This is a genomic window from Nocardioides sp. (assembly GCF_050699375.1).
In the GTDB taxonomy this organism is placed as follows: Bacteria; Actinomycetota; Actinomycetes; order Propionibacteriales; family Nocardioidaceae; genus Nocardioides.
The window spans coordinates 1-45,706 of the sequence record NZ_JBOHDN010000231.1; the positions used below are offsets into that span (position 1 = coordinate 1).

45 protein-coding genes are annotated in these 45,706 nt (G+C 69.1%); 11 read left to right on the top strand and 34 right to left on the bottom strand.

Going from position 1 to position 45,706, the window contains the following annotated elements; all coding sequences use genetic code 11:
- From ACRDPS_RS16985 to ACRDPS_RS17005, 5 genes are all read right to left on the bottom strand, one after another.
- Window positions 1-399, bottom strand: a 399-nt coding sequence (locus tag ACRDPS_RS16985) for a sulfotransferase (RefSeq protein ID WP_431502838.1), incomplete at its 3' end; no start/stop codon positions are given.
- Complete coding sequence (locus ACRDPS_RS16990) at window positions 389-1,186, bottom strand: SDR family oxidoreductase (RefSeq protein WP_431502839.1); 798 nt, start codon at window positions 1,184-1,186, stop codon at window positions 389-391. The genes ACRDPS_RS16985 and ACRDPS_RS16990, both read right to left, overlap by 11 nt.
- A gap of 121 nt (window positions 1,187-1,307) precedes the next feature.
- Window positions 1,308-3,989, bottom strand: a complete 2,682-nt coding sequence (locus ACRDPS_RS16995; protein ID WP_431502840.1) for a protein kinase domain-containing protein — start codon at window positions 3,987-3,989, stop codon at window positions 1,308-1,310.
- A gap of 46 nt (window positions 3,990-4,035) precedes the next feature.
- On the bottom strand, window positions 4,036-5,202 hold the full coding sequence (locus ACRDPS_RS17000; protein WP_431502841.1) for a hypothetical protein: 1,167 nt from the start codon (window positions 5,200-5,202) through the stop codon (window positions 4,036-4,038).
- Entirely contained in the window at window positions 5,199-6,095 is an 897-nt protein-coding gene (locus ACRDPS_RS17005; RefSeq protein WP_431502842.1) for a TIGR03619 family F420-dependent LLM class oxidoreductase, read from the bottom strand. Before ACRDPS_RS17005 ends, ACRDPS_RS17000 begins: the two co-directional genes overlap by 4 nt.
- Window positions 6,096-6,141: 46 nt before the next feature.
- Between ACRDPS_RS17005 and ACRDPS_RS17010 the strand changes: the two genes are divergently transcribed.
- From ACRDPS_RS17010 to ACRDPS_RS17020, 3 genes are read left to right on the top strand one after another with little or no spacing between them, the layout of a single operon-like run.
- Window positions 6,142-6,627 (top strand): nitroreductase/quinone reductase family protein, encoded by a 486-nt coding sequence (locus tag ACRDPS_RS17010; RefSeq protein WP_431502843.1) that lies wholly within the window; start codon window positions 6,142-6,144, stop codon window positions 6,625-6,627.
- 21 nt (window positions 6,628-6,648) lie between these two features.
- On the top strand, window positions 6,649-7,074 hold the full coding sequence (locus tag ACRDPS_RS17015; RefSeq protein ID WP_431502844.1) for a nuclear transport factor 2 family protein: 426 nt from the start codon (window positions 6,649-6,651) through the stop codon (window positions 7,072-7,074).
- Between the two features lie 16 nt (window positions 7,075-7,090).
- Window positions 7,091-7,627: a GNAT family N-acetyltransferase gene (locus ACRDPS_RS17020; RefSeq protein ID WP_431502845.1), complete on the top strand. Its 537-nt coding sequence runs from the start codon at window positions 7,091-7,093 to the stop codon at window positions 7,625-7,627.
- 39 nt (window positions 7,628-7,666) lie between these two features.
- Here ACRDPS_RS17020 and ACRDPS_RS17025 read toward each other — a convergent pair whose 3' ends face one another.
- The 9 genes from ACRDPS_RS17025 to ACRDPS_RS17065 all read right to left on the bottom strand — a co-directional run bounded on the left by ACRDPS_RS17025 (window position 7,667) and on the right by ACRDPS_RS17065 (window position 15,406).
- Complete coding sequence (locus tag ACRDPS_RS17025; RefSeq protein ID WP_431502846.1) at window positions 7,667-8,305, bottom strand: HAD family hydrolase; 639 nt, start codon at window positions 8,303-8,305, stop codon at window positions 7,667-7,669.
- 59 nt (window positions 8,306-8,364) lie between these two features.
- Complete coding sequence (locus ACRDPS_RS17030) at window positions 8,365-9,678, bottom strand: HNH endonuclease signature motif containing protein (protein WP_431502847.1); 1,314 nt, start codon at window positions 9,676-9,678, stop codon at window positions 8,365-8,367.
- A 193-nt stretch (window positions 9,679-9,871) separates the two neighbouring features.
- Entirely contained in the window at window positions 9,872-10,612 is a 741-nt protein-coding gene (locus ACRDPS_RS17035; protein WP_431502848.1) for a class I SAM-dependent DNA methyltransferase, read from the bottom strand.
- An 89-nt stretch (window positions 10,613-10,701) separates the two neighbouring features.
- On the bottom strand, window positions 10,702-11,451 hold the full coding sequence (locus tag ACRDPS_RS17040) for a class I SAM-dependent methyltransferase (protein ID WP_431502849.1): 750 nt from the start codon (window positions 11,449-11,451) through the stop codon (window positions 10,702-10,704).
- Window positions 11,452-11,486: 35 nt separating this feature from the next.
- Window positions 11,487-12,047, bottom strand: coding sequence for a hypothetical protein (locus tag ACRDPS_RS17045; protein WP_431502850.1), 561 nt, complete (start codon window positions 12,045-12,047; stop codon window positions 11,487-11,489).
- Between the two features lie 23 nt (window positions 12,048-12,070).
- Entirely contained in the window at window positions 12,071-12,652 is a 582-nt protein-coding gene (locus ACRDPS_RS17050; protein WP_431502851.1) for a hypothetical protein, read from the bottom strand.
- Between the two features lie 148 nt (window positions 12,653-12,800).
- Entirely contained in the window at window positions 12,801-13,847 is a 1,047-nt protein-coding gene (locus tag ACRDPS_RS17055; protein ID WP_431502852.1) for a 2Fe-2S iron-sulfur cluster-binding protein, read from the bottom strand.
- Window positions 13,848-13,895: 48 nt separating this feature from the next.
- Window positions 13,896-14,201: a hypothetical protein gene (locus ACRDPS_RS17060; protein WP_431502853.1), complete on the bottom strand. Its 306-nt coding sequence runs from the start codon at window positions 14,199-14,201 to the stop codon at window positions 13,896-13,898.
- On the bottom strand, window positions 14,201-15,406 hold the full coding sequence (locus ACRDPS_RS17065; RefSeq protein ID WP_431502854.1) for a Rieske 2Fe-2S domain-containing protein: 1,206 nt from the start codon (window positions 15,404-15,406) through the stop codon (window positions 14,201-14,203). Before ACRDPS_RS17065 ends, ACRDPS_RS17060 begins: the two co-directional genes overlap by 1 nt.
- 101 nt (window positions 15,407-15,507) lie before the next feature.
- Between ACRDPS_RS17065 and ACRDPS_RS17070 the strand changes: the two genes are divergently transcribed.
- The 3 genes from ACRDPS_RS17070 to ACRDPS_RS17080 all read left to right on the top strand — a co-directional run bounded on the left by ACRDPS_RS17070 (window position 15,508) and on the right by ACRDPS_RS17080 (window position 18,764).
- On the top strand, window positions 15,508-16,704 hold the full coding sequence (locus tag ACRDPS_RS17070; protein ID WP_431502855.1) for an acyl-CoA dehydrogenase family protein: 1,197 nt from the start codon (window positions 15,508-15,510) through the stop codon (window positions 16,702-16,704).
- Window positions 16,705-16,723: 19 nt separating this feature from the next.
- The gene (locus ACRDPS_RS17075) at window positions 16,724-17,815 is read left to right on the top strand and encodes an acyl-CoA dehydrogenase family protein (RefSeq protein ID WP_431502856.1); all 1,092 of its coding nucleotides are present in this window, start codon (window positions 16,724-16,726) and stop codon (window positions 17,813-17,815) included.
- Window positions 17,816-18,371: 556 nt separating this feature from the next.
- Window positions 18,372-18,764 carry a hypothetical protein gene (locus tag ACRDPS_RS17080; protein WP_431502857.1) on the top strand — a complete coding sequence of 131 codons (393 nt, stop codon included), beginning with the start codon at window positions 18,372-18,374 and terminating at the stop codon, window positions 18,762-18,764.
- A 592-nt stretch (window positions 18,765-19,356) separates the two neighbouring features.
- Here ACRDPS_RS17080 and ACRDPS_RS17085 read toward each other — a convergent pair.
- On the bottom strand, window positions 19,357-20,085 hold the full coding sequence (locus ACRDPS_RS17085) for a FadR/GntR family transcriptional regulator (protein ID WP_431502858.1): 729 nt from the start codon (window positions 20,083-20,085) through the stop codon (window positions 19,357-19,359).
- 96 nt (window positions 20,086-20,181) lie between these two features.
- Between ACRDPS_RS17085 and ACRDPS_RS17090 the strand changes: the two genes are divergently transcribed.
- From ACRDPS_RS17090 to ACRDPS_RS17100, 3 genes are all read left to right on the top strand, one after another.
- A complete protein-coding gene (locus tag ACRDPS_RS17090; protein WP_431502859.1) occupies window positions 20,182-20,700 on the top strand; it encodes a gluconokinase in 519 nt (172 codons plus the stop codon).
- Window positions 20,697-22,082 (top strand): GntP family permease, encoded by a 1,386-nt coding sequence (locus ACRDPS_RS17095; RefSeq protein ID WP_431502860.1) that lies wholly within the window; start codon window positions 20,697-20,699, stop codon window positions 22,080-22,082. The genes ACRDPS_RS17090 and ACRDPS_RS17095 overlap by 4 nt, the downstream gene beginning before the upstream one ends.
- 224 nt (window positions 22,083-22,306) lie before the next feature.
- Complete coding sequence (locus ACRDPS_RS17100) at window positions 22,307-22,912, top strand: hypothetical protein (protein WP_431502861.1); 606 nt, start codon at window positions 22,307-22,309, stop codon at window positions 22,910-22,912.
- Between the two features lie 90 nt (window positions 22,913-23,002).
- Here the strand turns inward: ACRDPS_RS17100 and ACRDPS_RS17105 are convergent, their stop codons facing one another.
- Window positions 23,003-23,497, bottom strand: coding sequence for a VOC family protein (locus ACRDPS_RS17105; protein WP_431502862.1), 495 nt, complete (start codon window positions 23,495-23,497; stop codon window positions 23,003-23,005).
- Window positions 23,498-23,680: 183 nt separating this feature from the next.
- Between ACRDPS_RS17105 and ACRDPS_RS17110 the strand changes: the two genes are divergently transcribed.
- Window positions 23,681-24,175 carry a MarR family winged helix-turn-helix transcriptional regulator gene (locus tag ACRDPS_RS17110; RefSeq protein ID WP_431502863.1) on the top strand — a complete coding sequence of 165 codons (495 nt, stop codon included), beginning with the start codon at window positions 23,681-23,683 and terminating at the stop codon, window positions 24,173-24,175.
- 23 nt (window positions 24,176-24,198) lie between these two features.
- Here the strand turns inward: ACRDPS_RS17110 and der are convergent, their stop codons facing one another.
- The 16 genes from der to ACRDPS_RS17190 form a co-directional block, all read right to left on the bottom strand.
- A complete protein-coding gene (gene der / locus ACRDPS_RS17115; RefSeq protein WP_431502864.1) occupies window positions 24,199-25,581 on the bottom strand; it encodes a ribosome biogenesis GTPase Der in 1,383 nt (460 codons plus the stop codon).
- Window positions 25,574-26,314: a lysophospholipid acyltransferase family protein gene (locus tag ACRDPS_RS17120; protein ID WP_431502865.1), complete on the bottom strand. Its 741-nt coding sequence runs from the start codon at window positions 26,312-26,314 to the stop codon at window positions 25,574-25,576. Before ACRDPS_RS17120 ends, der begins: the two co-directional genes overlap by 8 nt.
- The gene (gene cmk, locus ACRDPS_RS17125) at window positions 26,311-27,006 is read right to left on the bottom strand and encodes a (d)CMP kinase (RefSeq protein ID WP_431502866.1); all 696 of its coding nucleotides are present in this window, start codon (window positions 27,004-27,006) and stop codon (window positions 26,311-26,313) included. Before cmk ends, ACRDPS_RS17120 begins: the two co-directional genes overlap by 4 nt.
- Before the next feature lie 10 nt (window positions 27,007-27,016).
- On the bottom strand, window positions 27,017-28,099 hold the full coding sequence (locus ACRDPS_RS17130; RefSeq protein WP_431502867.1) for a prephenate dehydrogenase: 1,083 nt from the start codon (window positions 28,097-28,099) through the stop codon (window positions 27,017-27,019).
- Between the two features lie 87 nt (window positions 28,100-28,186).
- Entirely contained in the window at window positions 28,187-28,570 is a 384-nt protein-coding gene (locus tag ACRDPS_RS17135) for a VOC family protein (protein ID WP_431502868.1), read from the bottom strand.
- A gap of 4 nt (window positions 28,571-28,574) precedes the next feature.
- Window positions 28,575-29,384, bottom strand: coding sequence for a helix-turn-helix domain-containing protein (locus ACRDPS_RS17140; protein ID WP_431502869.1), 810 nt, complete (start codon window positions 29,382-29,384; stop codon window positions 28,575-28,577).
- A 146-nt stretch (window positions 29,385-29,530) separates the two neighbouring features.
- Window positions 29,531-30,298: a pseudouridine synthase gene (locus ACRDPS_RS17145; protein WP_431502870.1), complete on the bottom strand. Its 768-nt coding sequence runs from the start codon at window positions 30,296-30,298 to the stop codon at window positions 29,531-29,533.
- Window positions 30,295-30,993, bottom strand: coding sequence for an SMC-Scp complex subunit ScpB (scpB, locus tag ACRDPS_RS17150; protein ID WP_431502871.1), 699 nt, complete (start codon window positions 30,991-30,993; stop codon window positions 30,295-30,297). Before scpB ends, ACRDPS_RS17145 begins: the two co-directional genes overlap by 4 nt.
- Window positions 30,986-31,915: a segregation and condensation protein A gene (locus ACRDPS_RS17155; RefSeq protein ID WP_431502872.1), complete on the bottom strand. Its 930-nt coding sequence runs from the start codon at window positions 31,913-31,915 to the stop codon at window positions 30,986-30,988. Before ACRDPS_RS17155 ends, scpB begins: the two co-directional genes overlap by 8 nt.
- Window positions 31,916-31,932: 17 nt before the next feature.
- Complete coding sequence (locus ACRDPS_RS17160) at window positions 31,933-32,301, bottom strand: hypothetical protein (protein ID WP_431502873.1); 369 nt, start codon at window positions 32,299-32,301, stop codon at window positions 31,933-31,935.
- Window positions 32,283-33,230: a ParA family protein gene (locus ACRDPS_RS17165; protein ID WP_431502874.1), complete on the bottom strand. Its 948-nt coding sequence runs from the start codon at window positions 33,228-33,230 to the stop codon at window positions 32,283-32,285. The genes ACRDPS_RS17160 and ACRDPS_RS17165 overlap by 19 nt, the downstream gene beginning before the upstream one ends.
- A 326-nt stretch (window positions 33,231-33,556) precedes the next feature.
- A complete protein-coding gene (locus ACRDPS_RS17170; protein WP_431502875.1) occupies window positions 33,557-33,703 on the bottom strand; it encodes a hypothetical protein in 147 nt (48 codons plus the stop codon).
- A 23-nt stretch (window positions 33,704-33,726) separates the two neighbouring features.
- The gene (locus tag ACRDPS_RS17175; RefSeq protein ID WP_431502876.1) at window positions 33,727-36,345 is read right to left on the bottom strand and encodes a DEAD/DEAH box helicase; all 2,619 of its coding nucleotides are present in this window, start codon (window positions 36,343-36,345) and stop codon (window positions 33,727-33,729) included.
- A complete protein-coding gene (xerD, locus tag ACRDPS_RS17180; protein ID WP_431502877.1) occupies window positions 36,342-37,247 on the bottom strand; it encodes a site-specific tyrosine recombinase XerD in 906 nt (301 codons plus the stop codon). The genes ACRDPS_RS17175 and xerD overlap by 4 nt, the downstream gene beginning before the upstream one ends.
- A gap of 295 nt (window positions 37,248-37,542) precedes the next feature.
- A complete protein-coding gene (ald, locus tag ACRDPS_RS17185; protein ID WP_431502878.1) occupies window positions 37,543-38,661 on the bottom strand; it encodes an alanine dehydrogenase in 1,119 nt (372 codons plus the stop codon).
- A 91-nt stretch (window positions 38,662-38,752) separates the two neighbouring features.
- Window positions 38,753-39,340 (bottom strand): NUDIX domain-containing protein, encoded by a 588-nt coding sequence (locus ACRDPS_RS17190; protein ID WP_431502879.1) that lies wholly within the window; start codon window positions 39,338-39,340, stop codon window positions 38,753-38,755.
- Between the two features lie 124 nt (window positions 39,341-39,464).
- Here ACRDPS_RS17190 and pepN point away from each other — a divergent pair, with 124 nt between their 5' ends.
- Window positions 39,465-41,915 (top strand): aminopeptidase N, encoded by a 2,451-nt coding sequence (gene pepN / locus ACRDPS_RS17195; protein ID WP_431502880.1) that lies wholly within the window; start codon window positions 39,465-39,467, stop codon window positions 41,913-41,915.
- Window positions 41,916-41,925: 10 nt separating this feature from the next.
- On the opposite strand, the gene ACRDPS_RS17200 is transcribed toward pepN, so the two are convergent.
- Both ACRDPS_RS17200 and steA read right to left on the bottom strand, forming a co-directional pair.
- A complete protein-coding gene (locus ACRDPS_RS17200; protein ID WP_431502881.1) occupies window positions 41,926-43,641 on the bottom strand; it encodes a CTP synthase in 1,716 nt (571 codons plus the stop codon).
- A gap of 14 nt (window positions 43,642-43,655) precedes the next feature.
- Window positions 43,656-45,557 carry a putative cytokinetic ring protein SteA gene (gene steA / locus ACRDPS_RS17205; protein WP_431502882.1) on the bottom strand — a complete coding sequence of 634 codons (1,902 nt, stop codon included), beginning with the start codon at window positions 45,555-45,557 and terminating at the stop codon, window positions 43,656-43,658.
- Window positions 45,558-45,706 lie beyond the last annotated feature (149 nt).

The following is a 45,706-nucleotide window of genomic DNA, read 5'->3' on the forward strand; positions in this document are numbered from 1 at the left end:
CTCGGTCAGCCAGGTCTCCAGGCCCTGGTGCGCCGGGTCCGCGGCGAGCAGGCGGTGCAGTGCCGTCGTGCCGGTACGGACGAGTCCGGTGACGAAGATCGGGCGCTCGATGCGTACGTCTCGATGCCGGGGGAACTCGGCGAGCCGGGCCTGGGTCATCAGCCGGCCGACGAGCGCCGACTTCACCTGAGCGCGGTGGAAGTAGTTGCCGACCGGGGTCAGCCCGGCCTCGGGCGAGGCCAGGTCCTCCACCAGGAGCCGCAGCCCTTCCTCGTGATCGGTTCTCCCGCTGTGTTCGAAATATTCGGCACTCAGCCCGGTGGTGCGGACAGCGGCGGCGCAGATGTCCTCGTACGTCCCGACATTGGCGCGTGCGCGCGGTTGCGTCTCAGCGGTCATGGAACTCTCCGCAGTCCACGTTGAGCATCGTCCCGGTGATCGCTGAGGCCAGATCGCTGCCCAGGAAGAGCGCCGCACGGGCGACCTCGTCGGGGGTCGCGAGCCGCTTCAGGTCGGTGGGGGCGGCCTTCTCGGCATACACCTCCTCATGGGTGCGCCCCGACTCCGAGGCCATCCAGTCGAAGTAGGCCTTGTTGACGTCCTCGTAGATGTAGGACGGGGCGACGGAGTTGACCCGGATGCCGCGCGGGCCGAGCTCGGTGGCCAACGAGGACGCCAGGTGGGCGAGCGCTCCCTTGGAGAGCTTGTAGCCCGCGAACTCAGGCTGGCTCTGGTAGACCACCGCCGAGTTGATCATCACGATCGAACCGCCCGGCTTCTCCGGGGTGGCCGCCAGGGCGTCGGCGAAGAGCGCCGAGAGCCGCAGCGGGGCGTGGACGTTGGACTCCTGGGCCAGGCGGAGCGCGTCGAGCGGGATCTGGGTCAGCGGGTCCATGGGCGGGATGCCGAAGGCGTTGTTGAGGAGCACGTCGACGCGACCGAACTCCTCGAGCGCGGCGTCGACAAGGTGCCGGCGGGCGTCCTCGTCGGTGATGTCGGTCGGCACCACCAGCGCGCGGCGGCCGTGCTCCTCGATGACGCCGGCCATCTTGCGCAGCCGCTTCTCGGTGCGGCTGGCGAGCACGAGGTCGGCGCCCATCAGCGCGGCCTCCTCGCCGAGCGAGCGCCCGAGTCCGGGGCCGACCCCCGAGAGCACGACGACCTTGCCATCCAGGAGTCCAGTCATGGCGCCTAGACTAGAACGTGTTCCACTTCTTGGAAAGGGCCCAGCTTGAAAGGGCTCAGCTTGGAAAGGGCCCGGCTTGAAAGGGCCCAGCCGGAAAAGCTGGCTCGGGTGCTGACCCGGATCAGGTCGGGAGGCTGAACCTGGCGACCTCGTCGACCCAGTCGGCGTACGCACCGACCTCCTGCGGCACCGGCTGCGCCCGGACCAGGTCGGCATGGGCACGGATCACCCGGGACCAGTCGGCACACGAGCTGCACGTCGCCCGGCCGCACTCCACGGTGTGCTCGCGCGCGACCTTCTCGAGCAGCTTCTGGAACGTCGCGCCGTCCTCGCCGGCCGCCAGCGCCTCGACCACGGCACCGAGGACCTGCGCGGCCTGCGCCGGCGCTCCGACCAGGATCGCCATCAGGACCCCGAGGGCGTGGCGGCTCGTCGGCTCGGCTCGCGCACTCGCCACCGGGGCCGAACGCGCGAGGCGGTAGACCGTGAGCAGCTTTCTGGCGCCCCTCGGCGTCGCGCAGAACCTCGCCAGCTCGCTGGTGAACAGCGCCTCGCCAGGACTCATCTCGACGCTCTCCACCGCTCCCTGGCGCGCGGACCGGTCGCCGGACCCGCCCGCGGCCAGCGCGGAGGGCCACGACGGCACCGCCTGACGCATCAGTGATCGCATGAACCGCACCGCGGGGTCACCGACGAACGCCCGCAGCGCGAACGGGACGTCGAAGACCCTGGAGAGGTACGCCGCCGGCTCGGTCACCCGACCCTCGATCGATCGCTGCAGCGCCCGCGCGTCGACGGCCGCGACGACCGCGACATCCTCCTGGTCGCCCAGGTCGTCGATCGCCTGCAGGACCCCGGCAGCCGTCGCCGGGTCGCACCTGTCCAGGTCGTCGACATAGACGATCGTCCGGGTGGTCTGCGAAGCGGCCGGCGAGCCCGGTGGCGGCCCGGGCGGTGCCGTACGCAGCGCGGCCTCGTAGGCCGCGACCTCACGGTCCATGGCCTCGAGCGCCATCGTCGTACTCATCGGCTGCGTCCGGCGCTTGCCGCGGTGTCCGTCCTCCTCGGGCATCCCCGACAGGGCCGCCCGCAGCTCGGTCCTGCGCCGCTGCGCGGCCTGGTGACTCGCCACGATCGGCGGCGGCTCGCTCCGTCCCGCGCTCCGGACGCGCTCGAGCACGCCGCTCGCGACGTCTCCTTCGGCGTGCTGGCGGGCGTTGATGCGTACGTGCCTCGTGCGATGAGGGGAAGCACCGTCATGCTCGGTGATCCACTCGATGCGCTCCTGGACCTTCCGCAGGAAGGTCGACCGCCCGCTCCCGGGGAGCCCCTGGACGGCCACCGAGATCGGGAGCTGGGTGTGTGCCGAGAGGAGCAGACGCGCAAGTCGGTCGGCGTCCCCGCGGTGGCCGAGGAGATCGTCGTCCTGGTCGGTCTGGTCGGTCTGGTCGGGCTCAGGCATCGGGTCGACCACGATCGGCACCTCGGCGGTGTCGCCCTCCGGCATCGGCCTCACCCCCGGCTGGACCGGCTCCGGAGCAGCCGCGCGGGGCTCGGTCTTGGGGTCGGTCTTGGGGGCAGCGGCCGGCGCGGCAGATGGCTCCTGGTCAGGCGTCGGTCCGGGCCCGAAGGGCATCGCGTACGTCGCGATCCCCGGGCCGCTCGGCACCACCACAGGCGCCGCATCCTGACTTCCCATCGTCTTGGCGACCCAGGAGCCCGCGTTCGGCTCGTTCATCGTGGCCGCCGGGGTCTCGCTCCGGGGCTGGGTCCGGGCCTGGGGCGGCCCGTCGGCCTTCTCGGCGGCCTCCGTCTCGACGGTCGCCGCGGGATCGGTGGCGTCGACGGTGTCGGCGTCACCGCCGAGGTCTGACCCGGCTTCCGTCCCAGCGTCGGCCCCGGCTTCCGTCCCAGCGTCGGACGCGTTGTCCTCAGAGCCCGAAACCGGCTCAGGCACGTCCGCGAGAGGCGTGACCGGCAGCCCGAGCTCCTCCTCGATCGCCTGGAGCGCCTTGGCGAAGACGGCGGCGCTCCAGTGCCGCCCGGCACGGCGCTTGTACATCGCCGTGCGCAGCGCCTTCTCGAGCGACGCCGGGACGTCGTCGCGGTCGATGGTCAGCGGGTCGAACTCCCTGATCCGCTCCAGTACGATCTCGGGGGCATCGGACCCGCTGGTCCCCTCGAACGGCGTACGTCCCGCCAACAGCGTGTAGCAGGTCGCGGCCAGGCTCCAGATGTCCGCCCAGGCGCTCGGCTCGGGTGGGTCCGTGAGCATCTCCGGAGCCATCCACGGCAGCGATGTCGACGCGGCGCCGCCGGGTCGCCCGGCCGAGGAGAGGCTGCCGAAGCCGACCAGCTGGGGCACGCCGCTGCTGGTCAGCATGATGTTCACCGGCTTCACATCGCCGTGCAGGATCCGATGCCGGGCGGCGACGTCGAGAGCGCTGGCCACCTTGATCGTGATGCTCAGCGCTTCCTCGACCGAGACCCGCTGGCTCCGCGTCTCCAGGTCGCCACCGGCGCGATAGTCCATCACCACGAAGCTGCGGTCGTCGCCGGTGACACCGACGGCGTGCAGGGGCAGCACGTACGGATGGCCGGCGAGCTCGGCGACCTCCTTGGTCTCCTTGGCGAGCGCGTCGTGGGTCGTCGCGCTGAGCCGCTCGTGCCAGACCTTGATGACGACGTTGACCTTCTCCTGCTCCCACTCGTAGAGGTAGACGTCGGAAGATCCGCCCGTGCCGATCAGCCGGCGATGCCGGAACCCCGGAATCTCCGGAGGCTCATGGTTGGGACTGGCCATGGAAGGGAATACTAAGGGTTGTACGCCATCGGGTCGCGACCCCTCCTCAGCTGAGCATCCGGCGCGCAACCGCCCGTTGACGTGCGGCGATCCGGTCGGCATACCCCCCAGGGCTCAGCGTCTCGGCGTGCGGAAGCAGGTCTCGTACGTCCGCCGTGCTCACCTTGTGGACAACCGGACCGTCCTCGGCGGTGAGGTCACGCTCGAGCCGTTGCCAGCGCAGCATCAGCGATCCGGTGCGGTGGCCGGTGGTCTCGAGCCAGTTCGCGATCGGCCTGCCGTCCAGAGGCGGCTTCTCGGAGATCACAAAGCGCATCACGCCGTCGGGGTCGGTGACCGACTGCGCCTTGGTGAGACTCGTCTGATGCGTCTCGTAGTCGGTGGAGGCATACCAGTCCGAGCCGACCTGGATCCCCTGATAGGAGCAGTCGTCGCACCTCGGCACCTCCACCACGAGCGCCTCGTCCTCGGCCAGCTCGTAGTGGCCGATCGAGGAGAACTGCGACTCCAGCCCACCGGGCGTACGCGCCGGGACGGTCAGGGTGTTGACCGGCTCCTTGTACTGGAAGAACTGGGGGAAGGCGAACCATGTCTGGATCGAGCCGGTCAGCGACCGGGCCGCGACCTCGTACTTCTTCCGCAGCAGGTCCTGGGTCAGCGGGCGGCGTGGCTTGCCGAGGGTGTCGGGTCGCTCGATCGTGATGGTGCCGCGGGTCTCGGTGTCCCAGTCGTTGAAGACCTCGCGCACGATAAGGGTCTTGGCGCCGGGCTCGGCCGTGTAGCTGAACTCGAAGGACCCGTCGGTGCTGTCGGGGTCGAGCTGCAGCTCGCGGTCGTCGAAGGCCATCAGGCTGGTCGCGACGGCATCCGCGGTGTAGGCGCCGCCCATCACCTGGAACGAGAGGTCGGCACTGGTCCCGCGACGGCCACGGACGACGTACTCGACGCCTTCGCGCAGGTAGGCGCTGAGATAGATGGCATCGGGGTTGTCGAGGCCCTGCTTGGAGAACTGGTGGGTCGGGTTCACGAAGAGCGGCTGCTCGAGGTCGTAGTCGAACGCGGTCTGCATCGCCATCCGGATCCGGCCGGACAGGTACTCATAGCCCTCGAGCCGGTCCTGCTCCCTGCGGATGAACGGCGCGTTCGCGATCAGCTCCTCCGCCTCCGCGATCGCCTTCTGGAGGGGCTCGGTCAGACCGTACGCCTCACTCACTTGCCCACCTTCGCGATGATGTTCTCCGCGTACCACTCCAGGTGCTTGATCTTCTTCTCGAGCGGCTCGGGGTCGGCGCCCTTCACGTACGGATCGCGGAACCCGACGATGCAGTCGGTGACACCCTTGTCCTCGAGGCGCTTGATCCCGTCGAGGTCGTACGCGTCATAGCTGATGACGTGGACCTCGAAGTCGTCCCTGGTGTCACCCTCCTCCTTGCGGATCTCGGTGAGGCGCGCCAGGAGGCGGTCGAGGTCCTCACCGTCGCCGCCGGCGTGCATCCAGCCGTCGCCCTTCACGACCGCGCGACGCAGCGCGGCGTCGGCATGCCCACCGACGAGCAGCGGGATCTTCTCGGTCGGCGCCGGGCACTGCTGCAGCGGCTCGAACTTGTAGAACTCGCCGTCGTAGCCGAAGAAGCTCTGCTCACCGTCGGCGGCCGGGGCGGTGAGACCGCGCAGGACGTCCATGCACTCGTCCATCCGCTTGCCGCGACGCTTCCAGTCGATCCCGAGGGCGGCGAAGTCCTCCGGCCACGGGGACAGCCCGACACCCAGACCGAGCCGGTTGCCGGAGAGGAAGGCGAGGCTGGATGCCTGCTTGGCGGCGAGGACCGGCGGCCGCACCGGCAGCTTGATCACGAACGGCGTCAGCCGCAGCGTCTCGGTCACCGCGAAGAGATGGGCGCACATGATGAACGCCTCGACGAACTCCTTGCCCTGCAGGAACTCCCGGTCGCCGGTGTCGGTGTAGGGATAGGTGGAGTCCGACTCCTCGGGATAGATCAGGCTGTCGGCGACGGTCATGCTCGTGTAGCCCGCTCGCTCGGCGGCCTGCGCCAGCGGCGCGTAGTAGTCGGCCTGAGTCATTGCCTCGGCATAGGTGAAGCGCATGCGCCCACACTAGAACGTGTTCTAAGTTTCTGCCAGAGTGTTCACCATGTCTCCGTCGATCGAACGTCCTGCGTACCTCGACTCACCGCGCACCGCTCGGATCATCAAGTACGCAGCCCGAGCCAACACGGCGCTCTTCAAGCTGACCGGCGGACGCATCGGCGGGACCTGGCGGGTGATGGCGGGCTGGCGCAAGCCCGCCCCCGTGCTGCTCCTCGAGCACGTCGGCCGGAAGTCGGGTCGCACGTTCACCACTCCCCTGCTGTTCATCGAGTCGGGCGCCGACCTGGTCGTCGTCGGGTCCCAGGGTGGCCTGCCGAAGGACCCGCAGTGGGTCGCCAACCTGCGCGCCCAGCCGGACGTCGCCGTCCGTCTCCCGCGCCAACGGCGGCGACCCGTCCGCGCCCGGGTCGCCGATCCCTCGGAGCGGGCGGCGCTGTGGCCGCGGCTGCTGGAGACGTACGCCGACTTCGAGACCTACCAGACCTGGACCGACCGGGAGATCCCGGTCATCGTCCTCGAGCCCCGCTGACCCTCACCCGAACGGACGCCAATGGACCTTCAAGAGCTCATCGACCGCGCCGAGATCACCGACGCGATCACCCGCTACACCCTGGCCGTCGACGACGGCGACTGGGACGCGCTCGACACCGTCTTCGCCCCCGACGCCACGATCGACTACTCCGAGTCCGGCGGCGCGGTCGGCGCTTTTCCCGAGGTCAAGAAATGGCTCGCCGAGATGCTGCCGGCCTTCTCCAGCAGACGTCTCCACACCGTCGGCCAGGTCGCGATCACCTTCAACGAGGAGGGCGCGGACGTCGTGGCGTACTTCGACAACCCGATGGTCATCGCCGACGGCCAGGGCGGCGAGCGCATCGTGGAGGTCGGCGGCCGCTACCGCCACTTCTTCGTGCGTACGCCGCGGGGCTGGCGCTCCCGCCACCTCCACGAAGAGGTCTTCTGGACCCGCGGCTTCTGAGTGACACCATGTCCGGGTGACCCACCTCGTACGTCGGCGCCGACCTGACGATCTGCCGTCGCTGACCGACGCCCTGCTCGAGCAGCAGCCGCTCACCCGCTACCCGGTGCGGAACCCGCTCCCGTTCCCGGTCAGCCAGTTCCTTCACTACGACGACGCGATCGCGGCCTGGACCGCGACCGTCGACGACGTACCCGTCGGGCACATCGCCACCACCCGGAGCCACACCGGCGTCAACGGTGGCGACGAGCTGCACAAGGCGTGCGCCGCGACGCACGGGTGCGACATCGCCGAGCTGACCTGGCTCAGCGCATTCTTCGTCGGGACGAAGGCACGCCGGCTCGGCCTCGGCCGCGACCTGCTGCGTACGGCCGTCGACAGCATCCACGACGCCGGCGGCCGCCCCTGCCTCGAGGTCATCCCGGCCTTCCCCGCCGCGCTGAAGCTCTACCAGTCGACCGGCTGGACCGAGGTGCTCCGCACCCGTCCGGACTGGCTGGCCACCGCACCCGACAGCGACAACCTCGAGGCCGTCGTCTTGGTTCAGCGCTGAGCGTGCTCAGGCGGTGCAGTCCGCGGCACCGCTACTGATTCAGGACCGCGTCGAGATGGCCCGGGCAGCCGCCGCAACCGAGTCCACGACCAGATCGGGTTGATAGCCGCTTGGATCGGACCCATCGCGGTCGATCCAAGCGGTTCGCAGCCCCACCGCGTTCCCGCCGGCGACGTCGAGCTCGAGGGTGTCGCCGACCATCCAGCCATCCAGGTCGCAGCCGAGCCTGTCGGCGAGAGCATCGAAGATCCCAGGGTGCGGCTTTCGCACGCCGACCGAGTCGGACACGACCCAACCGTCGACGAGGGCATCGAGGCCGGTGCGGCGGATCTTGCCTTCCTGGTTGTCGGCCATTCCGTTGGTCACGATGCCGAGAGTCCAACCGGCCGCCCTAAGGTCGACCAGGGCGTGCCGGTCCTCGTCGGCAACAGCAACGAGCGACGGCATCCGCGACCGGTAGTCATCCCACACTGATTCGGCCGTCGTCGGCAGCCCGAGTCGGCGGACGAGCCGGCTGAACACCTCGCCCTTCGGACGACGAGCGGTCAAGGCTTTGGCAACGACGTCGATCTCACCAGGCGGGAGCTCCCACCTCTCAACGAATCTGGTCGACCACACTCGGGCCGCCGAAGCCTGGTCAACCAGGGTTCCGTCGAGATCCAAGGCAATGAGGGGCACAGTACGACACCATATTGGGGTGCAGTCGGTCGGAGCGGCTGCATCTCAGCCCACCGACCTCAAGCAACGTCATCAGCCATGTGTTCGTAGGTTCCATCCGGATAGCGGATGTATTCGATGCCGAGCGGTGAGCGCCAGACGAATGTGCCCGGGGCGGGCTGGGTGTAGGTCCAGCCGCCGAAGGTCTTGAGGCGGTGGTGGCTGCGGCAGGTCTTGGCGAGGTTGGCGGACGCGGTCCGGCCGCCGTCGCCGTATGCCTCGAGGTGCTCGGTGTCGGCCAGCCAGGCCGACCGGGTGCAGCCTGGGTAGACGCAGGTGCCGCCGGCGATGAGCGCGGCCTGCTCGTGCTGAGTGGTCGACGGCGTGTAGCCGTCGCGGGTGATCTCGGCGTTGAGGTCGATCACCTTCACAGGGCGCACGACGGTGCCGGGGGCCAACGCCCACTCATCGACGCGCTCGAGCGGGACGATGGCACCGTAGTTGTCGACGCTGACCAGGCCGGTCCCGCGCAGGTCACCTTGGTCGACATGGCAGTAGAGATGAAGCACGCGAGCGGTGCCGGTCCCTTCGGTGTCGGCGGTGTAGTGGCGAGCGAGCTCCCCGAGTGCCTTTGCCCTTCGGCGCCCGAGGGACCAGCCGGTGAAGCGGCCGTCTCTGCCGAGGTCCCGGGCGATCGCCGCTACTGCGTTCTCGAGGTCGGCTGCGTCGGCCAGATCCACGGTCGCGTCGACGTGGGCGTGGCCGGTGACCGGACCGTCACCGAGGCGGGCGGGGTCCTCGTCGAACAGGGTTGGTGCGTCGAGGTCGACATCGACACGGAACTGCTCGGCCTTCTCCTCAGCCGCGATCGCGGCGGCCTCCGGGTCGAACATGGCCAGCGCCTTCTCGACCAGGCGTGAGATCGTGACGCGGCCACGCTTGTGCAGGATCGGTGCGACCTGGGCGTCGGCCCAGGCGACGGCCTCCGGCGAAAGCTTCTTGGTCAGATCGGCAACCTGCCGGGCCCGCCACCCCTCGACCGAGTAGTCGAGCACTCGCGCCCACACCCGCGGCAGCCGCTGCGCCAGCTCGACCACATCACCCGCCAACCGGCGTACGGACCCCAGTGACATCCCCAGCACCGGCCCGAGCTCCATCACCGCGAACTCCGAGACCTCCGCCGCTCCTTCACCCGCAAGGCTCAACGGCCGGTCACCGATCAGCCCGGCCTCATGGTCGTACGCCACATCATCAGGACGGCGCGGTGGTCGCTCCAGCAAATATGCGGCCACCAGAACGAGCCGGTCGTTGGCTGCCCTGACCTCGTCGACGCGGGTCTGAGCGAGGCTTGAGAGGATGTCGGAGGTGGGGGTTGTCCCGAGACTCGATTCCATGCCTCATTCTACCTCTGACCTGCCAAAACAAGAAGCCGAATGGTGCCAGAAAGGCGGTCGGATCCGCCAGCTTCCGACCGATCACAGGATGATGTTCACCAGCGCGAGAGGGGCACATGGCAAGCAGCGATCCACTCCCTTCGCCGGACACAGTCTCCGCTGCGAATTCTCGGTCCCACCACCTGAGCCGGGGTCACCCAGCGTCGGGGTCGAGGGCACGGGCAAGGAAGACATGCTCCTTGCCGGGCCGGTCGGGTGCGTCGCGTACGTCACTGACAGTGAAACCGTGTGTGCTGAGGTCGCGCTCGACCTCAGCACGGTCGCGAAAGCGGATGGTGGAGGTCGACTTCAGGATCTCGTCGCCGACGGTGGTCGACGCCTCGAATGTGACGAGTGGGAGGTCGACGACGGTGACCGTGCGGGCGACGACTGCGACGCGGCCGTCCGGAAGGTCGACCGACATCGAAGCGATGTTCCAGCCCTCCCAGGCGCGGGCCTCCGGTCGCCGGGCCTCGAAGACGAACCAGCCGCCAGGTCGGAGCGCGGCGTGAACCGCGGTCAGCGTGTCGGACCAATCGGCGTCGGACACGAAGACCTGAGCGACGTTGCCGGTCATGACGACCAGATCGGCGTCACACGCGACCTCGGCGAGTGACGCCGCGTCGCCGTTGATCCAGGTGGCCCGGTCGGCGTCCGGCTTGGCTCGGGCGACCTCCAGAGAGGCCACAGCTGGGTCGACGCCGATCACGTAGAGCCCGTCGCGGACCAGCCGTACGGCGAGGGAGCCGGTTCCGCAGCCAAGGTCGATGACCTGACGAGCCCTGACCTCACGGGCGATGGCGACATAAGCATCGAGGTCGGAACGATCGTCGTCGAAGACGTCGTAGAGCACGGCCTGACGAGGGTCCGCGAAGGCGGCATCTGGTTCTCGCATCGGCGTCCAAGCTAGCCACATCCCATTCCCACGCGCACATGGTTATCCGAGCCGTGAAGATACTCGGGCAGGCACCTCCGGCCCCGTGATCAGGCTCGGGCGATGATGTGAAGCTGAGATGCCATCCGGCGGTACGGATCGCGCCGACCCGCCTCGACCTCGACCGTCAAACATTCCTGGAGGCTGTCCGGATCCGGAGTGTCCGCGGCGTCGCGACCATCGGTGAAGACACGCACGCCATACCAGGCCTCGACCCTCAGGCTCGCTCTCTCGCACCAGCCGATCACGTCGCCGAGACGGTGCGCTTCGGCATCAGCACCGAGCTCGTTGACGTAGGTAGTGCCATCGAACGCGGCGATCGCCTTCGCCCACTGGCCACGGATGCCGGGCCGGAAGGCGAGGGCATCGCCGTTGCGTACGGTGAACGAGAGCAGGCCGCCCGGACGCACCTGCCTGACGAGGGCACGCACGGCGGCTTCGCCGTCCGGAAGGTACATGAGCAGCCCGTGCGCGCAGACCAGATCGAACCTCTCACCATCGAGGAGCCCATCCAGGTCGGACAGTTTGCCGGCAAGCGTACGGACCTCGACGCCCGCCGAGACCGCCGCCTCATCGAGTCGCGCCAGCAAGTCGGCCGACGGGTCAACCCCGGTGACCTGGAGTCCGCGGGTTGCGAGGCGGACGGCCTGGGTGCCCTGGCCGCACCCGATATCGAGAACGCTCGCGTCAGCGTCCAGGTGCTCGCTCAGCTGCGCGGCGATCACATGCTGCCGCACCACGTTTCGCAGGCTGCCGAGGCGGTCGGCCCAGATGCCTTCAACTGTCTTGAACGAGGTCATGACCGCGATTGTCACAGACCCGGATGTGGGTGCGCTCAGACCAGATCCGGGCGCGTGGGAATCAGCGGACCAGCTCGCCGAATCAACGGGTACCAATGACGCTCGCCGAGCTCGTCGGCCCAGTCGGCCTGGGCGACCCAGGCTCCGACATCACGTGGTGGGGTCGCTGCAATTGGGCGGTAGACGGCGAAATGGGCCGTGGGCACCGGCCAGTCGTAGTCGGCGGCCGGACAGGCGACGATATTGCGGACGTACCCAACGAGTTCGACCGGAACCGGCGTGCCGAGGACCAACTCCGACAGTCTTGTGGCCGCGGCGACGGGCAGCTCGCCAGGACGTACGTCTTCGGTCGGCAGGTCGACTCCGGGGCGGCCACCGGTGCGCGGCACCACGTGGATCCTGGCGTGGTGCTGGGTGGGGACCGAGGTGGTCTCGACAGGCTCGACCACCGGGGCGCCGGGATCGATGATGAGCAGGCGGACCAGGCAGGTGGGCATCGGGGCGTCGGCGGTCGAGGCGACGAGCACGTCTGCACGCGCGGCGGGCGGCAGCCATGGCGGGTCCGCGTACGGGTGCACAACGAGGTCGCCGTTCACGCCACGGAATCCGTCGCGCGCGATCAGCCCAGACCCGGGCGCGCGTGGAGGCCGCCGCCGGACTCGTAGAGCAGACCCTTGTCCTTGATCAGCTGCCCGGCGGCGGCGAGGATCGGGCTGTCGCCGACGGCGGTGTTGGCCAGGGAGACGATCGCCTCGAACATCTTGCCGGCGGCGTCGTCGACGGCCGGCCAGTTCCACTCGCCGGGGGCGGCGCCGATGGGCTCGACGGCGTGCCAACGGGCGGCGCGGGCCTCGGCCATGGTGTTGATGGTGCTCCAGCCGAGGCCGCCGAGGCCGACGACGCCGCCGAAGTTGAGGCCGATGAGACCCCAGCCGTTGCACTGGTACTCATAGGCCGACGGGCCGAACTCGGCCTCGTCCAGCTCGACCCGGGTGATCACCGGCTCGGGGCCGGTGTTGGGGGCGTAGAGCTTGAACGCGGGCCGGGCCGCCAGCAGAGAGGCGGAAGCCGTCGTGGTGATCTCGCTCAACGGCTGGCCGGGCGCCGAGTAGGCGTCGAAAACCCTGAAACCGAGGTCGAGGGCATAGCCGACCACGAAGCGTCGATCGTCCTGGGCGGCGTAGAAGTTGCGATTGAACACTTGGGGGAAACCTCGCTTGAACCCTGCTGGTCAGCCGACGACGTTAGCTCGGGTGACACGGTGGGATGTGGTTCGGGCAGCGCGACACTATCGCGCCGGACACGCGAATCCGGCAACCGGTTGCAGATCTGTTTCTCTGGCGAGTCCCTCAGGAGTAGGTGCCGCGGACGGTGTCGGTGGTCGGCAGCGACTGGCAACCGAGCCGGATCCCGTCGTCGAGATCCTCCTGCTCGAGCACGTCGTTGCGCAGCATCTTCACGTCCCCCTCGAGCAGCCGGAAAGCGCATGCCGAGCACTCGCCCTCGCGGCACGAGTACGGCGCCTTGACGCCCTTCGCCTCGAGGAACTCGAGCATCGGCGTGCCCGGATCCCAGTCGTCGTACGTCGTGGTGGCGCCGTCGAGCTCGATCTCGAGCTTGGCGGGCTGCTTGGGTCCGTCGTCGACGACCTCGACCTCGGCCTCCTTGACCGGAACGACCTCGCCGAACGGGTTGCCACCCAGGGAGGCGAACTTCTCCTGGTGCCGCCGCGCCCGCGGAAACTCCAGCTCCTTGAGCGCCGCGACCGTCGCTTTCATGAACGGAGCCGGTCCGCAGACGAAGGCGTCGTACGTCAGATGGTCGGCCGCGAACGCCTTGAGCTGCTCCCCGGTGGGGAGGCCCTGGACCGACTCCAGCCAGTGGACCACCTGGAGCCGGTCCGGGTGCGCGGCGGCGAGCCGGGCCCATTCCTCGGCGAAGATCACCGAGTGCTCGTCGCGGTTGGCGTAGAAGACCACGATCCTGCCCTTGCCCTCGCGCAGAGCCGTGCGGGCGATCGAGATGATCGGGGTGACGCCGGAGCCGCCGGCGAACAGCAAGAGGTCGGCGTCGATGTCGGCGGGGGTGAAGATCCCGCTCGGCGGGAGGACGCGGAGCGTGTCGCCGGCGCGGAGGTTGTCGCAGATCCAGTTGGACGCGTAGCCGTCCGCGGTGCGCTTGACGGTCACCGTCAGCGCATCGCCGGGTGCGCTGGACAGGGAGTAGCAGCGGGCCGCCAGGCCGTCGCGGTCGCTCGGCACGGCGACCGTCAGAAACTGGCCAGGCTTCGGCCGGAAGGCGTCCTTGGCGTCCTCGGGGACCTCGAAGACGATCGAATGCGCGTCAGCGGTCTCCTCGACCACGTCGCTGACGTACAGCAGGAAGGACTGAGTCACCTGGTCACCTCGGTCGCTCGCTCGTTCCTCGCTCGACTCGGTCGGCGACTAGTAGCCATCCTCGGCCCCGATCTGGATCCGGCCGTCGGCGACGGCTGCTTCGATAGAGGCTGCCAGGCGAGGGCAGCGGGCGTGGACGAGGCGGTCGCCGTCGGCGGCCGCCTTGCGGCGTACGAGATCTGGGCACTGCGCCTGGGCCTGAGCCGTCCACTGGACCGAGGTCTGGTGCTCGCTGTTCTTCTTCACTCCTACGCACGCGAGACAGTCGAGGCACTCCACCTCGACCAGGCGGGCCTGGGTGTAGAGCCGCTGGTCCTCGATCGTGTCCTGCGACGTCGGGACGAACGAGGCCATCAACTCACGCCTTCGGAGGTCTCGACAGGCTCGACCACCGATGCCTTCTCGGTCTCGACAGGCTCGGATGCCTTGTCGGCCTCGATCTTGCGGAGGTTCTCGGCGACCTCCTCGTGCCAGAACTCGTTGGCCTTGGTGGTGTCGACCTCGAACTCGAAGCGGGCGCGCATCTCGGGCTCGATGTCGGCGACGTCGACGTAGAACTGCTCGTACCAGCGGCGCAGCTGGTAGACCGGGCCGTCCTCCTCGCACAGCAGAGGGTTCTGCACCGGCGCCTTGTTCTCCCAGATCGCGACGTCCTGGAGGAACCCGTCACCGAACATGTCGGCGTACTTCTTGCCGATGAAGTCGGCGGTCTTGTCATCGAGCCCCTCGGGCTTCTTGACGACGATGCCGTACTGCAGCAGGAACGAGTCCGGGCCCGTCGGGATGTGGCTGTTGATCAGGATCACCTCGGTCACGAAGCCTTTGTAGTCGACCTCGAGCCAGTTGATCATGTACGCCGGGCCGTAGTAGGTCGCCTCGGACTTCAGGAACATGTCGGCGTCGCCGTAGCCGCCGTTGGCCACGTCGGGACGGCCCTTCGAGGCCATGTACTGCGTCGCGGTGTGGTCCTCGAAGACGTTGCGGAAGTCGGTCGGGAAGGCGAAGTGCACGTAGTAGAAGTGCGCCATGTCGACCACGTTGTCGATCAGCTCACGGCAGTGGCTGCCCTTGATCGGCACGGTGTTCCAGATCCAGTCGGTGTAGACCTCGCGGTCGCTGACGTCGGGCAGCTCCGGCGGCAGGATGTCGTGGTCCGGCTTCGAGCCCTCGGGGTCGTGCCAGATCAGCAGCGCGTCGTTGCGAACGACAGTCTCGTACGCCTTCGTGCGCGCGCGGAGCGGGACCCGGCGGGCGTACGGGATCTGCTTGCAGCGGCCGTCGGCGCCCCAGCGCCAGTCGTGGAACGGGCAACCGACCTCGTCACCCTTCACGGTGCCCTGGGTGAGGTCGCCGCCCATGTGGCGGCAGTAGCCGTCGAGGACGCCGAGCTCGCCCTTGGAGTTCTCCCAGACGACCAGCTTGCCGCCGAACGCCTCGACGGCATGGGGCTTGCCATCCTTGAAGTCACGAGCCAGACCCAGGCAGTGCCAACCGCGCGCGTAGCGCTCCGGCTGGGAGCCGTGGTCGAGCGAGCGGGTCTGAGTGGTGAGGTCGGCCATCGTCGTACCTTCCGCTGGGTCTTGCGCTGGGTCTGTCCAAGCTGGGGGGTCTATCTAAGCTGGGTCTATCCAAAAAATGGAACCTGTTCTAGTTTTATCACATGCATGTGGCCTTGACACCCGCCCAGGAGCAACTTCGCTCGGAGCTCACCGCCTATTTCACCCAGCTGGTCACGCCGGAGCGCCGGGCGGCGCTCGCGCGTGCATCGGGCGAGTTCGGGGGCGAGGAGGACAAGGCGGTCTATCTGGAGACCATCCGCCAGATCGGCTCTGACGGGTGGCTCGGGATCGGCTGGCCCAAGGAGTACGGCGGACAGGACCGCTCGATGGTCGAGCAGCTCATCTTCACCGATGTCGCCGCGGTGGCCGGGGTGCCGATCCCCTATCTCACGCTCAACACGGTCGGCCCGACGATCATGCGGTTCGGGACCGAGGAGCAGAAGGCGTACTTCCTGCCGAAGATCCTTGCCGGGGAGCTGCACTTCTCGATCGGCTACTCCGAGCCGGGCTCGGGGACGGACCTCGCCTCCTTGCAGACGAAGGCCGTCCTGGACGGCGACGACTGGGTGATCAACGGCCAGAAGATGTGGACCTCGCTGATCCAGTATGCGGACTGGATCTGGCTCGCCTGTCGGACAGAACCCGACGAGAAGCGCCACAAGGGGCTCTCGATGATCCTCGTGCCGGCCTCGGCGCCGGGGTTCTCCTACACGCCGGTCCAGACGGTCGCCGGGGTCGGAACTTCCGCGACCTACTACTCCGACGTACGCGTGCCGGCCTCGAACCTCGTCTCCGAGCGGGGCGGCGGCTGGGCGCTGATGACCAACCAGCTCAACCACGAGCGGGTCGCGTTGACCTCCGCCGCGCCGCTGGTGCACTCGCTCTCCCTGGTCAAGGATTGGGCGCGCTCGACCACCGTTCCTGACGGCAGCCGGGTGATCGACGCCGAATGGGTGCAGCTGGCCCTGGGGCGGGCACACGCACGGATCGAGGCGTTGTCGCTGATCAACTGGAAGCTGGCCTCGGACGCGGACCACGGGGTAGCCCTCTCGCCGGCCGAGGCGTCGGCGACCAAGGTGTACGGCTCCGAGCTCGCCACCGAGATCTACCGGACGCTGATGGAGGTCGTCGGCCCGCACGCGGGGATCACCGCCGACTCCCCCGGCGCCGTGCTCGCCGGACGGCTCGAGCGCTTCCACCGCTCGGCGCTGGTGATGACCTTCGGCGGCGGCACCAACGAGATCCAGCGAGACATCATCGGCTACGTGGGCCTCGGCCTCCCCGCCGCCAAGCGCTAGAGCCCGACAGGAACAGGACATGGACTTCTCCTTCACCACCGAATCCGACGACGCCGCCGAGCTGACCGCGAAGATCATCGGCGACGCGACCACCGTCGAGCGGCTGCGTACGGTCGAGGCAGCCGCCGCAGACCGCGGCCGCTTCGATGCCTCCCTCTGGTCCGCCCTCGGCGAGGCCGGTCTCCTCGGGCTCCATCTGCCCGAGACGTACGACGGTGCCGGGCTCGGCCTCATCGAGCTGTGCCGCGTACTCGTCGAGGCCGGGCGCCATCTCGCCCCGGTGCCGCTCGCGGTGCACGGGCCGTGCGGAATGGTCCTCGCCGAGTCCGCGCCGGAGGCGTTGACCGGCGTCGCGGACGGCACTCGACTGCTCGCGGCTGCGGTCGCCGAGGAGCACTCGCACCTGCCCGACTCCCCCACCGCCTTCGCCACGGCGGACGCGGTCGCCGGCGACACAGTCACTGGCGTCAAGACGCTGGTCAGAGCGGGAATGATCGCCGACGCGTTCCTGGTCACCGCCGCGCTGCCGAACGGCCAGACCGGGATCTTCCTGGTCGAGGCATCGGCCGACGGGGTCGACCGCGTCGCGCAGCACACCAGCGACGGCGACGTCACCGCCCAGGTCTCGTTCTCCGCGGCTCCTGCGCTGCGAGTCGGGGACTCGGCTGCGGCCGCTCGTCTCGGCGAGCTGCTGACCGTTGCCGCCGCCGCGGAGCTGCTCGGGCTCACCGAGGGGGCCTTGAAGCTGACCTCTTCCTATGCCAAGACTCGCGAGCAGTTCGGCCGAGCGATCGGCACATTCCAAGCGGTCTCCCAGCGCCTGGCCGATGGTTTCATCGACGTACTCGCCCAGCGGCTCACTCTCTGGCAGGCCGTCTGGCGGCTCGGATCGGGGCTTCCGTCGTCCGAGGAGGTGGCCGTTGCCAAGCTCTGGGCCGGCGACGCGGCTCACCGGATAGCCCACACCACCGTCCACGTGCACGGCGGCGTCGGAATCGACCTCGACGGCGAGGCACATCGCTACTTCACCGCGGCGAAGCGGTTCGAGTTCTCGTACGGAGGGGCGACCGAGCAGGCGCTTCGGATCGGGCGGTCTTTCGCATCGTCGTGATCCCTGGCTGACTCGGCTTGGGGGCTCCGGCTATCTGCCGGGGCCCCTTCTCTTCTGGCTGGGTTGTTCTGTGCGGTGTCGCGGCCGGCGACCATGATGTGCGATAGCGCGGGATTCTGATGTGTTGCTGTAAAGGCATCCGCGGCCAGCGGAGACGCGCTCGTATCTGGGTTCCAGCGTGGGTGGCCAATACTTCGTCCGGGTCGGGAGATTCAAAGACCAGAGCGCCTGGGCTGGGTGCCATTTTGCCTGCCTTGCGGGCTTCCAGCAGCGGTCCGGCTTCGCATGGGATATCTGTCCCTGACCGGGTTCCTTAGGTGCCATCTCGGTTGCCCTGGCTTGCATTCCTTGGTAGGATCGGTGCAAGCGCAAGCGGAGTGACCGACCATCCCACCAGGGGCGACCCCGATGCTGGGGTAACGAGGGAACCAGGGCCGCAAACGCCAGTTGCGAGGGTAAGTAATAGCACCGCGCCAGCGGGCCTCCAGGAGCGACGAACCATGGATCTGCAGATCGCAGATCCACAGAGTTCGTACGCCGGGAGGTGACCGCTTCGATGAACCCACAAGCCGCACAACCGCCCCCGCTGCTGGCCGGCGTCACGACGGTGACCGAGACGCTGACCAAGATCGCGGACGCGAACCCATCATTCCTCGCCACCAACCAGAAGGCGACCGTGCTCCTCGAGATCGCCCGCGCCGAAGCACAGCTCGCCGAGTTGAAGCTGCGGGTGATGGCCGACGCCGGCGACGTCGCCGCCGATACCCCCGCTTCACCAGACGCACATAAACACCCGATCGCCGACCCAGCGCAACCGCCCCAGACCCGCCGACCCGGAGCGTCTGTCCCGCTCGGGCGGGTCGAGTCGGCGCGTCTGTCCCACTCACAGGTATCGAGTCGCACGTCTGCCTCGGTCAAAACGGGCCGAGCCGGAGCGCACCTTCGGTGACTGCGGATGTAGAAGATCGCGGGCTATCTACCTACCAGTCGGCGCATCTGTCCCACCAGAAGGCACCGAGCCGGCGCGTCTGTCCCACTTGGGCGGGTCGAGTCGGCGCGTCTGCCCATTCAGGCTGCTCGAGCAGGCGCGTCTGCCCCACTCAGGCTGTTCGAGTCGGCGCGTCTGCCCCACCAGAAGGCACCGAGCCGGCGCGTCTGTCCCGCGGGGCCTGCCGAGTTGGAGCGTCTGCCCCGCGGGCCTGCCGGGTTGGAGCGTCTGCCCATTCAGACCGACCGAGCCGGAGCGCACCTTCGGGTGACTGTGGATGTGGAAGATCGCGGGCTAACTACGTACCAGTCGGGGCATCTGTCCCACTCGGACCAGTCGACGAGGCGCATGTGTCCTTCGGAGACCAGTCGACGAGGCGCACCTGCCCCTCGGAGACCGGTCGAGGAGGGGCAGCATCTCCCCCATCGGTGACCGGAGCGCTCGATGCCAGGGCACGCACCACGACGACGCGTGAAAGCACCGCGCCAGATAGTTCGCCGATAGTTCAGGTTGCCGCGATCGCAGGCGTTCTAGACAAGCGTGTGCACGGGCGCTAAGCCTTGCCGCCATCGTCCGGCGCCGACTCGAGCGCCTCGGCGGCCTCGTCGATGATGGCGCGCATGGCTTCCTCGGCGCCTGCCGGGTCACCGGTCCGGACCGCGATCGCTACCTTCTCGTGCAGCTCGATGGCGGCCGGGTTCGGGGTGGCAGGCATCAGGTGATGGTGCGTCCGCCCGGCGAGCAGCTCGGCGACCAGGTCGCCGAACGCGGCGAGCATGTCGTTGCCGCAGGCGTCGAGCAGCACGTGGTGGAAGGCGGTGTCGGCTTCCAGGTAAGCCTCGAGATCGCCGGAGGCGGCGTGGACGACCATGTCACCGACGGCACGAGCGAGGTCGCCGTGGTGCTGGGGCTGAGCCCGTTCAGCGGCGAGGCGCGCCGCGATCGGCTCGAAACCGCGGCGCAGCTCGGAGAGCGACAGGAGCTGCTCACGCCGGCCGTCGCCGTCGAGCCGCCAGCGAATGACCAGGGGGTCGAAGACGTTCCACTCGTTACGCGGGAGGACGGTGATGCCGACACGGCGGCGGGTCGCGACCAGGCCCATGGACTGGAGCACCCGAACCGCCTCCCGTGCGATCGGTCGAGACACGGAGTACGTCGCCTGGATCCCCTCCAGCGTCAGGATGGCGCCGGCAGGGAGCTGCGCCGAGACGATCCGGCGTCCGAGGGCGTCCCGGACGCTCTGATGCAGTCGATGTACGGCATCTCCGCTCGAAGTCGTCACCGCGGCATCGTCGCACATTCACGGATTCCAACAATCAGAATCCTTTACACCCCCAAATCTTGCGAAACGGATGCCTTTTGCTGCAGGCTGTGACGCGTGACACAGAACCCCCTCCTCGTGGTCATGGGAGTCTCCGGCTCCGGCAAGACGACCGTCGGTGCTGCGATCGCCCAGCGCCTTCAGGTGGCCTTCGCCGATGCCGACGCCTTCCATCCACCCGAGAACATCGCCAAGATGACGTCCGGCCGACCGCTCGACGATGACGACCGGCTGCCCTGGCTGGAGACGCTCGGCGGCTGGCTGGCCGCGCACGAGCACACCGGCGCCGTGCTGAGCTGCTCGGCGCTCAAGCGCAGCTACCGCGACCGGCTCCACGACCATGCGAGTGGCCTCCTGCTCCTCCATCTCGCCGGCAGCCCGGAGGTGGTCGAGGCGCGCCTCCTCGCCCGGGCTGAGCACTTCATGCCCCAGTCGCTGCTGCGCTCGCAGTTCGCGACGCTCGAGCCCCTCGCTCCCGACGAGCAGGGCATGACCATCGACGTCGATCAGGACATCGACACGATCGTCGATCAATACCTCGCCTCGATGAACCTCGCCTCCAAGGAACCCGCATGATCATCCTCGCCGCGACCGAGCCGGTCGCACCCGTCGCCTCCGGGGGCGTCCTCCTCGTCTCAGCCCTGGCCGCGATCGCGTTGATCGTCGTCCTGATCACCTACGTCAAGCTGCATCCGTTCCTGGCACTCCTCCTCGGCGGCGTAGCGGTCGGCGTGCTCTCCGGGCGCAACGTGATGGACGTGATCACCTCCTTCGGCGACGGCTTCGGCTCGACAGCCACCGGCGTCGGCCTGCTGATCGCGCTGGGCGCGATGTTCGCCAAGCTGCTGGCCGACTCCGGCGGCGCCGACCAGATCGTCGACACGATCGTGAGCAGGTCCTCGGTCCGTACGCTGCCCTGGGCGATGGCACTGGTCGGCGCGATCATCGGCCTGCCGATGTTCTTCGAGATCGGCCTGGTGCTGCTCATGCCGGTCATCTATCTGGTCGCCCGCAGGGCCCAGGTCTCGCTGATCACGGTCGGCATCCCGACCCTCGCCGGACTCTCCGCGATGCACGGCCTGGTGCCGCCGCACCCTGGCCCGCTGGCGGCGATCGGCGCCCTGCAGGCAGACCTGGGCACGACGCTCGCCCTCGGCGTACTGGTGGCGATCCCGGTCATCGTCGTCAGCGGGCCGCTGTTCGGGCGGCTCGCGGGCCGGTGGGTCGTCGTCGAGGCGCCGCACACCTTCGACAGCACTCCCGGCACCGAGGCCTCTGCGACCACGCCTCGCCCGTCGTTCGCGATCACCCTGTTCAGCGTGCTGCTCCCGCTCGTGCTGATGCTGGCCAAGGCCATCGTCGACATCGTCATCAATGATCCGGCCGACCAGGTCCAGCAGGTGTTCGACGTGATCGGCAACCCGCTCGTCGCGCTGACCGTCGCGGTCATCGTCGCCATGTTCACCCTCGGCCGCGGTTCCGGGATGGACCGTCGCGAGATCGCCAGGACCATCGAGAAGTCGCTGCCACCGATCGCGGGCATCGTACTCATCGTCGCAGCGGGCGGCGGGTTCAAGCAGTCGCTCATCGACACCGGCATCGGCACCGAGCTCGCCGGATGGGCGCAGGGATCAGGCGTGTCGGCCATCCTGCTCGCGTGGGTGCTCGCGGTGCTCATCCGCCTGGCCACCGGCTCTGCCACCGTCGCCACGATCACCGCCTCGTCCCTCGTGGTCGACCTGGTGACCAACATGTCGGCGCCCGAGGTCTCCCTGGTGGTGCTGGCCGTCGGCGCCGGATCGGTGTTCTTCTCGCACGTCAACGACGCCGGGTTCTGGCTCGTCAAGGAGTACTTCGGCCTCGACGTCGTCCAGACGATCAAGTCCTGGTCGCTGATGGAGACGGTGCTGTCCGTCAGTGGCCTGGTGTTCGTGATGGCGCTCAGCCTGTTGATCTGACTCGTCGCAAGCAGAAACAGGGGCGTCGCCGGCAGGCGGCGCCCCTGTCTGCAGTGGCCGCTCGAGCGACCACCGTGTGCGATAGCGCGCTGCTGTACGTTCGGCCGGCAGATACTGCAAACGGTCCCACGGGCCACTCAGGTCCCATCCGTCACGGAAACTGTCGGTGGTCTCCGACAGAATCACCCTCGACCGACGAAACACCATCAACCCAGGAGGACACCGTGTCGGATTCACCTTCCCCATCCGCCACCGACGAGTCCAACGCCCCGGCGACGACCGCCACCGAAGCTGCCGACCCGCCCGCCAAGCTCGACCCCATCTCCCGCAAGGGCACCCCGGAGCACCGCACCAAGTCGAAGCGCGAGGGCGCCGGGCGCCGCCAGGGCATGCCGGTGCAGGCGATCAGCCTCTCCGTCCCCGCCTCGCTGGCGGCGCAGTGGAAGACCTACAGCCAGCAGGTTCCCCGATCCCTCGTCGACGTCTTGCTCGACGCGGTCGCGGCGACGCGGCCACGGCTGCCCGTCCTCCTGCGCGCCCATCAGGCGGCGCTGCGCGAGAAGACCAGACCCGTCTCCGACGGCACCTTCATGCGCAACGTGCCTCAGCCGAAGCGGCTCGAGGATCCGTACGTCACGATGCCGCTACGCCTGCTGGCGACCAACGTCGACGTGCTCGACGCCATGGTCCACGAGATGGCCGCGGAGTCCCGCTCGCAGCTGGTCGTCGTGGCCCTGACGGCGTGGCTCGCCGACCGACGCGCCGAGGAGCAGATCTATGAGGAGCAGCTCGAGCTCGAGGTGCCCGAGGACCCGTTCGACCGCCCCTGAACGCGCGGCATCCGAACGCGCGGCACCTGAACGCGCGGCCGGATGACGCACAGCCGGGGCGGGTCGAGCACCCGTCCCGGCACTGCGGGCTCAGACCACCTTGGTCCCGTACATCTCCCCGAGCGGGTCAGCGAGGAGCTCGAGCCGCTCGCCGTCGGGGCCGCTGAAGTAGAGCGACGTCTTCGACTCGACCATGTAGTCGACCCCGGCGAGGTCGAGCTTGGCACGCAGGTAGTCCCACTTCTCGGACGTCACCGAGATCGCGATGTGGTGTAGCCCGCCGAGCACCTCGGCGTACTTCCCGAGATCGAGCCCGGGGAGCGTGAAGAAGGCGAGGAGATTGCCGGCCCCGGCATCGAAGAAGAAGTGGTCGGAGCCGGCGTAGTCGCGGTTCTCGAAGATCTCGGTCAGCGGGAACTCCAGGATCCCCTGGTAGAAGTCGATCGTCCGGCGTACGTCCGAGGAGAGCAGCGCGGCGTGGTGGATGCCGCGGGCCGTGCTGGCGGGTCGCGCGGACTCGTCGCGAAGGTACTCCTTCTTGATCCGCTCGCGATCCTTGGTGATGAAGTCCATGTCGATGGTCAACGCGCTCTCCTCGTGCCTTTCGGCTGCCTCGCCGATCAGTGTAGTTTCTGCGTCAACCGCTGCCGGTGGCGGGCGCCGAGCCCTGCCCTCCGGTGCGTGATGCGTCACACCCGACCCTCGTCGACCAGCACTTATTCGCCGTGATGCTGAGAGCACCAAAACAGAGTCGGTAAGGTGTACCTCATGGACGAGGTCAAGTGGCTCAGTAACGACGAACAGGTCGCGTGGCGTGCCTGGCTCGCCGTCAACGCACAGCTCACCGCGCGTATGAATCGGGACCTCCAGGCAAAGAACGGGCTCTCGCTGGCCGACTACGACGTCCTGGTGAACCTCACTGACGTCCCTGACCGCGCGCTGCGGATGTACGAGCTCGGCGACAAGCTCCAGTGGGAGAAGAGCCGGCTCTCGCGTCAGGTGATGCGCATGGCCGCCCGCGGGCTGGTCGAGCGCCGCGAGTGCCTCGATGACCGCCGTGGCGCGTTCGTCGACCTGACCCCTGCCGGGCTGGAGGCCATCGAGGCCGCCGCTCCCGAGCACGTCACGATGATCCGCCAGATGCTCTTCGACGCCTGGACGCCCGAAGAGGTCGCGGCCCTGACCAAGCTCTACACGGGCGTGCTGGAGCGCCTCGCCGCCAAGCCTGGTGACGAGGTCGCCTCGGACGGCTCGGCCGCCTGACCCGAGCAGGCGACGAGCGAGCGCTACCGCTTCCGCTTCTCCCGCACGCGCTGCTGGAGCACGATAGGCGTGCCGACGAAGCCGAACTCCTCGCGCAACCGGCGCTCGATGAAGCGCTCGTAGGATGCCTCCAGCTTTCCGCTGGTGAAGAGGATGAAGGTCGGCGGCGAGGTCGAGGGCTGCGTGGCGAAGAGGATCTTCGGCTGCTTGCCGGACCGAACCGGGTGCGGGTGCTCGCCGATGAGGCGTCCGAGGAACGAGTTGAGCGCGCCGGTGCCGATGCGCGTCTCCCAGCCCTCGAGAGCCTTGTCGAGCGCCGGGACCAGGCGGTCGACGTGCCAGCCCGTACGCGCGGTGACGTTGATCCGCGGCGCCCACTGCACCTGAACCAGCTCGCGCTCGACCTCACGGTCGAGCTGCCAGCGGCGGTCCTCGTCGACGAGGTCCCACTTGTTGAACGCGATCACCAGGGCGCGCCCGGCCTCGCGGACGGTCTGCAGGATGCGGATGTCCTGCTCGGAGATCTTCTCGCCGCCGTCGAGGACGAGCACCGCCACCTCGGCACGGTCGATCGCCGTCGTGGTGCGCAAGGACGCGTAGTACTCGTGCCCGGAGGCCTCCTTGACCCGCTTGCGGATCCCGGCGGTGTCGATGAAGCGCCAGTCGCGGCCGCCGAGCGTGATCAGCTCGTCGACCGGGTCGACGGTGGTGCCGGCGACGTTGTCGACGACGGCGCGCTCCTCCTTGGCGAGCTTGTTGAGCAACGAGGACTTGCCGACGTTGGGCTTGCCGACCAGCGCGATGCGCCGCGGTCCGCCGATCTCGGTGCCCTCGGCCATCGGGGGCGGGTCGGGAAGCACCGCGAGGATGGCGTCGAGCATGTCGCCCGAGCCGCGACCGTGCAGCGCGGAGACCGGCCAGGGCTCACCGAGCCCCAGGTTCCACAGCGCGGCCGCCTCGCCCTCGGTACGCAGGTCGTCGACCTTGTTGGCGGCCAGGACGACCGGCTTGCCGGACTTCCGCAGGATGCGTACGACTGCCTCGTCGGCATCGGTGATGCCGACGGTAGCGTCGACGACGAAGAGGACGGCGTCGGCCAGCGAGACCGCGATCTCGGCCTGGGTGGCGATCCGCTCGGCCAGGCCCTGGGCGTCGGGGTTCCAGCCACCGGTGTCGACGAGGGTGAAGGCCTTGCCGTTCCAGTCGGCGTCGTAGGAGACGCGGTCGCGGGTCACACCGGGAACGTCTTGGACGACCGCCTCGCGGCGGCCGATGATCCGGTTGACCAGGGTCGACTTCCCGACGTTGGGGCGACCGACGACGGCGAGCACCGGCAGTGGTCCGGTGGGCTCATCGGTCTCGTTCAGGTCTCGTACGTCTTCATACGAAACGTCGGGGTCAGTCATCGTTCTCCTCGCTAGGTAGCGGACCGGGCAGCTCGCGACCGGTCAACGCCAGGGCATGGTCCTGTTGGACCTGCATGTGCTTCTGGAGCAAACCCGAGACATGCCCGACTTGTTCCCTGGTACGCGGCCAGCCTACGCGCTCCACGTGGAAAGGTTCGCCATAGACGATGTCGATGCGGGCCCCCGCGTGCGGTATCGAGGACAGCCCGCCGCCCGGGTCCCGGCTTCCGACCATCGTCACCGGCACCACCGGCGCCCCGGAGACGAGCGCGAAGTACGCCGCCCCGCGGTTGAAGCGCACCAGGTCGCCCGCGCCGCGGTGGCCCTCGGGGTAGATCCCCATCGCGTTGCCCTCGCGCAGCGTCCGCAGCGCCAGCTTGACCGCCGTCGGGTCGCTTCGGACCCGGAAGAGCGGAATCTGGCCTGCCCAGCACAGGAACGGGCCGAGGAACCAGTGGTCGAACATCTCCGACTTGGTCAGCGCGTGCACCTGGCGGGGTGTGAAGATCGCCAAGAGCGGCCCATCGATGATGCCGACATGGTTGGAGGCGAAGATGATCGGCCCCGAGACCGGGATGTTGGCGGTCTCGTGCAGCCGGACGTCGTAACGGCGCCTGATCACCCAACGGGCGAACGGGCTGATGTGCTGCAGCGCCCACCGGGCGGGATGCTCGACCCCATCCAGGTTGGGCAGGTCGGTGCGGGGCGTACCCGCGAGCGGACTCGTGCTCACTCCCCCGCCTTCTTGGCGAGGTCCACGACGAGGTCGATGGCCTGCTCCAAGGTGTAGGGCGTCGTGTCGAGGTGGGTGGCGCCCTCCGGCACGGCTGCGCCGCCCTTGGTGGTGTCGATCTTGTCGCGGCTCTCCAGCGACGCGAGGACGGCGTCGGCATCGGTGCCGCCCTCCTCGGCCGCGCGACGCGCCGCGCGTGCGGCCGGGTCGGCGGTGACGTACAGCTTCAGGGCGGCCTCGGGCCAGACCGCGGTGCCGATGTCACGGCCCTCGACCACGATGCCGGTCCCGGAGGCGAGGGCCCGCTCGATCTCCTGCTGCTGGAGAGCGACGAGGCGGGAGCGGACCTCGGTGACCGTGGCGACCGGGGACACTGCCGCGTTGACGCGGTCGCTGCGGATCTCGACCGAGACGTCGGCGCCGTCGAGAGCGATCCTCGGGCCGAGCGGGTCGGTGCCGGAGGTGATCACCGGCTTGCCGGCCGCTGCCGCGACCGCGTCCGCGTCGTGCACGTCGACGTCGTTGCTGAGCATCCACCATGTCATCGCCCGGTACATCGCTCCAGTGTCGAGGTAGCGCAGCCCGAGACGGTCCGCGACCCCCCGTGAGGTGCTGGACTTTCCGGAACCGGACGTGCCATCGACGGCGATGACGATGCTTGCGGGGTCAGTGCTGGGGTTCTCGCTGCTCACGGGCGGGAGCCTACCGGTGAGCGACCCAACCTCGGGACTCCAGAACCGCCTGCATCCGGTCGGCCGCGTCGTGGGCGACGATCAGCTCCATGACGCCGACCGGGCGACCGGGGTCGTGATCGATGCGTACGTCCTCGATGTTGACGCCGCTCTCCCCCGCGTCGGCGAAGAGCCTGGCCAGGTTGCCGGGCTCGTCGGGCACGGTGACGTAGACGCTGGCCTGCACGGTCTGGGGCCGGCCGTGCTTGCCCGGGATGGCCCGGGTGCCTGCCTGCCCCTCCTTGAGGAGTACGTCCAGGGCGGCCGCGTCACCGTTGCCGACGGCCTCGATCATGTCGTCGAGCTGGGTGCGCACCTCGGCGAGCAGGGCGGTCACGGCGTGGGCGTTGCCGGCCACGATCTGGCCGTAGAGGCCCGGGTCGCCACCGGCTACGCGGGTCACGTCGCGCACCCCCTGACCGCTCAGCCTCAGATGACCCACCGGTGCGACGGCGAGCCGGCCCGCCACGAGGGCGGCCATGAGGTGCGGGACGTGGGAGGTTCGCGCGACGGCCTGGTCGTGGTCGTCGGGCTCGAGGACGAGCGGGAGGGCACCGCACAGGGCCGCGAGCTCCTCGACGAGCGCCGTGGCCTCCGGGGCGGCGTCGGCATGCGGGGTCACCGCCCAGGGACGCCCCTCGAACAGGGTGGCCGTGGCCGCCAGCGGTCCGGAGCGCTCGCTCCCGGCCATCGGGTGGCCCCCGACGTAGCGGCGTACGTCGTCGGGGTTGTGCTCGCGGACGTAGGCCAGCGGCGACGCCTTCACGCTGCCCACGTCGGTGACGAACGCATCGGGGCTATCGGCGAGGACCCGGGTGATCACCTCACCGAGATGTGCGGGCGGCACGGCGACGACCACCAGCTGCGGAGAGTCGCCGGGCTTGCGGGGGCGGCCGGCGCCGAGGCCGCTCGCGGTGCGTACGTGGCTGGCCGTCGCGTCGCTGAGGAGCACGTCGAGCCCGGCCTTGGCACAAGCCAGCGCGACCGACGTCCCGAGCAAGCCGACACCGACGATCTCGACCGGCCCGGCCAGGGCGCCCCCGGTTTCTGTCATGCGTCCAAGGCTACCGGTGGCCGTGCCTGTCCAGCCCCTCCGGACAGTCGCGTCCGAAGAGTGACACTCGGGTTGTCGCGCGGCCGGTCAGGACGGCTGGTAGCTGCCGAAGGACCAGGAGTTGCCCTCCGGGTCGGTTACGGTGCCGCCGCGGCCACCGTAGTCCTGGTCGACCATCGCGCGCTCGACCGTCGCTCCGGCGGCGACCGCCTTGTCGAAGACCGCATCGGGGTCGTCGCTGATCAGGTAGGCGGCGGAGGCGCCGGTGGACTTGATCCCGCCCTCCTCGCGCAGCTGCCCGAACATCAACCCGCCGCCACCGGGCCAGAGCCACTCCGCGTGGACCACGGCGCCACCCTCGCGGTAGGTGGCGTGCTCGACGAAGCCGATCGCGCTCAGCCACGTCATCATCGCCTCGGCGTCCTTGAACGCCATCGACTGCCAGTACTTGATCTTCGCTACATCACTCATGCGTTCAGTGAACCTCTCCCCCGCCGGTGAGGTCTTGAACGAATGGGAACTCCTCGTGCAGCCAGGTCGTCGGCGTACACCCGGCGAACTCCTGCCACTCGCGGGTCAGGTGCGCCTGGTCGGCATAGCCGCAGGCCGTCGCCGCGTGTGCGAGCGACACCCGCCCGAGGAGGCGCTTGGACCGGTCGAACCGCGCCAGCCGTTGGAACTGCTTCGGGGCCACGCCGGTCTCCGCACGCACCAGATCGCTCACCCGCCGTCTGCTGTAGCCGACCTCGTCGGCCACCTCCTGCACACCCGCCCCACGAGTCAGCAGGGCCAGCGCCCGACCGACCTCGGCCCTCGCCGCCGGCTCGCCACGACGTGCCAACGTCTCGATCAGACTGGTCGCGACGAGACGCTCCCACTGTTGTGGATCGGTCTGTCGTGGATCGGTCTCGGCCAGCTTCTCCGGAAGATGACGTACGTCCCCGGGTGCCGCGACCTCGTCGAGAGCGAGGAGCTCGCCGCGCCAGGCCGCGGCCGGCATCCCGAACAGCGCCCGCACCCCGGCGGTCGTCAGCGCCAGCTGGATGCCTCGCTGGTAGCCGTTGTGACGGATCGCGGCCGGCCGGGTGTGCAGCCCGGAGACCAGCGACCAGGTCACCCGGTGGTCGGAGCCATCGCTCCAGGCGGTGTCGAGAGGCTCCCCGACCGGCAGCACGAAGGTGACCTCCGTGCTCGGCATTCCGCGGTGCGTGCCGGGCGCGCCGAAGTCCACGTCATAGGGAACCATCGAGGTGACGAAGGGGCGCAGCACGTCCGGCACAGCCATGCCTCCAGACTCCCCCTGTCCGGAGAATCTGTCGAGCGACGCCGTACGCCGGCCCGACCTGACCCCACGCCGAGTCGGATCGTCCTAACGAGCCGACTCGGCGCGGACTTCGGTCAGGACGAGCCGACTCGGGGACGGCCGATGGATCAGAGCTCGGTGTTGTCCAGGAGGTCGCCGAGCTCCTCGCGGGAGAGGTCCCGCATCTCGCCGGGCCTCATCGCACCCAGGCGGACAGGGCCGATCCTGGTGCGGGTCAGGCGAGTGACGGGGTGGCCGACCTCGGCCAGCAGGCGACGTACGATCCGGTTACGGCCTTCGTGGATGACCAGCTCGACGATGGACTTGTCCTTGCGGGTCTCCATGATCTTGGCTTTGGTGACCGTGACGGGACCGTCCTCGAGGGTGACGCCGGCAAGCAGCCGCTTGCGTACGTTCGGGAAGACCTGACCCTCGACCTCGGCCACGTAGGTCTTGTCGACCTCGTAGCTGGGGTGCGCGAGCCGATGGGCGAAGTCGCCGTCGTTGGTGAGGATGATGAGGCCCTCGGTGTCCGTGTCGAGACGGCCGACGTGGAAGAGCCGCTCCGGGCGTTCCGCGACCACGTCGGAGAGGTTGCGGCGACCCTCGGGGTCGCTCATCGTCGAGACCACGCCACGCGGCTTGTTCAGGGCCAGGTAGACCTTGCCGGAGATCGGCGGGAGGCGCTTGCCTTCGACGCGTACGACGTCCTTGCCCGGGTCGACCTTGGTGCCGAGCCGGGTGACGACCTCGCCGTTGACCTCGACGGCGCCGTTGAGCATCAGGAGCTCGCTGCCGCGCCGTGACGCGATGCCGGCGAGCGCCAACAGCTTCTGGAGCCGGATCAGGCCCTCGTCGTCCAGCGGCAGATCGTCTCGCTCAGGCAGGTCGCTCACGCCTGCGATTCTGCCGCATCTTCGGAGTCTGACCCATTCGTCCCCGCCGAGTCCGACCCGGCCTCCTCGGGCTGAGCTGCCAACGCTTCCTGGCTGACCTGCTCGGTCAGCTCCTCCTCCATGTCGGCCAGATCGGGGAGATAGGGGGCCAGCTCGGGCAGCTCGCCGAGATCGGTGATGCCGATCCGCTCCAGGAAGTAGCCGGTGGTGCGGTAGAGGTTGGCGCCGGTCTCGTGGTCCTGCCCGGCCTCCTCGACCAGCCCGCGGGTGAGCAGGGTGCGCATCACACCGTCGACGTTGACGCCGCGGATCGCGGAGACGCGGGCCCGCGAGACAGGCTGCTTGTACGCCACCACTGCGAGCGTCTCCAGCGCAGCCTGGGTCAGCCGGGCCTGCTGGTCCTCGAGCACGAAGCCCTCGACGATGGCGGCGTACTCCTCGCGGGTGTAGAACCGCCAGCCGCCCGCGACGTTGCGCAGGTCGAAGCCCCGTCCCTGCTCGGTGTAGTCGGCGGCCAGGCCCTCGAGAGCCGTGACCACCTCGGCGGTGGGATAGCCGACGGCGGAGGCCAGCGACTCGGCCACCAAGGGCTCGTCGGCGACCATCAGCACCGCCTCGAGAGCGGGGCGTAGGTCGGCGAACGGGATCGCGAGCGTCTCCTCGCTGGTGGTCGGGTCCGTCGAGACCTCAGTCATCTGTTCTCTCCCCACTCTGGACCGCTTCATCGGCCGCTGGGCCCGCGCCGGTCTCTGCCGGCGGCTGCCCCTCGAACTCGTCCTGGATCAGGTCATCGACGTCGACGGCCTCATCACCCGTCCAGCGTACGGTCAGCTCGCCGAGCGCGGTGACCTGGTCGAAGGTGACCGCGCCCTCGCGGAAAAGCTCCAGGAGCGAGAGGAACCGCGCCACGGTCGTCAGCGTGTCCGGGGAGTCGGCACACAGGCCCCGGAAGGTCACCTGGCCGCCGGAGCGCAGCCGCTCGATGACCAGCGCCGCCTGCTCCTTGACCGAGACCTTGGACCCGTGGATGTGGGCGAGCCCGATCTCGGGCGGTCCGGGCTTGGGCGCCATCGCGGCCGCGGCCAGCTGCGCGAACTGCTCCAGCCCGATCCCGATCAGCACCTCCGGCAGCAGCCCCGCATACCGCGGCTCGAGCTGCACCGAGCGGGGGTGGCGCTTGGCCTCCTTGGCGAGCCGCTCGCCGAAGACCGCCGCGACCTGCTTGAACGCCTTGTACTGCAGCAGCCTCGCGAAGAGCAGGTCACGCGCCTCGAGCAGCGCGAGGTCGTCCTCGTCCTCGACGTCACCCTGGGGCAGCAACCGGGCAGCCTTGAGGTCGAGCAGCGTGCTCGCGACGAGCAGGAAGTTGGAGGTCTGCTCGAGGTCCCAGACGCCCGCTCCCCCGTCGGGGGACGTCTTCTCGCTGGCGCCCTTCTTGACGTACGCGATGAACTCGTCGGTCACCGTCGCCAGCGAGACCTCGGTGATGTCCAGCTTGTGCTTGGCGATCAGGCTGAGCAGCAGGTCGAAGGGTCCCTCGAAGTTGCCGAGGTGCACCTCGAAGCCACCGGTGCCGCTCGGCTCCTGCTCCCCCGCCGCGACGGCGGGCTCTGTCATCTCGGTGACCGTCGCCGTCATTCGGCGAGCCGGTGCACGAGGGCGCTGTCGTCCCCGTGCTCCTCCAGGTCCGCCAGCACGATCGCGAGCGCCTCACGCACCAACCGGCCACGGTCGACGGCGATGCCGTGCCTGGAGCGCAGGTTGAGGCGGGCGTGCTCGAGGTCGAGGAGCTCCCCGGAGGTGATGTAGACCGTCATCTTCTCGTCATGACGTACGCGGCCGCTGGACCGCTTCTTGGCCGTGGGCGTCTCCTCGGCCGGCTCGCGCACGGCGTGGACCGGGCGGGCCTTCGCCTCGCCTGGCGGCACTGCCGCGGCGGCACCGTCCGACGTACGCCGGAACAGGTCGTCGGCGGCGGGGACCCTCACGCGTCGAGTTGCCATCGGGCCAGCACCTCCTTGGCGAGCTTCCGGTAGGAGACGGCGCCGGTCGACGTCGAGGCGTACTCGGTGATCGGCTCGCCGACCACGGTCGAGTCGGCGAACTTCACGGTGCGCCGGATGACGCTGTGGAAGACACCGTCGCCCCAGCCGTTGACCAGGGTCTCCATGACCTCGCGGCTGTGCATGGTGCGGCTGTCGTACATCGTGCCGAGGATGCCGTCGATCTTCAGGCGCGGGTTGAGCCGCTGCTGGACCTTGTCGATGGTGTCCTTGAGCAGCGCGACGCCGCGCAGCGCGAAGTACTCGCACTCCAGCGGCACCACCACCGAGTCGGAGGCGGTCAGCGCGTTGACCGTCAGCAGACCCAGCGAGGGCTGACAGTCGATGAGGATGACGTCGTAGTGGGCGACCGCGGGCTCGAGCGCCCGGGCCAGGGTCTGCTCGCGGGCGACCTCCTGGACGAGCTGGACCTCGGCGGCGGAGAGGTCGATGTTGGCCGGGAGCAGGTCGACGCCGTCGATGCCGGAGGGGACGATCACGTCCTCGAGCGTGATCTCACGCTCCATCAGCAGGTTGTAGACGGTCAGCTCGATCTCGTTGGGCTGCAGCCCGAGGCCGACCGAGAGCGATCCCTGCGGGTCGAAGTCGACCAGGAGGACCTTGCGACCGAGCTCGGCCAGCGCGGCACCGAGGTTGATGGTGGTCGTGGTCTTGCCGACGCCACCCTTCTGGTTGACCATCGCGACCGTGCGTGCGGGCCCACCGGTGGCGGGGCCGGGCTCGGGGAGGTTGGGCCAGGGACGCCCGGTCGGGCCCAGCTTGTTCTTGCCCGCTGCCTCGAACGGCGACGCGTCCGGCTCCGGTGCGTTGGCGCGCTGTCGGGCCGAGGGCGGATACGCCGGCGGGTTCGCCGACGTCTGCGGAGGCATCTGGGGCGCCGTAGCGCCACCCGCTCCGAAATAGCTGTCTTCCATTCCTCCACCCCCGGTTCAGTTGCCGCGGCCCTGGGACGATCACGGCTTGCGGGTCTATATGTCGACACGGCGACTCTAGAACCCGGATCTGCGCGACTGTAGGAGCCGCGCCGGGCGTGTCACAAGGCAAATCCGGCTGTTTCTGCTAGGCGGTCCGAATCTGTTGACCACCTGTGCACTTCGCGCCCCGTCAGGTCCACAGCCGATGCGCACACTGTGGAGAAACCTGTGGACGATCATGCGTCCGGTCCGCGTCCCTCAGGACGCTGTCGACGTCTGCCTCAGCGCGTACGACGACGCTTCTGGAACTGGTCGTAGGCCTTCCGGCCGGCCTCCTTGGCCTTCCGCTGGTTCTCCGGCTTGCGGGCCTCGTTGGCGATCTTGGCGATGATCCCGGCCACGACCGGTGACTTCAGTAGTTTCCGCACACCGCAACGCTATCGGACGGACCTCACAGCCGCCGCATGGCCACCGTCGCCAGGACCAGCTCGCCGGCCTCGTCGCTGGCGTCCAGGTCGGCGATGGCCTCGATGACCCAGTCGTGGTCTCCCGCGGGATCGTCGATGGTCTGGGTGATCCGCCAGATGCGGGTGGAGTCGTACGTCTCGTCATCCTCATCGACGCCCGCCGGCGCCCCGGCCTCCGCCGTCCAGGTCAGCAGCTTGGGCGAGCGCGAGTCGGCGGAGATGCCGACGTCGTCGTGCTCGCCGAAGTAGGCCTCCAGGGCGTCGTCCCAGCGCGACCTGGTCATCACGACCTCGCGAGCAGTCTCGAAGCGGTCGGCCGCGGCACGCTCGAGACGCATCAGCGCGTCGAGGTCGTCACGCGAGACCGCGTCGACGCGGGCCCACATCGCGTTGCGGACCATGACCTCGAAGGCGCGGGCCTGCTGGGACAGCGAGCGTGGAGGCGGCGGAGCCTCGTGGTGAGCGACCGCGGAGGGGATGTGCTCGGGGTCGGAGAGCGCCTCCCACTCGTCGAGCAGCGAGGAGTCGGTCTGCCGGATGCTCTCCCCCAGCCATTCGATCAGGTCCTCGATCTCGGGCGTCTTGTAGGTCTCGGGGACCGTGTGCCGGAAGGTCCGGTAGGCGTCGGTCAGGTAGCGAAGCACCAGGCCCTCCGAGCGGGCCAGCTGGTAACGACCCACGACGTCGGTGAAGGTCATCCCCTGCTCATACATCTCGCGCAGGATCGACTTCGGGTCGAGCGCGTCCTCCGGCAGCCACGGATGCGTGCCGCGATAGACCTCGAAGAGCGCCTCGAGGCGCTCGGCCATCGGCTTGGGCCAGGTGATCTGGTCCAGGAGCGCCATCCGCTCGTCGTACTCGATCCCGTCGGCCTTCATCTCCTCCACCGCCTTGCCGCGAGCCTCGTGCTGCTGGGCAAAGAGGATCTGGCGCGGCGGCTCCAGGACGGCCTCGATCACCGAGACGATCTCGAGGGTGTGCTCGGCGGACTCCGGGTCGAGCGTGTCCAGCGCGGCCAGGGCGAAATGCGCCAAGGGCTGGTTGAGGGCGAAGTCGGCGGGCAGGTCCTCGGTGAGGACGTAGCGGCGGCCGTACGTGTCGGGCTCGGCGAGCCTGGTCAGGACGCCGCTGTGTACCAGGGAGCGGGTCAGGCGCAGCGCTCGCCGGGCGAGCTTGAGCTGCGTACGTCGCTCCTCGTGGTTGTCCATCGTGATCCGGCGCATCACGTCGAAGGCATCCTCGTCGCGGGCGACGACGTTGAGGATCATCGAGTTGTCGACCTTCATCTTGCTCTGCAACGGCTCGGGGGCGCCGTCGACGAGCTTGGTGAAGGTCGCCTCGGTCCAGACCACCGTGCCTTCGGGCGGCTTCTTGAGCTGGGCCTTGGAGTTCTTCTTGCCGGCCTTGCGGCGCTCCTCGGCCTTGGTCTTGGCCTTCTCGTTCTCGATGATGTGCTCGGGGGCCTGGACGACGACGTACCCCTGGGTGTCGAAGCCGGCCCGTCCGGCTCTTCCGGCGATCTGCAGGAACTCCCTGGTCCGCAGGATGCGCTGGCGTCGGCCGTCGAACTTCGCCAGGCCGGTGAAGAGCACCGTGCGGATCGGGACGTTGATGCCGACGCCGAGGGTGTCGGTGCCGGCGATGACCTTGAGCAGGCCGGCCTGGGCGAGCTGCTCGACCAGCCTTCTGTATCTGGGGAGCATGCCGGCGTGGTGGACGCCGATCCCCTTGCGGAGCAGCTTGGCAAGGGTCTTGCCGAAACCGGCGGCGAAGCGTACGGGCTCGAGGCGCTTGGCGATCGCGGCCGACTCGTCCTTGGTCTGTTTCAGCCAGCCGGCGTTGAGCAGCGAGGTGCCGTGGGCGACGGCGTCCTTCTGGGTGAAATGGACGACGTAGACGGGCGCCTGACCGGTGGTGACGAGCTCCTCGACAGTCTCCTGGAGGGGCGTCAGCCGCCAGTCGAAGCTGAGCGGAACGGGTCGTTCCGCCTGGTCGACGAGGACCGTGTCGCGGCCGTTTCGCCTGGTCATGTCCTTGCCGAGCTCGGTGGTCTCGCCGAGCGTCGCGGAGAGCAGCAGGAACTGTGCCTGCGGCAGCTCGAGCAGCGGCACCTGCCACGCCCAGCCGCGGTCGGGCTCACCGTAGTAGTGGAACTCGTCCATGATCACCAGGCCGACGTCGGCATGGCTGCCCTCGCGCAGGGCGAGGTTGGCGAGCACCTCGGCGGTGCAGCAGACGATCGGCGCGTCGGCGTTGACGCTGGCGTCGCCGGTGAGCATGCCGACGTTCTCGGCGCCGAAGGTCTCGACGAGGTCGAAGAACTTCTCGCTGACCAGGGCCTTGATCGGCGCGGTGTAGAAGGAGACCTTGTCCTCGGCCAGCGCCGCGGCGTGGGCGGCGGCCGCGACCAGCGACTTTCCCGAGCCGGTCGGCGTGGCCAGGATGACGTTGTCGCCGGCCAGGATGGACATGATCGCCTCGTCCTGGTGGGGATAGAGGCTGCGGCCACTTTCCTCGGCCCAGCCGACGACCGCCTCGTAGACGTCGTCGGGGCTCGCTCCGACCTTGGGGATCCAGTCGGTCGACGTAACGGTTTCTGTCACAGGGCCCTCGGGTGCGCGGTCGCGAAGACCTCTCGGAGATTGTCCACGGTGACAAGAGTGTAGATCTGCGTCGTGGTCACCGACGCATGGCCCAGCAGCTCCTGCACCACACGTACGTCCGCACCCCCGTCGAGCAGATGGGTGGCGAAGGAGTGGCGCAACGTGTGGGGCGAGACGTCCTTGCGTACGCCGGCCCGGTCGGCCGCCTTGGTCAGGACCGTCCACGCCGACTGGCGGGAGAGCCGTCCGCCGCGGGCGTTGAGGAAGAGCGCTCCTCCGGTCGAGCTCGACCCGGCGGCGGCGAGCTCGGGTCGGGCGCGGGTCAGATAGGCCTCGACGGCCTCGAGCGCGTAGGAGCCGACCGGGACGATCCGCTCCTTGCCGCCCTTGCCCCTCAGGAGCGCGACGTTGTCGACGCGGTCGAGGTCGTCGACGTCGAGGCCGACGGCCTCGGAGATGCGCGCACCCGTGCCGTAGAGCACCTCGAGGAGGGCGCGGTCTCGCAGTGCGAGCGTGGTGCCGGGCGCTCCGGCGGCCTCCAGGATCGCCTCGACGTCGGCGAGCGGGAGCGCCTTCGGGAGCCGCTTCTCCGCACGTGGAGGCTTCACGTGGCCCGCCGGGTTGGCCTCGACCATCCCGTCGGCCACCGCGAACTTGTGGAAACCGCGCACCGCGACGACCGTCCGAGCCGCCGAGGTCGCGCTCAGCGCCGGGTGCCCCTCGCTGCCCTCGCGCAGGTGCACCAGGAATCCCGACACCGTCGCCTCCGAGACGCCGGTGAGGTCGTCGACGCTCTGCTGGGCGAGGAACTCGGCGTACCTCCTCAGGTCCCGCCGATAGGACGACAACGTGTTGGCCGCGAGCCCCCGCTCGACGGAGAGGTGGTCGAGATACGTACGCATCGCATGCTCCACCGCTGTCACGCATCCATCCAACCAGCCCCACCGAATCGGCGCATCTGTCCCACGCCGCACCCCCGAGCCGGCGCAACTGCCCCAAAATCCCGTGCCGAGTCGGCCCGTCTGCCCCAGAAATCGGCATCGAGTCGGCGCAACTGTCCCAGAAATAGCGGTCGAGTCGGCGCGTCTGCCCCAAACCCCAGCGAGGGTTGGGGCAGTTGCGCCGACTCGAGCTGATTTTCTGGGACAGTTGCGCCGGGTCGGCCTGAATTTCTGGGACAGTTGCGCCGGGTCGGCGTCAGGAGGCCAGGGCGGTCTCTAGGGCGACGGAGTCGAGGTCTACGGCTTGGGCTACGGGGGCGTTGGTGAGCTCGCCGGCGTGGGTGTTGAGGCCCTTGGCGAGTGCTGGGTCGTCGCGGAGTGCCTGCTTCCAGCCTCTGTTGGCCAGGGCGACGGCGTAGGGCATGGTCGCGTTAGTCAGGGCGTAGGTCGAGGTGTTGGGTACGGCGCCGGGCATGTTGGCCACGCAGTAGAAGGTCGAGTTGTGGACCTGGTAGGTCGGCTCGGCGTGGGTGGTGGCGTGGGAGTCCTCGAAGCAGCCGCCCTGGTCGATGGCGATGTCGACGAGCACCGAGCCGGGCTTCATCCGCGAGACGAGGTCGTTGGTGACCAGCTTGGGCGCGGCCGCGCCGGGGATCAGGACGGCACCGATGACGAGATCGGCCGCGAGGACCTGCTCCTCGAGCGCGAGCTTGTTGGACGCCAGGCCGTGCACCTGGTTGGAGTAGCGCCAGAACGACATCCGCAGCTTCTCCAGGTCGGTGTCGAGCAGGGTGACGTCGGCCCCCATCCCCAACGCGATGTTGGCGGCGTTCTGCCCGGAGACGCCGGCACCGATGATGACGACCTTGGCGTTGGCCACACCCCCGACACCACCCATCAGCGTGCCACGGCCGCCCTGTGCCTTGAGCAGGTTGTAGGCCCCGACCTGCGGCGCCAGGCAGCCGGCGACCTCCGACATCGGGTAGAGCAGCGGCAGGGCCCGGTTGGGCAGCTCGACGGTCTCGTACGCGATCGCGGTGACCTTCTTGGCCAACAGCTCCTGCGTCAGCGGCTTGTCGGCGGCCAGGTGGAGGTAGGTGAACAGCGTCAGGCCCTCGCGGAGTCGGTGGTACTCCTCCGCGACCGGCTCCTTGACCTTGAGCACCATGTCGGCATTGCCCCAGGTCTCGTCGGCGTCGCCGAGGATCTTGGCGCCGACCGCGGCGTACTCACCGTCTGCGACCGAGGAGCCGAGGCCCGCTCCGGCCTCGACAAAGACCTCGTGGCCGTTGGCCACCAGCTCGTGGACACCCGAGGGGGTGATCGCCACCCGGTACTCGTGGTTCTTGACTTCCTTGGGTACGCCGACTCTCATTGCTCTCCCCTGACCGTTCGTCTTCCCTGAATGCTTGGGTCTTCTCTGAAGGTTTCGTCTTCCCTGAATGTGGTGATCCGTGGGGCCCTGATCAGACTCTGCCACGGGACTTGAGGGCCGCGTACGCCAATACCGCCTGCACCACCGGCGAGTCGGTGGCCCGGCCGCTCAGCACAGCCTCCAGGAGCTCCTCGAACGGCACCCAGTGGATGCTCATCTCGGCCTCCTCGTGCTCGAGCTCGAAGCCGTCCCGGTCGCTCGCGGTGAGCCCGCGGGCCAGGAAGAAGTGATGGATCTCCTCGCTCAGTCCCGGAGACGTGTACGTCGAGAGCAGCGGCATCCAGTCCGAGGCCTCGTGCGCGACCTCCTCACGGAGCTCACGCACGGCCACGTCGAGCGGGTCCTCACCGGGATAGTCGATCAGGCCGGCCGGGAGCTCGACGAAGCGCCGCTTGGCCGGGTGCCGGTACTGCGTGATGACCAGGGCCCGCTCTTCCTCGTCCAGCGCCAGCACCACCGCCGCGCCGGGGTGCTCCACGACGAGGCGCCGGAACGGCTCCTCGTCCTCGTGGCCGGGACGGTTGATCCGGTCGGCGCGCAGCGCGACCACCCAGGCGTCACGGTGGAGGTCCTCGCTCGAGACGATCGGCCAGCTCTCGGCGGTGTCCCACTCGACCAACGGGCCGTGCCCACCAGAGCCATGCCCACCAGAGCCGTGCCCATCAGAACCGTGCCCATCAAGATCCGGTCCCGACTCAGAAAATCGTGCGTCCGATGCCATGGCCCGAGGCTACCCTCGGCGCATGCCAGAGATCCCCGCTGCCGCCCCCGCCTCACTCACCAGGGACGAGGCGGCCGCACGGGCCGCCACGCTCACCGTCGACCGCTACGACATCGAGCTCGACATGACCGGTTTGCTGGAGGGCGAGACCGTCACCAGCGTCTCCACGATCACCTTCTCCGCCACCCCCGGCGCGAGCACGTTCGTCGACTGCGTCGCAGACGTCTCGGCCGCCACGCTCAACGGCGCGACGCTGGACCTGGCCACGATCGAGGCCGGACGGATCCCGTTGGAGGGCCTCGCCGAGACGAACACCCTGGTCGTGGCCGCCTCGCAGTCCAACACCGCCTCCTCCGAGGGCATCCTGCGCACCGTCGACCCCACCGACGGCAACGTCTACGTATGGACCTCCTTCGAGCCCGATGACGCCCGACGGCTGTGGGCGTGCTTCGACCAGCCCGACCTCAAGGCGGTGCACGCGTTCGCCGTGACCGCACCGCCGACGTGGACGGTGCTGTCCAACTCCGCGCCCGCGAAGACCTCCCCACACCTCGCCCAGCCGACGGACGGCGCCAGGACCTGGGTCTTCGAGGACACTCCCCCGCTCTCGACGTACGTCGTGGTGGTCAACGCCGGGCCGTTCGTCGAGGTCCGCGCCGAGCGTGGCGGCTATGACCTGGGCCTCTACGCCCGCCAGTCGCTGAGCAAGCAGCTCGAGCGCGACACCCCCGACATCCTGCGGGTGACCGAGCACGGGCTGGCCTGGTTCGGTACTCGGTTCGGGCTGCCGTTCCCGCAGCGGCGCTACGACCAGATCTTCGTTCCGGACATGGGCGGGGCGATGGAGAACTGGGGCGCCATCACCCACTCCGACGCCTTCCTCTTCCGTACCGACCCGACGCTCCCGGAGCGCTCCGAGCGGGCAAACGTGCTGCTGCACGAGATGGCGCACATGTGGTTCGGTGACCTGGTCACGATGCGTTGGTGGGACGACCTGTGGCTCAACGAGGCGTTCGCCTCCTGGGCGGCGGTGTGGGCGAGCGCCGCGCTGGAGGAGTACTCCGCGGCCTGGGCCGGCATCGCGGTGACCGAGAAGATCGCGGCGTACGACACCGACATCTCCCCGGCCACCCATCCGATCCGTGGCGTGGTGCCCAGCGTCGAGGTCGCGATGGCCAACTTCGACGCGATCACCTACGCCAAGGGCCAGAGCGTGCTGCAGCAGCTGTGCGCCTATATCGGCGAGGACTCCTATCTTGCCGGCCTGCAGGCCTACTTCGCCGAGCACGCCTACGGCAACACCACGCTCTCCGATCTGATGGACGCGTTCGGGCGGGCTGCCGGCAAGGACCTGTCGGGGTGGACCACCGCGTGGCTCGACCACGAGGGCACCGATCTGATCGCCCTCTCCGAGGGGACCATCACTGTCACCAGCCCCGACGGCACGGTCCGTCCCCACCACCTCGAGATCGCCTCGTACGCCGCCGACGGCTCCCTGCTCGCCTCGACCCCGGTCACGATCGAGGGTGGCACGGCCGAGGTCTCGCTCCCGGACGCCGCCGCCCATCTGGTCAACGCCACCGACGTGACGTACGCGGCGACCCGGTCGGACGAGGCCAGCGAGGCATGGCTTCGCGACCACTCCGGGCTGCTGCCGACCACCACGGCCCGGGCGGTCTCGGTCGACAACGCCTGGCTGTCGCTGCTGCGCGGTGAGATCGGCGGCCCGGACCTGATCGGCCACGTGCTGCAGATCCTCGTCCGCGAACGCAGCCCCCTGGTCGTCGCCCCCTTCCTGGCCCTGGCCGAGAGGGCGGCCGAGCGCTGGACCGCACCCGAGACGGTCGAGCTGATGCGGTCGGCGGTCGCGGCCGCCGCGGTCGGCTTCACCAACGACCCGGACAACCGCACCGAGGCGCTGCGCGTGCTCGCTCGTCACGCCACGACCGAGGACCAGTTCGCGCTGGTTGAGGAGGCCGCGGCCGACGACATCGTTCTGGGCTGGTTCCTGCTGGCCCGGCGCTCCGAGCTGGGGGCGTACGATGCCGCCGCAGCCGAGGCTCTGACCGCTCGTGACCCCGACCCGGAGGCCTGGGTCTGGGCGCTCCTGGCGCGCTCCGCCGGCCCCGACCCCGCGGCCAAGGAGGAGGCGTGGAACCTGGCCATGGTCGAGCGGCGGCTGCCGCACAGCGAGGCGGGCTACCGGCTGCCCAACGCCTTCTGGCGTCCGGGCCAGGACGAGGTGCTCGCGCCGTACGCGTCGCGCTACCTGGAGTCCGTCGAAGCCATCCGGGGCGGTGGGCTGCTCAACTACGGTCTGCAGATGCGGTTCTACCCGGCCACGGCGGGCGATGACGTCGTCGCTGCCGTCCAGGAGGCGCTCGACGGCGGGACGCTGGTGCCGTTCGTACGCCAGGCCGTGATCGCCCGACTCGACACCCACACCCGCCAGCTCGCCGCCCGGGCCAGGTGATCGAGCCCGGTCAGGCCTCGACCGGCAGCTCGACCTCGTCGACCTCGGTGACCTCGCGGCGCAGCGTGGACTCGTCGATCGGGAACCGCTGCTCCTTCTGCCGGTCGAGGGCCGCCTTCACCAGCCCGACGAAGAGCGGGTGCGGGCGGGTCGGGCGCGAGCGGAGCTCGGGGTGGGCCTGGGTGGAGACGTAGTAGGGATGTACGTCCCGGGGCAGCTCGACGAACTCGACGAGCTGGTTGTCCGGCGAGAGGCCCGCGAAGACCAGGCCGGCGTCCTCCAGCTGGTCCCGGTAGGAGTTGTTGACCTCGTAGCGGTGGCGGTGGCGCTCCTCGATGGAGGACTCGCCGTAGACCTCGGCCGCGATCGAGCCCTTCTTCAGCTCGGCCGGGTAGAGCCCCAGGCGCATGGTGCCACCGAGGTCACCGGCGCCCTCGACGTACGCCTTCTGCTCCTCCATCGTCGCGATGACGGGCTCGGGGGTCTCGGCGTCGAACTCGGTGGAGTCGGCCTTCTCCAGGCCGAGCACGTTGCGGGCGTACTCGATGACCATGCACTGCAGGCCCAGGCACAGGCCGAGGGTGGGGATCTGGTGGGTGCGGGTGTAGGTCAGCGCGCCGAGCTTGCCCTCCAGGCCACGGATGCCGAAGCCGCCGGGGACGCAGACGGCGTCGAGGTCGTGGAGATTCTTGGCGGCGCCCTCGGGGGTCTCGCACTCGTCGGAGGCGATCCAGCGGATGTGGACCTTGGTCTCGTTGGCGAACCCGCCGGCACGCAGCGCCTCGCCGACGCTCAGGTAGGCGTCGGGAAGGTCGATGTACTTCCCGACCAGGCCGATCGTGAGCTCTTCCTTGGGGTGGTGCACCCGGCGGAGCAGGTCGTCCCACAGCGTCCAGTCGACGTCGCGGAAGGGCAGGTCGAGCTTGCGTACGACGTAGGCGTCCAGGCCCTCGCGGTGCAGCACCTTGGGGATGTCGTAGATGCTCGGAGCATCGGCGGCGGTCACGACGGCGTCCTCGTCGACGTCGCACATGAGCGCGATCTTGCGCTTGATGCCCTCGGGGAGCTCGCGGTCGGCGCGGCACACGATCGCGTCGGGCTGGATGCCGATCTGACGCAGCGCCATCACCGAGTGCTGGGTCGGCTTGGTCTTGAGCTCCTTGGACGGGCCGATGTAGGGCACCAGGGAGACGTGCACGAAGAAGACGTTGTCGCGGCCCTGACGCTGACGCACCTGACGGGCGGCCTCGAGGAACGGCTGCGACTCGATGTCGCCGACGGTGCCGCCGATCTCGGTGATCACCACGTCGACCTCGGGGCCGTGCATGGCCAGGACGCGCTCGGAGATCTCGTCGGTGATGTGCGGGATGACCTGGACGGTCTCGCCGAGGTAGTCGCCGCGGCGCTCCTTGGCGATCACGTTGGAGTAGACCTGCCCGGTGGTCACGTTGGCATGGCCGACGAGGTTGGTGTCGAGGAACCGTTCGTAGTGGCCGATGTCGAGATCGGTCTCGGCACCGTCGTTGGTCACGAAGACCTCACCGTGCTGGAACGGGTTCATGGTGCCGGGGTCCACGTTGAGATACGGGTCGAGCTTCTGCATGGTCACGCTCAGACCACGCGAGCGGAGAAGGCGGCCGAGGGACGATGCCGTCAGACCCTTTCCCAAGGAGGAGGCGACGCCCCCGGTGACAAAAATGTGCTTGGTCAAGCTCGCCGACTTCATGGGCCTCGATCCTATCAATCGTTGAGCAGGCCGCCGAAACCTGACGCACCGAAGTTGCCACCTTGTTGGCTCGTCTGGCGCGCCAGCGCGAGCGGCGCGGCGACCTGGCCGGTTCCGGTCTCGATGCCGTCGACCGAGGCGAACCAGCCCGGCCAGTCGTTCTCACGGAGCGTCCGGAGGTCCTCCGAGTCGCTCTTCGCCGCCACGAGCAGGCCTTTTGTGGTCGCGCCGAGGCCCTCGGTGAGACCTTCGACCGCCGTGGTGTCGGCGTGGTCCGTGCCGAGCACGACCAGGACGAGGTCGGCCGGACCGGTCGGCCTCCCCTTGGCCTTCACGAGGTCGCCGGTGAGCAACGCCACAGCGGCGGTCTTGGCTGGCTGGTCGAACGTGTCGGCCGGCTCCTTGCCGGCGTAGGTCTCCCCGATCACCTGCCCCATCCGCTGGTAGGTCGCCTGCTCGGTGTCCGCGCGGCCGAGCTGTTTGGCCAGCTGGGTGGCCAGTGTGTCGACATACTGCTTCCGGTCCGGGTCCATCAGATTCGGTCGTACGTCCAGCAGCCCCGTGGTCTCGCCGCCGGCTGCCTCGATGTTGCCGGCGAGCGCGTCGACGGCCTTCTGGTCCGCTCCGGGAAGGGCGAGGAGCGCAACCCGCTTGCCGGTGAGCTTTCCCGCGAGGAGCGCGTCGCCGGTGTCGGCGACGAACCGTGCCTCGGCGTCGGGTTGTGGATCGGGCTCCTCCTCGGTCGTCTCGCTCTTTCCTGCGGCCGAGGATCCGTCGCCGACCGTGGTGAGGTCGTGGTCGGCGGCCCAGATCCCGGCGGGGATGCCGACCAGGAGCGCGGCTGCCGCCGCCAGGGCGGGGACGAGGAGTCTGCTCGTGCCGGCGCTCTTGCGGCGCACCGCAGGCACGGCGGAGGCGTCGATCAGGGTCGGGCCGAGGGCGAGCCGGGTCAGGTAGGTCCCGGCCAGGCCTGGGCGCTGGTCCTCGAGGAAGTCGGTCAGCGTGGTGCTCAGTCCGGCGCCGACGATGAGCGAGGGATGCTGGGCGAAGGCCACCAGGAGGGCGGCGTCCTCGGGAGCCAGCGAGGACTCGAAGCGCTTCGGCTCGACGCCGACGCGGTCGAGGGCCTCGGCGGCGCTCTCGCTCGCCGCGCCGCCGGGCGCGAGCACGACCTCGGCCGCGCCGGTGAGCACCTTCGGCTCGGGGTAGGTGTCGGTATCGGCGCCGAGGACGAGCACGGCGCTGCGTACCTGCTTCTTGGTCAGCCGCTTCGCCGCGCCGCCTACCGCGATGATCGCGGGGCGCTGCTCGTGCAGGAAGCCCTCCAGGTCGCCCAGGAGCCTGTCGAGGTCGGGATGCTCGGCGATCACCACGACGGGTCGGCCGGCCAGCGGGGTATCGAGCGGCGGCACGCCGTTGGCGTGCAGCAGCACCTCCTCCTCCCGCCGCAGCAGCTCGCTGCTGTTGTGGGTGAACAGCTCCAGGTGGGAGCTCAGGCCGCGCTTGGCGTTCTCGAGGTCGGCCTCGAGCGACTCCTGGTCGAGCGCGCGGCCGGAGGTCAGGAGCTGCTCACCGTCGAAGATGTCGCCGTCGAGGATCCGCGCCTTGCGCCCGTCGACCAGCTTCTCCAGACCCGCCTCGCCGACCTTGTCGATCAGCTCGATGCCGGCGTCGGCCAGCGTCTGCGGGCCCCGGTTGGGATAGCGGCCCGAGACCATAGGCTGGGCGTTGACCACGGCGATCACGCCCCTGGCCGCGATCGCCAGCGCGGCGCCCCGGTCCAGGTCGACATGGTCGATGACCGCGATATCTCCCTCTTTGAGCCTCGGGATCAGCGCCCTGGTCGGCCGCCCCGTGCGGAGCGTGCCGCGGATGCCTGGAAGTACGGATGGAATCTGACGAGTAGGCAGTCTCATGGCCCGCCAATCCTCCCCCGGTATCGCTCCGTGTCTCCGGATCTCGACCGGCGAGTCCCCCACGGCGAGGCGTCAGCTCTGCAGGCCGAGAAGTCACTTCTGCAGGCCGAGTGGGCATCACCGTGACCTCTCGGCCTGCAGACGTGACC

Coding starts and splice junctions, on each gene's coding strand:
- ACRDPS_RS17160 (WP_431502873.1), bottom strand. CDS start 32,301: ATGGCAACTCGACGCGTGAGGGTCCCCGCCGCCGACGACCTGTTCCGG.
- ACRDPS_RS17015 (WP_431502844.1), top strand. CDS start 6,649: ATGGACCTTCAAGAGCTCATCGACCGCGCCGAGATCACCGACGCGATC.
- scpB (WP_431502871.1), bottom strand. CDS start 30,993: ATGACTGAGGTCTCGACGGACCCGACCACCAGCGAGGAGACGCTCGCG.
- ACRDPS_RS17005 (WP_431502842.1), bottom strand. CDS start 6,095: ATGCGCTTCACCTATGCCGAGGCAATGACTCAGGCCGACTACTACGCG.
- ACRDPS_RS17155 (WP_431502872.1), bottom strand. CDS start 31,915: ATGACAGAGCCCGCCGTCGCGGCGGGGGAGCAGGAGCCGAGCGGCACC.
- ACRDPS_RS17070 (WP_431502855.1), top strand. CDS start 15,508: ATGCATGTGGCCTTGACACCCGCCCAGGAGCAACTTCGCTCGGAGCTC.
- ACRDPS_RS17075 (WP_431502856.1), top strand. CDS start 16,724: ATGGACTTCTCCTTCACCACCGAATCCGACGACGCCGCCGAGCTGACC.
- ACRDPS_RS17135 (WP_431502868.1), bottom strand. CDS start 28,570: ATGAGTGATGTAGCGAAGATCAAGTACTGGCAGTCGATGGCGTTCAAG.
- ACRDPS_RS17080 (WP_431502857.1), top strand. CDS start 18,372: ATGAACCCACAAGCCGCACAACCGCCCCCGCTGCTGGCCGGCGTCACG.
- ACRDPS_RS17200 (WP_431502881.1), bottom strand. CDS start 43,641: ATGAAGTCGGCGAGCTTGACCAAGCACATTTTTGTCACCGGGGGCGTC.
- der (WP_431502864.1), bottom strand. CDS start 25,581: ATGACTGACCCCGACGTTTCGTATGAAGACGTACGAGACCTGAACGAG.
- ACRDPS_RS17130 (WP_431502867.1), bottom strand. CDS start 28,099: ATGACAGAAACCGGGGGCGCCCTGGCCGGGCCGGTCGAGATCGTCGGT.
- ACRDPS_RS17040 (WP_431502849.1), bottom strand. CDS start 11,451: ATGACCTCGTTCAAGACAGTTGAAGGCATCTGGGCCGACCGCCTCGGC.
- ACRDPS_RS16995 (WP_431502840.1), bottom strand. CDS start 3,989: ATGGCCAGTCCCAACCATGAGCCTCCGGAGATTCCGGGGTTCCGGCAT.
- ACRDPS_RS17095 (WP_431502860.1), top strand. CDS start 20,697: ATGATCATCCTCGCCGCGACCGAGCCGGTCGCACCCGTCGCCTCCGGG.
- ACRDPS_RS17110 (WP_431502863.1), top strand. CDS start 23,681: ATGGACGAGGTCAAGTGGCTCAGTAACGACGAACAGGTCGCGTGGCGT.
- ACRDPS_RS17140 (WP_431502869.1), bottom strand. CDS start 29,384: ATGGCTGTGCCGGACGTGCTGCGCCCCTTCGTCACCTCGATGGTTCCC.
- ACRDPS_RS16990 (WP_431502839.1), bottom strand. CDS start 1,186: ATGACTGGACTCCTGGATGGCAAGGTCGTCGTGCTCTCGGGGGTCGGC.
- pepN (WP_431502880.1), top strand. CDS start 39,465: ATGCCAGAGATCCCCGCTGCCGCCCCCGCCTCACTCACCAGGGACGAG.
- xerD (WP_431502877.1), bottom strand. CDS start 37,247: ATGCGTACGTATCTCGACCACCTCTCCGTCGAGCGGGGGCTCGCGGCC.
- ACRDPS_RS17165 (WP_431502874.1), bottom strand. CDS start 33,230: ATGCCTCCGCAGACGTCGGCGAACCCGCCGGCGTATCCGCCCTCGGCC.
- ACRDPS_RS17010 (WP_431502843.1), top strand. CDS start 6,142: ATGTCTCCGTCGATCGAACGTCCTGCGTACCTCGACTCACCGCGCACC.
- ACRDPS_RS17060 (WP_431502853.1), bottom strand. CDS start 14,201: ATGGCCTCGTTCGTCCCGACGTCGCAGGACACGATCGAGGACCAGCGG.
- ACRDPS_RS17035 (WP_431502848.1), bottom strand. CDS start 10,612: ATGCGAGAACCAGATGCCGCCTTCGCGGACCCTCGTCAGGCCGTGCTC.
- ACRDPS_RS17065 (WP_431502854.1), bottom strand. CDS start 15,406: ATGGCCGACCTCACCACTCAGACCCGCTCGCTCGACCACGGCTCCCAG.
- steA (WP_431502882.1), bottom strand. CDS start 45,557: ATGAGACTGCCTACTCGTCAGATTCCATCCGTACTTCCAGGCATCCGC.
- ald (WP_431502878.1), bottom strand. CDS start 38,661: ATGAGAGTCGGCGTACCCAAGGAAGTCAAGAACCACGAGTACCGGGTG.
- ACRDPS_RS17030 (WP_431502847.1), bottom strand. CDS start 9,678: ATGGAATCGAGTCTCGGGACAACCCCCACCTCCGACATCCTCTCAAGC.